Origin of the sequence: Streptococcus taonis (assembly GCF_029948085.1) — a bacterium.
Classification (GTDB): Bacteria; Bacillota; Bacilli; order Lactobacillales; family Streptococcaceae; genus Streptococcus; species Streptococcus taonis.
In genome coordinates, this window is sequence record NZ_JARZZP010000013.1 from 1 (window position 1) to 57,671 (window position 57,671).

General features: G+C 40.2%; 49 protein-coding genes and 3 pseudogenes (1 of these 52 running past the window's edge). 4 read left to right on the forward strand and 48 right to left on the reverse strand.

Annotated features, from left to right (window positions below; genetic code table 11):
* Nucleotides 1-132 precede the first annotated feature (132 nt).
* The 15 genes from QEZ38_RS07615 to QEZ38_RS07685 all read right to left on the reverse strand — a co-directional run bounded on the left by QEZ38_RS07615 (nt 133) and on the right by QEZ38_RS07685 (nt 11,930).
* Entirely contained in the window at nt 133-825 is a 693-nt protein-coding gene (locus QEZ38_RS07615) for a methionine ABC transporter permease (protein WP_075229667.1), read from the reverse strand.
* 1 nt (nt 826) lies between these two features.
* A complete protein-coding gene (locus QEZ38_RS07620) occupies nt 827-1,888 on the reverse strand; it encodes a methionine ABC transporter ATP-binding protein (RefSeq protein WP_281335523.1) in 1,062 nt (353 codons plus the stop codon).
* Complete coding sequence (locus QEZ38_RS07625; RefSeq protein ID WP_281335524.1) at nt 1,881-3,254, reverse strand: M20 family metallopeptidase; 1,374 nt, start codon at nt 3,252-3,254, stop codon at nt 1,881-1,883. The genes QEZ38_RS07620 and QEZ38_RS07625 overlap by 8 nt, the downstream gene beginning before the upstream one ends.
* Before the next feature lie 122 nt (nt 3,255-3,376).
* On the reverse strand, nt 3,377-4,231 hold the full coding sequence (locus QEZ38_RS07630) for a MetQ/NlpA family ABC transporter substrate-binding protein (RefSeq protein ID WP_281335525.1): 855 nt from the start codon (nt 4,229-4,231) through the stop codon (nt 3,377-3,379).
* A 154-nt stretch (nt 4,232-4,385) separates the two neighbouring features.
* On the reverse strand, nt 4,386-5,228 hold the full coding sequence (locus QEZ38_RS07635; protein WP_281335526.1) for an amino acid ABC transporter substrate-binding protein: 843 nt from the start codon (nt 5,226-5,228) through the stop codon (nt 4,386-4,388).
* Nucleotides 5,229-5,331: 103 nt separating this feature from the next.
* A complete protein-coding gene (locus QEZ38_RS07640) occupies nt 5,332-5,655 on the reverse strand; it encodes an AzlD domain-containing protein (RefSeq protein ID WP_281335527.1) in 324 nt (107 codons plus the stop codon).
* Nucleotides 5,645-6,340: an AzlC family ABC transporter permease gene (locus QEZ38_RS07645; protein ID WP_281335528.1), complete on the reverse strand. Its 696-nt coding sequence runs from the start codon at nt 6,338-6,340 to the stop codon at nt 5,645-5,647. The genes QEZ38_RS07640 and QEZ38_RS07645 overlap by 11 nt, the downstream gene beginning before the upstream one ends.
* 161 nt (nt 6,341-6,501) lie before the next feature.
* A complete protein-coding gene (locus tag QEZ38_RS07650) occupies nt 6,502-7,176 on the reverse strand; it encodes a CPBP family intramembrane glutamic endopeptidase (protein ID WP_281335529.1) in 675 nt (224 codons plus the stop codon).
* 120 nt (nt 7,177-7,296) lie between these two features.
* Nucleotides 7,297-7,965 (reverse strand): CPBP family intramembrane glutamic endopeptidase, encoded by a 669-nt coding sequence (locus QEZ38_RS07655; protein ID WP_281335530.1) that lies wholly within the window; start codon nt 7,963-7,965, stop codon nt 7,297-7,299.
* A gap of 67 nt (nt 7,966-8,032) precedes the next feature.
* Entirely contained in the window at nt 8,033-8,239 is a 207-nt protein-coding gene (locus QEZ38_RS07660) for a peptide pheromone VP1 (RefSeq protein ID WP_281335558.1), read from the reverse strand.
* A gap of 282 nt (nt 8,240-8,521) precedes the next feature.
* On the reverse strand, nt 8,522-9,385 hold the full coding sequence (locus tag QEZ38_RS07665; protein WP_281335531.1) for an XRE/MutR family transcriptional regulator: 864 nt from the start codon (nt 9,383-9,385) through the stop codon (nt 8,522-8,524).
* A 110-nt stretch (nt 9,386-9,495) separates the two neighbouring features.
* Nucleotides 9,496-10,506 (reverse strand): tRNA (adenosine(37)-N6)-threonylcarbamoyltransferase complex transferase subunit TsaD, encoded by a 1,011-nt coding sequence (tsaD, locus tag QEZ38_RS07670; RefSeq protein ID WP_281335532.1) that lies wholly within the window; start codon nt 10,504-10,506, stop codon nt 9,496-9,498.
* On the reverse strand, nt 10,496-10,933 hold the full coding sequence (gene rimI / locus QEZ38_RS07675) for a ribosomal protein S18-alanine N-acetyltransferase (protein ID WP_281335533.1): 438 nt from the start codon (nt 10,931-10,933) through the stop codon (nt 10,496-10,498). Before rimI ends, tsaD begins: the two co-directional genes overlap by 11 nt.
* Nucleotides 10,930-11,613 carry a tRNA (adenosine(37)-N6)-threonylcarbamoyltransferase complex dimerization subunit type 1 TsaB gene (gene tsaB, locus QEZ38_RS07680; RefSeq protein WP_281335534.1) on the reverse strand — a complete coding sequence of 228 codons (684 nt, stop codon included), beginning with the start codon at nt 11,611-11,613 and terminating at the stop codon, nt 10,930-10,932. The genes rimI and tsaB overlap by 4 nt, the downstream gene beginning before the upstream one ends.
* Before the next feature lie 110 nt (nt 11,614-11,723).
* Nucleotides 11,724-11,930: a hypothetical protein gene (locus QEZ38_RS07685; RefSeq protein WP_281335535.1), complete on the reverse strand. Its 207-nt coding sequence runs from the start codon at nt 11,928-11,930 to the stop codon at nt 11,724-11,726.
* Nucleotides 11,931-12,329: 399 nt separating this feature from the next.
* Between QEZ38_RS07685 and QEZ38_RS07690 the strand changes: the two genes are divergently transcribed.
* Together QEZ38_RS07690 and rnjA are read left to right on the forward strand one after the other, a co-directional pair.
* Nucleotides 12,330-12,563 carry a DNA-dependent RNA polymerase subunit epsilon gene (locus tag QEZ38_RS07690; protein WP_000639582.1) on the forward strand — a complete coding sequence of 78 codons (234 nt, stop codon included), beginning with the start codon at nt 12,330-12,332 and terminating at the stop codon, nt 12,561-12,563.
* A gap of 1 nt (nt 12,564) precedes the next feature.
* A complete protein-coding gene (gene rnjA / locus QEZ38_RS07695) occupies nt 12,565-14,244 on the forward strand; it encodes a ribonuclease J1 (RefSeq protein WP_281335536.1) in 1,680 nt (559 codons plus the stop codon).
* A 106-nt stretch (nt 14,245-14,350) separates the two neighbouring features.
* Here rnjA and QEZ38_RS07700 read toward each other — a convergent pair.
* The 13 genes and pseudogenes from QEZ38_RS07700 to QEZ38_RS07760 form a co-directional block, all read right to left on the reverse strand.
* Nucleotides 14,351-15,228 (reverse strand): annotated as a pseudogene (locus QEZ38_RS07700) (glycosyltransferase family 2 protein).
* A 215-nt stretch (nt 15,229-15,443) separates the two neighbouring features.
* On the reverse strand, nt 15,444-16,664 hold the full coding sequence (locus QEZ38_RS07705) for a glycosyltransferase family protein (RefSeq protein WP_281335537.1): 1,221 nt from the start codon (nt 16,662-16,664) through the stop codon (nt 15,444-15,446).
* A gap of 7 nt (nt 16,665-16,671) precedes the next feature.
* Complete coding sequence (locus tag QEZ38_RS07710) at nt 16,672-18,159, reverse strand: glycosyltransferase (protein ID WP_281335538.1); 1,488 nt, start codon at nt 18,157-18,159, stop codon at nt 16,672-16,674.
* Between the two features lie 98 nt (nt 18,160-18,257).
* Nucleotides 18,258-19,466, reverse strand: a complete 1,209-nt coding sequence (locus QEZ38_RS07715; protein ID WP_075232297.1) for a glycosyltransferase family 8 protein — start codon at nt 19,464-19,466, stop codon at nt 18,258-18,260.
* Nucleotides 19,467-19,571: 105 nt separating this feature from the next.
* A complete protein-coding gene (locus QEZ38_RS09825) occupies nt 19,572-19,751 on the reverse strand; it encodes a glycosyltransferase (RefSeq protein ID WP_371607937.1) in 180 nt (59 codons plus the stop codon).
* A 602-nt stretch (nt 19,752-20,353) separates the two neighbouring features.
* Nucleotides 20,354-21,391 carry an aldose epimerase family protein gene (locus tag QEZ38_RS07725; RefSeq protein WP_075232296.1) on the reverse strand — a complete coding sequence of 346 codons (1,038 nt, stop codon included), beginning with the start codon at nt 21,389-21,391 and terminating at the stop codon, nt 20,354-20,356.
* A 146-nt stretch (nt 21,392-21,537) separates the two neighbouring features.
* Entirely contained in the window at nt 21,538-22,533 is a 996-nt protein-coding gene (gene lacD, locus QEZ38_RS07730) for a tagatose-bisphosphate aldolase (protein WP_248034502.1), read from the reverse strand.
* 10 nt (nt 22,534-22,543) lie between these two features.
* The gene (locus QEZ38_RS07735; RefSeq protein WP_281335539.1) at nt 22,544-23,710 is read right to left on the reverse strand and encodes an SIS domain-containing protein; all 1,167 of its coding nucleotides are present in this window, start codon (nt 23,708-23,710) and stop codon (nt 22,544-22,546) included.
* 224 nt (nt 23,711-23,934) lie between these two features.
* Nucleotides 23,935-24,339, reverse strand: coding sequence for a PTS sugar transporter subunit IIA (locus tag QEZ38_RS07740; RefSeq protein WP_281335540.1), 405 nt, complete (start codon nt 24,337-24,339; stop codon nt 23,935-23,937).
* A gap of 3 nt (nt 24,340-24,342) precedes the next feature.
* The gene (locus tag QEZ38_RS07745; RefSeq protein ID WP_004250397.1) at nt 24,343-25,164 is read right to left on the reverse strand and encodes a PTS system mannose/fructose/sorbose family transporter subunit IID; all 822 of its coding nucleotides are present in this window, start codon (nt 25,162-25,164) and stop codon (nt 24,343-24,345) included.
* Nucleotides 25,151-26,056: a PTS mannose/fructose/sorbose/N-acetylgalactosamine transporter subunit IIC gene (locus tag QEZ38_RS07750; protein ID WP_075230736.1), complete on the reverse strand. Its 906-nt coding sequence runs from the start codon at nt 26,054-26,056 to the stop codon at nt 25,151-25,153. Before QEZ38_RS07750 ends, QEZ38_RS07745 begins: the two co-directional genes overlap by 14 nt.
* Before the next feature lie 26 nt (nt 26,057-26,082).
* Complete coding sequence (locus QEZ38_RS07755) at nt 26,083-26,559, reverse strand: PTS sugar transporter subunit IIB (RefSeq protein WP_075230737.1); 477 nt, start codon at nt 26,557-26,559, stop codon at nt 26,083-26,085.
* Nucleotides 26,556-28,343, reverse strand: coding sequence for a glycoside hydrolase family 35 protein (locus QEZ38_RS07760; protein ID WP_281335541.1), 1,788 nt, complete (start codon nt 28,341-28,343; stop codon nt 26,556-26,558). Before QEZ38_RS07760 ends, QEZ38_RS07755 begins: the two co-directional genes overlap by 4 nt.
* 326 nt (nt 28,344-28,669) lie before the next feature.
* Here QEZ38_RS07760 and QEZ38_RS07765 point away from each other — a divergent pair, with 326 nt between their 5' ends.
* Nucleotides 28,670-29,386, forward strand: a complete 717-nt coding sequence (locus tag QEZ38_RS07765; protein ID WP_045762517.1) for a GntR family transcriptional regulator — start codon at nt 28,670-28,672, stop codon at nt 29,384-29,386.
* Between the two features lie 271 nt (nt 29,387-29,657).
* Nucleotides 29,658-34,040: a G5 domain-containing protein gene (locus tag QEZ38_RS07770; RefSeq protein WP_281335542.1), complete on the forward strand. Its 4,383-nt coding sequence runs from the start codon at nt 29,658-29,660 to the stop codon at nt 34,038-34,040.
* Nucleotides 34,041-34,086: 46 nt separating this feature from the next.
* On the opposite strand, the gene purB is transcribed toward QEZ38_RS07770, so the two are convergent.
* From purB to QEZ38_RS07870, 20 genes and pseudogenes are all read right to left on the reverse strand, one after another.
* Nucleotides 34,087-35,385, reverse strand: coding sequence for an adenylosuccinate lyase (gene purB / locus QEZ38_RS07775; protein WP_281335543.1), 1,299 nt, complete (start codon nt 35,383-35,385; stop codon nt 34,087-34,089).
* 1 nt (nt 35,386) lies between these two features.
* The gene (locus QEZ38_RS07780; RefSeq protein ID WP_342760442.1) at nt 35,387-36,940 is read right to left on the reverse strand and encodes a nuclease-related domain-containing protein; all 1,554 of its coding nucleotides are present in this window, start codon (nt 36,938-36,940) and stop codon (nt 35,387-35,389) included.
* Nucleotides 36,941-37,250: 310 nt separating this feature from the next.
* The gene (locus QEZ38_RS07785) at nt 37,251-38,048 is read right to left on the reverse strand and encodes a DUF6710 family protein (protein WP_281335545.1); all 798 of its coding nucleotides are present in this window, start codon (nt 38,046-38,048) and stop codon (nt 37,251-37,253) included.
* Between the two features lie 40 nt (nt 38,049-38,088).
* Nucleotides 38,089-38,485 (reverse strand): annotated as a pseudogene (locus QEZ38_RS07790) (SRPBCC family protein).
* Between the two features lie 307 nt (nt 38,486-38,792).
* Nucleotides 38,793-39,884: a 5-(carboxyamino)imidazole ribonucleotide synthase gene (gene purK / locus QEZ38_RS07795; protein WP_281335546.1), complete on the reverse strand. Its 1,092-nt coding sequence runs from the start codon at nt 39,882-39,884 to the stop codon at nt 38,793-38,795.
* Nucleotides 39,871-40,359 carry a 5-(carboxyamino)imidazole ribonucleotide mutase gene (purE, locus tag QEZ38_RS07800; protein ID WP_281335547.1) on the reverse strand — a complete coding sequence of 163 codons (489 nt, stop codon included), beginning with the start codon at nt 40,357-40,359 and terminating at the stop codon, nt 39,871-39,873. Before purE ends, purK begins: the two co-directional genes overlap by 14 nt.
* Nucleotides 40,360-40,557: 198 nt before the next feature.
* On the reverse strand, nt 40,558-41,823 hold the full coding sequence (gene purD / locus QEZ38_RS07805; protein ID WP_281335548.1) for a phosphoribosylamine--glycine ligase: 1,266 nt from the start codon (nt 41,821-41,823) through the stop codon (nt 40,558-40,560).
* A 121-nt stretch (nt 41,824-41,944) separates the two neighbouring features.
* Nucleotides 41,945-43,492: a bifunctional phosphoribosylaminoimidazolecarboxamide formyltransferase/IMP cyclohydrolase gene (gene purH, locus QEZ38_RS07810; RefSeq protein WP_281335549.1), complete on the reverse strand. Its 1,548-nt coding sequence runs from the start codon at nt 43,490-43,492 to the stop codon at nt 41,945-41,947.
* Nucleotide 43,493: 1 nt separating this feature from the next.
* On the reverse strand, nt 43,494-43,958 hold the full coding sequence (locus QEZ38_RS07815) for a GNAT family N-acetyltransferase (RefSeq protein WP_281335550.1): 465 nt from the start codon (nt 43,956-43,958) through the stop codon (nt 43,494-43,496).
* Between the two features lie 44 nt (nt 43,959-44,002).
* Nucleotides 44,003-44,557, reverse strand: a complete 555-nt coding sequence (gene purN, locus QEZ38_RS07820; RefSeq protein ID WP_281335551.1) for a phosphoribosylglycinamide formyltransferase — start codon at nt 44,555-44,557, stop codon at nt 44,003-44,005.
* The gene (purM, locus tag QEZ38_RS07825) at nt 44,557-45,579 is read right to left on the reverse strand and encodes a phosphoribosylformylglycinamidine cyclo-ligase (RefSeq protein WP_281335559.1); all 1,023 of its coding nucleotides are present in this window, start codon (nt 45,577-45,579) and stop codon (nt 44,557-44,559) included. Before purM ends, purN begins: the two co-directional genes overlap by 1 nt.
* Nucleotides 45,569-46,780: a PDDEXK-like family protein gene (locus QEZ38_RS07830; protein WP_281335552.1), complete on the reverse strand. Its 1,212-nt coding sequence runs from the start codon at nt 46,778-46,780 to the stop codon at nt 45,569-45,571. Before QEZ38_RS07830 ends, purM begins: the two co-directional genes overlap by 11 nt.
* A 13-nt stretch (nt 46,781-46,793) precedes the next feature.
* Entirely contained in the window at nt 46,794-48,233 is a 1,440-nt protein-coding gene (gene purF, locus QEZ38_RS07835; RefSeq protein WP_281335553.1) for an amidophosphoribosyltransferase, read from the reverse strand.
* A 168-nt stretch (nt 48,234-48,401) separates the two neighbouring features.
* Nucleotides 48,402-52,127 (reverse strand): phosphoribosylformylglycinamidine synthase, encoded by a 3,726-nt coding sequence (locus QEZ38_RS07840; protein ID WP_281335554.1) that lies wholly within the window; start codon nt 52,125-52,127, stop codon nt 48,402-48,404.
* A 55-nt stretch (nt 52,128-52,182) separates the two neighbouring features.
* Nucleotides 52,183-52,890 (reverse strand): phosphoribosylaminoimidazolesuccinocarboxamide synthase, encoded by a 708-nt coding sequence (purC, locus tag QEZ38_RS07845; protein WP_281335555.1) that lies wholly within the window; start codon nt 52,888-52,890, stop codon nt 52,183-52,185.
* Nucleotides 52,891-53,059: 169 nt separating this feature from the next.
* Nucleotides 53,060-54,409 (reverse strand): bacteriocin secretion accessory protein, encoded by a 1,350-nt coding sequence (locus QEZ38_RS07850; RefSeq protein ID WP_281335556.1) that lies wholly within the window; start codon nt 54,407-54,409, stop codon nt 53,060-53,062.
* Between the two features lie 12 nt (nt 54,410-54,421).
* Nucleotides 54,422-56,575 (reverse strand): peptide cleavage/export ABC transporter ComA, encoded by a 2,154-nt coding sequence (gene comA / locus QEZ38_RS07855; protein WP_281335557.1) that lies wholly within the window; start codon nt 56,573-56,575, stop codon nt 54,422-54,424.
* A gap of 167 nt (nt 56,576-56,742) precedes the next feature.
* Nucleotides 56,743-56,937 carry a hypothetical protein gene (locus tag QEZ38_RS07860; protein ID WP_075232278.1) on the reverse strand — a complete coding sequence of 65 codons (195 nt, stop codon included), beginning with the start codon at nt 56,935-56,937 and terminating at the stop codon, nt 56,743-56,745.
* A gap of 273 nt (nt 56,938-57,210) precedes the next feature.
* Nucleotides 57,211-57,405, reverse strand: a pseudogene (locus QEZ38_RS07865) (class IIb bacteriocin, lactobin A/cerein 7B family).
* 172 nt (nt 57,406-57,577) lie between these two features.
* On the reverse strand, nt 57,578-57,671 hold the final stretch of the coding sequence (locus QEZ38_RS07870) for an acyl carrier protein (RefSeq protein ID WP_075232277.1). The gene runs 143 nt beyond the window's last position; the window shows 94 of its 237 coding nt (coding positions 144-237); its start codon lies beyond the right edge, outside the window — the gene reads right to left on this strand; its stop codon occupies nt 57,578-57,580.

Below are 57,671 nucleotides of genomic sequence, written 5' to 3' on the forward strand. Positions count from 1 at the left end.
ATATCAGATGATGAGACAAACCATTTTTGAAAAGAGAAAAAGACAAACGCCAAAAATAACGTTTGTCTTCGTTCTGAGAAAATTGTCCAAAATTGACTTTTTCTTCAATCTGAGAGCCACTTGGCTCTTTTTTTATTTATGACTTAATTTCTTGGTCAAGAAGTCTCCCAAGAACTGAATCGTAAAGATAATCAAGATAATGATGAGGGTTGCAAGGATAGTCACATCGTGATTGTAACGGTTAAAACCATAAGCGATCGCTACGTTACCGATACCTCCAGCCCCAACTGCTCCAGCCATAGCTGTTTCACCGACTAGTGAAATCAAGGTTACAGTCGTCACGCGGATCAAATCTGGAAGTCCTTCTGATAGGTAAACTCCTACGATATCCCAAAATGTAGCTCCGCTAGCTTGAGCCGCTTCAATGACACCGCCATCTAGCTCAGCCAATACCACCTGTACTTGACGGGCAAAGAAGGCAAAGACTGCAAAAGATAGGGGTACGATAGCCGCATTTGGACCAATGCTTGTTCCTACGATTAGATGAGAGAAGGGTGACAAGACTGCCAAGAGAATGATAAATGGCACTGCACGGAAGATTGACGTGATCTTGTCTAAAATCCAGAAAACAACTTTATTTTCCAAGACACCACCTGGAGCTGTCAAGACAAGAAAAAGCCCTGCAACCAGCCCTAGGAAACCTCCAATGATGAAGGAAAGAACCGTCATATAAAGGGTCAAGTAGATTGCTGTTCCCCAGCCAGCTTGACCAGACCAACCCATCTTGTAGACGTTTGGTAAGTATGCTTTAATCAATTCTGCCATCTTACTGTCCTCCCTTCAATACTTTTAGTTGCACACCAGCCTGACGGATAGCTTCTTGAGCTTTTGCCAGTGCTTCTTTTTCTCCAGACAAAACAACCACAAGCTCACCCACAGGAGTACCATCCAAAATTTCAATGTTCCCATAGAGAATATTGGCTGTTACTTGGTAGTGTTTGTATAATTCATTCAAAAGTGGCTCATCTGTAGAAGCACCTGCATACTTGAGTTGTACCAAAATGCTATTTTCAGATAAGTTCTCCACGATTTCTTGCTTTTCAATCTTGACCATAGCTTCATCGATACCAGTAGCCGTTGAGATAAAGTCCTGGGTCAATGGTTGCTTAGGATCTGAGAAGATTTCAAGAACGCTGCCCTCTTCAATCAAGCGACCATCCTGCATGACTGCCACACGGTTAGCAATGTCTTTGACAATCTGCATTTCATGCGTAATCAAGACAATAGTCAAGCCTAGTTTACGATTCAATTCTTGCAAGAGTGACAAGATTTGTTTTGTCGTCTTTGGATCAAGAGCTGAAGTTGACTCGTCCGAAATCAAGATTTTTGGATCATTAGCTAAGGCACGCGCAATGGCTACACGCTGTTTTTGACCTCCAGATAATTGTGAGGGATAGTTTTCGGCACGGTCTGCAAGACCAACCAAGTCCAACAACTTAGCCACTTTAGCCTTCTTATCTTTCTCACTGAGTCCAGAGTGTTTGAGGGCAAAGGCTACATTTTCCTCTGCTGTCTTCTGACTCATAAGGTTAAAGTGTTGGAAAATCATCCCAATATCCTGACGTTTGCGTCGTAATTGCCCGGCAGTTAAGGTTTCTTTACCATCGAAAATCACATCATCATCTACAGTAATTCGACCTGCAGATGGTTTTTGTAAAAGGTTAATAACACGAACCAGGGTTGATTTCCCTGCTCCAGAATATCCTACAATCCCGTAGATATCCCCTTCTTGAATGTGAATGGTCACATCCTTGACCGCTGTGATGGTTCTTTTCTTTTGGTGGAAAGTCACATCAATCTGGTCTAATTTGATAATGTCTCTACTCATAACTTCTAATCAGCTCCTCTACTAATTCAATATGGGTGTAATAATCGGCGATTCGCACATTTTCATCTCCACCATGGTCTCGGCTATTAGCATTTCCTAGGCCAAATGCAACCATAGGTACTTCTAAGGCATCAAATACCGTATGCATTGGACCTGTACCAGCTGTTGTTGGCAAGACAGATACACCCTGTGGATAAAATTTCTTGGCTAGCTCAATGACATTGAGAATGGCCGGCGCACTCATGTCACTTCGATAGCTCATCTCACCCAAAGTATAGTACAATTCTACCTTATCAAAGCCATTTTTGTCTAGTTGTTTTCGGATTTTCTCCAAAATATCATGGGGTTCAAGCCCCGGAACCAAACGGACTTCTAGCTTGGCACTAGCCTCTGCTGGCAAGATTGTTTTTACTCCTTGACCTTGATAACCAGACTGAATTCCTTCGATATTGAGCGCTGGCTCAAAAAAGAAACGTTTTAGAAAGGCTGTGCGTTCCTCTTGTAAAAGTGGCAATTCCAAGCCATAAATCTGGCTGATTTCCTCTGGATTGCGTTGGGCATAGGTTTCAACCAAGGCCAACTCTCGTTCGTTTGGTTCCTGCACATCATCGTACAAGCCTTCTACCAAGATACGGCCGTCGGCAGCGCGAAGACTAGTCAAAGCTTGAATCAGATACCATGGAGCTGATTCGATGACTCCACCATAGCTAGAATGGATATCGACGTCTGCACTCTTGACCTTGGCATCAAAGGTCACAATCCCCTTGTTTCCACCAGAGATTTCTAACTGTTCTAAAGCATTCTTTGTTCCTTGTTCCCAGACTAATAAATCTGCACCACGAAGCTTGTCCGCATGTTTTTCTAGATATTTGTCCAAGTCCATAGAGGCAGATTCCTCTGCGCCTTCCATGATGAAACTGATATTGACTGGTAGATCATCATGATGCTGCATGTATTTTCTAAGAGCACTCAAGCGGGCAGTGATATGTCCCTTATCATCATCAACCCCGCGTCCATACATGATGCCATCACGCACAGAAAGCATAAATGGATCCTCTGTCCAGACTTGGTCGCCATCCGCAGGTACGGTGTCATAGTGGTTGTAGAAAATGATAGTCTTGGCATTTGGGCGTGAACTTTTAAAATGCGCCATGACAAAGGGTGCCGTATAACTCTCATCAATCTCGACCTCTGCACCTACACGCTTGAAGATCTCGCCTAGATAACGAGCCACCTCTTTCAGGCCGACTTGTTGGGCAAAGACTGATTTTTTAGAAATCAAGGTCCGCAACACTTCAAAGTAATGTTGCGCTACATGATCCTTTTCAAACTTTTCAATTTGTTCTTCTTGGCTAGGGAAAACCATTTTCTCTCTACCTTTCTACTAGGACTTGTACCTTTGGAATCAATACAAGTGGATGTTCCTTTTCTTTAGTCTCTATATAAAAGCAAGAGGTGGAAAAAATCTCTCCCACCTCCCTGTGTTTATTACCAAACTGGTTGATCCAAGCCGTCTGAAGTTTCTTCGATGACTTTTTTCACTTCATCAGTATGGTAAGCTGCGATAATTTTCTTGATTGCATCAGCTTTAGGTGATGATTCCCAATCTTTTTTCGCAACGATGATGTTGTACCATTGTTTTGAGTTTTCGTCAGCTTGCTCTTTAAAGAGTGCTTTCTTGTAGTCCAATTTTGCTTCTGTAACAAAAGTGTTGTTGACAACTGCTGCATCAACTGAAGTCAATGAACGAGCTGTTTGGCTAGCGTCCAACTCAGTGATTTTCAAGTTCTTTGGATTTTCTTTGATGTTTGCGATTGTAGCAAGTTCAGTTCCTGAAACATCCAATTTAATCAAACCAGCTGATTGAAGAAGGTAAAGGGCACGGCTTTCGTTAGTAGCATCGTTTGGAATAGCAATTTCACCGTTGTTTGGGATTTCTTCCACTTTAGTGTACTTGTTTTCTTCCCCATTTTTACCTGAGTAAAGGCGGATTGGTGAGATATAAGTATCTGCAATCGCTACAAGGTCTTTACCGTTTTCTTTGTTCCAGTTGTTCAAGAAGTTGTAGTGTTGGAAAGCGTTCAAGTCTACTTCACCATCAGCAGTTGCTTTATTTGGTTGTGAGTAGTCTGTAAACTCTGTGAATTCCAATTTAATTCCGTCTTTTTCAACTAATTCTTGAACTTTGTCCCAGCGTGCTTCTTCCGAACCGCTACGGTTAACAGTCGCAATTTTAACTGTAGTTGTATTGTCTGCTTTCTTGTCTGAATTTCCGCAAGCTGCAAGTGTAAGGCCTGCTACTGTAGCAATCGCTGCTACACCTAACCATTTTTTGATTTTCATGATTCATTCTCCTTTAAAAATAATACCGTAATAGTATCTCATACTTTATTTGATTTCGCAAATTGTTATTAGATAGGCAGGCATATAGTTTGAAACTATAGGCCTAAAAATTGAGAAATCATCCGCCTTTCTCAGACTAGATGATTTCATACAACTATTTAATGTCAGCTTCTGCTGGCAGGTAAGAGCCACCAAAGAACTGTTGAGATAGTTTTTCAAGCGTTCCATCTTTATATAGTTCTTGGATGCGTTTGTCCACAAAAGCCTTCAACTCATCTTGACCTTTTGCAAGAAGTGGGTAAACATAAGGTTGTTGGTCACTTGGGAGTTCGATGACTTTCAAATTATCCAAACCTTGGTTTTTGATAACTGTTTCTACACCGATCTTGTCAAAAATCTTATAGTCAAATTGTCCATCGCTCAAACGAGACATGATTTGTTGGAAATCTGCCTTAGTATAATTAAGGATAGTTGGATTGTCTGCATGTTCTGTGTTGTATGCTTCCAATTGTTTAGCTGAGGTTGTTCCTTGAACGACTTCAGTAGATTTTCCACCGATATCATCAAGAGACTTGATGCTAGTGTCGTCCTTCTTCACAACAAGAACGTTAGGGTTTTTAGCAGTTGGCGCTGCGTAGAGGTATTTCTCTGCACGTTCTTTGGTATAACTGAGGTTGTTAACGGCCATTTGGTAACGATCGCTATCAAGTCCTGGGAAAATCCCTGACCACTCTGTCTTTTCAAACTTGACAGTATACTTGTCTGAGTCTTTAAAGATAGCACGAATAAGCTCAATCTCGTAACCTGTCAATTCACCATTTTCCTCATAGATAAATGGTTTTGGTGATCCATTAGTTGCTACAACGATTTCTTTCTTACCAGATGTTGCTTCACCAGATGCAGCATCTTTCTTCTCACCACCTGAGCAAGCTGCTAATACACCTGCAGCAACAAGCCCTAGGGCAGCAAGTGATGAATATTTAACGATTTTTTTCATGTCATTTCCTCCAAAATAGAATACTGTATTATCTTAACAGAAAAAAGGAATTTACGCCATTATATGATATCTATCTCTGTGATAAGTTTTCTTTATGACTGATTTAAAAGACCAAACGGAGGACTGCTATCAAGGCTACTCCAAAGATAACCGTCCCCACCAGATTGCGGTAACGAAAGGCTACAAAGGCTGTTGGAAAGACTGCTAAAAAGTCTAACCACTTTATCTGTGGGAAACTTCCAACTTTTCCTGTTACTACACTTGAAAGAATCAAGGCGAAGATAATAGATACAGGTAAAAATTTCAAAAAACGCTCTACGATTGCTGGCAATCCTTTGTACTTAGCAAGGATGAAAGGAATCATTCTCGGAATCCAAGTCACCAAGCCAGACAAGATAATTGCCATTAAAATATACTTACTGACCATCCAAAATCACCCCCATCGTACAACCTAGCAAGGTCGCAAACAGTACAGCTAGTGACTGGGACACCACTGTCAAAAGCATAAATAAGGAAAGGGCAACAACTCCTAAAATGATGAAGAGGTTGCGCAAGGGAATCCGTTTTTGCATAATCTGAAATTGGGAAGTAAAAATCCCAATAAACATCCCCACTAGAGCAAAATCTAAGCCAAAAATTTCTGGATTTGGTAGAAGTCCACCTAGAGCAGTTCCGACTACAGTTCCGACAAACCAAGCCACATAGCTGTTAAGGTTGTTCCCGTGCATCCACATAGGATTGACCTTATCCGTATGCACCAACTCACCCATCAAAACGCCATAGGTCTCATCGGTCAAGAGGCTGGACATGCCGATATTGTGCCAGAGACTTGTATGACGGAAATAAGTCGACGCATGCAAACTCAGCAAGAAGAGACGCAGATTAATCAAAAAGACCGTCATGGCAATGGCTGCCACAGGCGCTTGAACTGCTATCAAGGCTATCATGGCAAACTGAGCACTCCCAGCATAAACAAAGAGGCTCATCAAGCCCATCTCTACAGATGTCACATAGGGCGCACCGATAATCCCACAGGCAAGACCGATACTAACATAGCCCAGAGCTGTCGGCACCGCAGCCTGCACACCCTCCCAAAATCCTTTTTCTTTCATAGATTTCCTCACTAATCATTCCTTCAGCAACTGCTTTCCAAACAGTCACAGCAAACATTATTATAACATATTCGTAAAATAGAAAAAAGTCTGCTGATTGACAAGAACAGAAAAAGACTGGGAGGCCAGTCTTACGATGCAACTTATAAACTATTTTAGATTTAATACCCAAATACCAATAAACTGGCAATGATTAAAAATGTATTCCACAAGATATGAAGAGCCATTGGCCAATAAACTGAACGAGTATAACGAAATAGCATACAGAACAAGAGACCTGCTCCTGCATAAACGATGAAGTCTGTTAACACCCAGCCATACTGTAAAACATGGATAAGACTAAAGAGTGTGGAGGAAATGACGACATCTATATAGTGCTTTTTAAATTTGGACAATGCCGTCATCAGAAGCCCACGAAAAACTAACTCTTCAACGATAGGAGCAATGAGACTGCCATAGAGAATGCGCATTATAAAGTAACTAATTCCTGTCAAATTAGTAGCTTCTTTCATGATTTCGCTCCCATTTTGCGTGCTAGGAAAAATCAGAGTCGTTATATTTACCCACACAAACATCAGTATAAAGAAAAGAAAGAAGACACCCAGATAAGCCCAACGGAACTGGAAGCGACCGCATTCTTTCCAACCTTGACTCTTTACAAGAACCACTGTAGCAGCAATCCCCTCAAGGGCGATCAACAAAATTTGTAAGCCATAAAATCCAAAATCTGATAATTGGTTAACAAATTCTAACCTTGCTACAAAATTGAAAATTAAGTAATAGATGATTATTATCAAAACAGTTGACAAGTAGAATTTCGTTTCTTTCCTTTTCATCGTTGATCCTTTTAAGTTTTAGTTACACCATCTTCCAGCTAAACTTACCCAAATCCCTTTTATCCAATCAAAAGCACCGCAATTAGGACTTTTCCCTTGATTTAAGATTCTTAAAACCCACTAAAATAACAAGGGCAGAATTTGAGCAATGGCATTATCAACTATATGCAGTCCAATAGACCAATAAATAGACTTTGTCACTCTAAAAAAGACTGCCATTATTAGACCACCACCCATATATACGAAAAAGTCTGTCAATACCCAACCATGGTTACTGATATGCAAAATCCCAAATAAAGCAGCAGAAGCAAGGACATCCAGTCCCCACTTCTTCCCTTTTTCCAAAGCGGTCATCACCAATCCACGATAGATCATCTCTTCAAAAATGGGACCTGCAATCACTGGATAGAAAAAATACATCAAAAATGCAGTAAGACCTGTAAAAGTAGGAAGATCCAGTTGATAAGAAATTTCATTTTGGGTGGACGGGAAAATAAAAAATGTAACGAAATTCCAAACAAAAAAAGCTAGAAGAGCTAAAAAGAAATAGAAAAGATAGGACCATTTAAATTTTCTGCTATTGATTTGTTGCCATTTTCCTGACCAAATCATGGCAACAAGAGCAAGCAAAACTACAAGAAAATTTAATATCATATCCGAAAAGTAATAGCTAAAATCAGATAGACCAGCAGCCAAGTCGCTGTGTAAAACCAGACGGATGAAGAACTGGTCCGCAATGATAAGTAGAATGGCTACAAAAAAGTAGTAGCGTGAGATGATCTTTTTCATTCTTTTTTCTCCTATACTATGGAATGAAGAAAGCCCCTACCCAAGAAAAAGGCAAGGGCATTATATATTAATAATAACGACGGCGGTCAGGATCAGAATCAGGCTTAAAGTTAAAATTTTTCTTCCAGAAATTAGTGATTGACCAAGGTGTTCCTAGGCCTCCCCATCCTACTCCAATTCCACTGCCTGGGTTAACCACAGTGTTTCCTCCTCTAACATCTTGCAACTCAGCTTCTGTCAATTCCATTGTTTCTGCAAATTGTAAATTCAACATCATTTACACTCCCTTAATTATTTTATTTGTAAACCACTTCTGCGACCTAGGATTTGCTTCAGGTGCTTTACAAGAACAGTATAGCACGGAAAGTAGGCAATTTTATAAAATCGCATATTTGATATTTTTTCTGATGAAAATTTCACATTTGCGATTTTTATGGATTTGACTTTTTCACTGATATAATGTAGTTACCATTATGTAGGAGGACATGAAATGAAGAAACAAATCATAACATTATTGACAATCGTTGCTGAGATTATTATCTTTTTGCATCTTTAACTAATCAATAAGGTCTTTGTATTGCTGTAAGCGTAATTCAAAAAGGGCTGTTAATTGTGGATTTTCTAAGATTTGCAGAGATTGGATAAAGTATTCAATCTCTTTTTGATTGCTTCCCTTGGTCTGAAGGAAAACACTCATTTTCTTTAAAAACTGCCACAGTAATTTCTCAAAAACATCATACGGGCGAAGTATGCTCTCCAACGCGGACTCAAAGATTGGGATGTAGGAGAAAAGTTTACGCTCCATAAGCTCTGAGATGATATTTAGAAAGCTACTTTTCATATACAGTCTATTGTGTGCCAATTCTTTAAATTCCTTGGATTTTTCGAGTAAGGAGGTTGATAAAAATATCAAATCTTGGTTGCCCAAAAAAGGCATGGTATTGCAAAAGATATAGAGTTCAAACCAGGTCCAAGATTCGATAGCATAGAGATAGGTAGTTAAAAACTCGCTATCCTCCTCTGCTAGCGGATAGCTTTTATCTAGTGAATGGATAGCATCTTTAATCACAATAGAGTTCAAACGACGATAGGTCTGCGCCATCTGTTCTTGCTCAATTTCTTTCAACAATTGCTCTAAGCCAGCTATATCTTGATGGGCAAAGCGATCCACAATCCTTCTACCAAATCGCATATGTGGAGATTCTTGGTAGTTGTTGAGCTTATGCCCAAACTCATCAAAGGTCACATTGATCCCCTGGATAGCTAGGATCAGCTTATCTGCAGACAGCATGGACTGCCCTAGTTCGAACTTGGATAACTGAGAGGCTGTTAGTCCAGCACAAGCCACATCTGACTGCTTGAGCTTTCTGGCCAAGCGCAATTCCTTGTAAAATTCTCCTAATTCCTGTTTTTCAATCATTGCCAAACTCCCTTTTTAATATCCCCTTTACTATTCTATTCGTAAAAACTTTTACTTTTTTAACATATTATAAAATATTTTAGCAAAAAAGCCAGCTTCAAACTGACTTTCTATTCCATAGTTTCAAAAGCGAGACTTGGTTTGGCATTTAGCTCCAAGCCTGCGAAGTTTTCTTTGTTCCACTCGCTGACGCTAGCATAGGCAATCATGCCCGCATTGTCTCCGCAAAGGCGCAGAGGTGGAATGATAACCTTGACGTCAGTGATCTCAGCTGCCAAGCGTTCTCTTAATCCTTTGTTAGCTGCTACACCACCAGCCACGACAAGGGTTTTAACAGGGTATTTCTCCAGAGCTTTCTTGGTTTTTGCCATGAGAATATCCATGACTGCTGCTTGGAAGGAAGCCGACAGGTCTTCCTTGGATAAGCTTTCTCCCTTTTGCTCGGCATTGTGGTGAAGATTGATAAAGGCAGACTTCAAACCTGAGAATGAAAACTCCAGATTGTCTTCCTTGATCATGGCACGTGGGAAATCATAAACATCCTGACCTTGATGAGCCAATTCGTCAATCTCACGACCTGCTGGATAGGTCAAGCCCATGACACGACCGACCTTGTCATAGGCTTCACCAACCGCATCATCACGAGTTTCACCAACAATCTTATAATCACCAGCCTCAGAAACATAGACCAACTCTGTGTGTCCACCACTGACTAATAGAGCTAGTAAGGGGAATTCCAAAGGCTCCACACTTTGAGCTGCCATGAGATGACCAGCCATGTGGTTCACGGGGATAAGCGGAACGCCATGAGCCCAAGCAAAGGCCTTGGCAGCTGACAAACCAACTAGCAGTGCTCCAACCAATCCTGGCCCATAGGTAACCGCAACAGCTGTTACATCTTCTTCTGTAATCCCTGCTTCTGCCAGCGCCTCCTCAATACAGGCTGTAATGACCTCAACATGGTGACGACTAGCCACTTCAGGAACTACGCCCCCAAAACGTTTGTGACTTTCAATTTGACTAGCAATGACATTGGATAAGAGCTCGTCATCGTTTTTCAATACGGCGACACTAGTCTCATCACAGGATGTCTCAAATGCTAAAATATATCTATCCTTCATCTATTTCTCTCTTCATGATAATGGCATCCTCAACTGGATCATGGTAGTAGGACTTTCTCTCAGCGATGACTGCCATTCTTTCTTTCTTATAAAATGCCTGTGCTCGTTGATTTGACTTTCTGACTTCGAGGAAAATCTCCTTATCTGTCGGTAATTGAGCAAATAAGGTTGACGAAATTCCCTGACCTTGATAGGCTCCTTTAACAGCGATTTGCAGGACTTCTGCTTCAAAGTTATTTTCCTGAACGGCTAAAAAACCAATCACTTCAGAGCAATCGTAAGCTAAAGCATACCAGGTTTGGTCTTGAGACAGGTCTGCTTGGATTTGTTTCAAAGTCCAAGGACTGACTGGATAAACATCTGCCATAACAGCATAGATGGATTGAGCCAAGTCAGGTTGCTGTTGGATTCGTTTGATTTCTATCATAGGCGTTTAATGTAAGACTCGCCAGACTCAGTGTGATTCTTGAGCCAGTTTTCCTCAGCCTCGACACGCTTGAGGTAATTCGGCACAAAGTCGTGCAAGGAGTCTGCTTCCTTGTCCCAAGCCCATAGAGCCAGATTAGCTGCATTTGGCAAAGTTTCTTGGTAATTAGCCTGTGGTAATTGATCTCGAATTTGCTCCACAAAGGCTCCTACTTCACCGACAAAAGTGACTTGTTCAGCATCTTTGACTTGCCCCAAAACTTCTGCAAAGGACAGATGCGCCTCTGGAAAGACAGGCTGAGCATTTTCATAAAATCCTGCATAAACATTGTTGCGACGCGCATCCATCAAAGGTACTACAAGACCTACTTGCTGGCTTGGTACCAGAGCCAAAAGGCTAGACATCCCCACTAACTCAATGTTCAGGGTATGAGCCAAGGTCTTGGCAGTTGCTACCGCGATTCGCAAACCTGTGTAGCTACCTGGCCCCTCTGCTACAACGATTCGATCCAAATCTTTGGGCGTCAAATCTAGACTAGCTATCAAAAAATCGATGGCTGGCATAAGGGTAATACTGTGATTTTTTTTGATATTGATTGTCGTCTCGGCAAGAAGCTGCTTGTCCTCTAAAATAGCAAGAGAAAGAGCCTTGCTGGACGTATCAAAAGCTAATACTTTCATAACACATTCCTATCTTTTTGTCTGTTTACTATTATACTACAAAAGCCGACACATGGGAATTTTCTTTGTTTTGAAATAAAAATATCCTGCCAAACAGACAGGACAAGTACTTAAGTATTCAAACCAAAGTAAAATACAAGCCAAACCACATAGGTCACAAGAAGGAGGAAAATGGAATACAGTGTTACAAAGAGAATTTTCCAGTGTATAGCTGTTTTTCTATGTTCCAACCGAACAAATAGTAGATTGCCACCGTAAACACAGGCAACAAAAACAGCAAATACCAAGAGACGAATCGCGATAGCTAGTTGAAACATAGAGAGCCTCCTTTCTCCAATTCTAAAAGCAAATATTTCAAAATCATCATCTAACGAAAAGGATCCCAAGCAGTTGTAGCAGTATGTAGAATTTTCATACAAATAAGTGAAACACAAAATCAAACATAGCTAGTCCTCCTTCATCAAGAAAAGCCTCTTTTCTAACTTTATTATAGCACTTGCATCTGATGTCTTCAAATACTTATACAAGGTAAAATGAAACCCATTTCAAGCTCCTTACTTTCATGTTTCCTGCTTTTACTAATTCCCCTTTTTATGTTATAATTGAGATAATTGTAACGAATCAAGGTCAATAAAGACAAAAAATGAACTGGAATCAAACCAGCTTCAAACTGAGCATTTTTGAATATAGCTGACCTGAAAGCAGAAAGGAAACATATGATTTACAAAGTTTTTTATCAAGAAACAAAAGAACGCAGCCCACGTCGTGAAACAACACGCTCACTATACTTAGACATCGATGCTAATTCAGAACTTGAAGGACGTATCGCTGCTCGCCAGCTTGTCGAAGAAAATCGTCCAGAATATAATATCGAGTATATCGAACTCTTGTCTGACAAATTGCTAGACTACGAAAAAGAAACTGGCGCATTCGAAATTACGGAGTTCTAATATGGCCTACACTCTTAAACCAGAAGAAGTCGGCGTTTTTGCCATTGGTGGTCTAGGAGAAATCGGAAAAAACACATATGGTATCGAATATCAAGACGAAATCATCATCGTTGATGCAGGGATTAAATTCCCTGAGGATGACCTACTTGGTATCGACTACGTTATCCCTGATTACTCTTACATTGTAGAAAATATCGACCGCGTCAAGGCTCTCTTGATTACCCACGGACACGAGGATCATATCGGAGGGATTCCTTTCTTGCTCAAGCAAGCAAACATCCCTATCTATGCTGGTCCACTGGCCCTTGCCTTAATCCGTGGAAAACTCGAAGAGCATGGACTTTTGCGCAATGCTACACTTCACGAAATCAACCACAACACGGAGTTGACCTTTAAAAACCTTAAAGCAACTTTCTTTAGAACTACTCACTCTATCCCAGAACCATTGGGAATTGTCATCCATACCCCTCAAGGGAAAATCGTCTGTACAGGTGACTTCAAGTTCGACTTTACACCAGTTGGAGAACCTGCAGACTTGCACCGTATGGCAGCCTTAGGTGAAGATGGAGTACTTTGTTTGCTCTCTGACTCGACCAATGCTGAGGTTCCAACCTTTACAAACTCTGAAAAGGTTGTCGGCCAGTCGATCATGAAGATTATCCAAGGTATCGAGGGACGTATCATCTTTGCATCCTTTGCCTCAAATATCTTCCGTCTCCAGCAAGCAACGGAAGCTGCTGTTAAGACCGGGCGTAAGATCGCAGTCTTTGGGCGCTCTATGGAAAAGGCCATTGTCAACGGGATTGAACTTGGTTACATCAAGGCACCTAAGGGAACCTTCATCGAGCCAAATGAAATCAAAGACTATCCTGCGGGTGAGATTCTTATCCTCTGTACTGGTAGTCAGGGCGAGCCTATGGCAGCCCTCTCTCGTATCGCTAACGGAACTCACCGTCAAGTGCAACTCCAACCAGGTGATACGGTCATCTTCTCATCTAGCCCAATTCCAGGAAACACCACTAGCGTTAACAAGCTGATTAACATCATTTCTGAAGCTGGTGTCGAAGTTATCCACGGTAAAGTGAACAATATCCATACATCTGGACACGGTGGTCAGCAAGAGCAAAAACTTATGCTCCGCTTGATTAAGCCAAAATACTTCATGCCTGTCCACGGTGAATACCGCATGCAAAAAGTCCACGCTGGACTTGCCGTAGATACTGGTGTTGAGAAGGACAATATCTTTATCATGAGCAATGGTGATGTCCTTGCCCTCACTGCAAACTCTGCTCGTATCGCAGGCCATTTCAACGCCCAAGACATCTATGTCGATGGAAATCGTATCGGTGAAATCGGTGCAGCTGTGCTTAAAGATCGCCGCGATCTATCTGAAGACGGTGTCGTTCTAGCTGTCGCAACAGTTGACTTTAAATCTCAGATGATCCTATCTGGACCAGATATTCTCAGTCGTGGATTTGTCTACATGAGAGAGTCTGGCGATTTGATTCGCCAAAGCCAACGCATTCTTTTCAATGCAATTCGTATCGCTTTGAAAAACAAAGATGCCAGCGTCCAGTCTGTCAATGGCGCTATCGTAAACGCCATTCGACCATTCCTTTACGAAAATACTGAACGTGAACCAATCATCATTCCGATGATTCTCACACCAGATGAAGAATAAGAAAAAATTCTCTGAAGTCCTATGACTTCAGAGAATTTTTGTTATTTTATGATAAATTGTAGCAATTATTTTTCTTTAATCAACTATTCTATAAGACTTATAACTCTTACCGCTGCTTAGTCTCAATAGCTTTTTTCACCAAAATCTGTTGATAAGCTTCCATATCTCCGCGTTTCAATGATTCTTCTTCATGAATGGATAATCGCCATTTATAAGCCTGAATTTCCTTATCCAACAACTGCTGAGGTGCCCCAATCAGATTCAAAATAGTCAGACGCTCTTCAATACTCTTTAAAGGATAAACATCTGCAAGATTAACTGTTCTAGTTACACTTGCGGAGCGTTTTCTATGCATATAAATGGCTTTATTCATATAGGCAATCTTATCTGCTTGAAGGTAAACCTTATAGGTCGTATAATCGTCCTCTACCTTCTGATCCGTTGGATAGACAATATCTTTGAAAAGCTCTGCTTTATAGAGTTTTGCCCATGGAACTGTAAAACGTTGACTAAGATTATACTTTCCGTCATATTGATGATAGAACCAATCAAAAGGGCTGTACACTTGTTCAAAATAGTTGTCTGCACCTACATGGATTAAAAAACTTCCCTGATCTTCAATAAACTGAGTGAAATTAGCAATCGCAATATCTGCATCCGTTTTTTTCAATAAATCATAAAGGCTTTGAATATGGTCTAACTCTAGCCAATCATCATTATCCACAAAGACAATGTAAGCACCTGTTACAGCTTCCAAAGCACGATTGCGACTGGACGCAACTCCACCATTCGGCTTATGATATACTTTAACACGCGCATCTTGATTTTTATAGCGTTGACAAATAGCTGCTGAACCATCAGTTGAGCCATCATTGATTAAAATAACTTCAAGATTTTGATAAGTTTGTTGAAGAATGCTATCTAAACATTTTCAAGATAGGCCTCTGACATATAAACAGGAACGATAACACTTATTTTTTCAATTTTTAGTCTAAGTGCTTCAAATATCGCTGGATTGATACAATCATATTCTCTTAGCCACAAACTCTTGATTATATTTCTTCCATAGTAAGTTGATGATTGAAATACAAATTGTCAGCAAGTGAAATACTAAGATAAACGCTATATAGTTATTGATATCTTTATCTAGGAAGATCTACTCTAAAGCTTTCACGATACTTCCTTTATTTATCCATCATTTAAAAAAGTAACTTCAACTCTTCCCTGATCGCTAAGTACGGATTCATCTTTTGTTTATCATAAGCAGATTGATATTTTTCTGGATTTACAAGTTGAGATAGTTCGTCAATCATCTCTGTTACACCATCCTTTGGAAACAGATGGTCAGTGGCATAGAAATCTGGTTGATGACACGTTTCCTTAAAAGCATAAAGGATCATGCCGTTTTCAAGAGCTGCACGGCTACCATCCAGTATTTCCTGCGCATGAGAAATATCCAGATAAATGCTACACGTTTGTAAAAGTTTCTCATATATCTCTCTAGATAGTCCCGGATAGAGATGAACATTTGCAAGGCAATCCAAATCTAGCAGGCGCCCTCCCATTACTGTTAGTGCAGCAATATGAAATTCAAAATTCGGTAGGGCAGATACAAGGACTTCAATTTGCTCTAGTTCTTGCGTATCTGTCAAAATTAAAATATGCGGACGAAACTCCCTAAAGGCGCCAAGAAACGTTGGTAGATAAATCAGAGGAAGATTCATATTGTCTGTCTTTAATTTAAAATCTCGGGTCAGTAGTTTCCCACAACGCTCTTTTAGATATGAAATATCTTCTGCAGATAACTCCTCTCTTATATAAAATACTAGCTGATTAGATGAGAGATTAAGCATCTCCCTAAGCAAGTTTATATCTGATAATACTAAACAATCACATGTAGATAATTGTTTATCTAAAATCAGTTTTCTTGCTTCATCAATTGAAGAAAGCCCCTCTTCCCGACCATTTGCTTCTCGAAAAAGTGCACGATCATGAGATGAAAAAAGATAGAGTTGCTCTTGATTTTCCTGACCATAAATGTCTATCTCTTTTTTTCCACCACTCCAAATTTCTCTCTGAAAACAAGTTCCCGATAAATCATAATGATCTTTTGCACAACAAATACCTTTGTTATCATACCATTCGACCAACTCCACCATTTGTGGCCACTGAGGATAACAGAAAATCTTCCCTTTTTTATTTCCTTCCGCTACGATATCACCTGTAGAAAGAACCTCCCAAAATCGAGGTAAGGGAAGTTGAGTCATGTGTAAGGGACTTGAATTTTCATGATTAGAAAAAAAACTAGTAAAAATATTGTTAATCGTTAATGGTTTCAGATCCATCCCCATGAGTTCTAAATCTTTTTTTAGGCGATCGTCATCTGAAGACCATTCCCTCGTCAGATAATAATACATCATTGCTTTTTTATTCCCATTCTCTAGTCAAAAATTCATACCATTGTTTTGTTATGCAGTCTGATAAATATTCTTCAGCCAAGCGGTAAGAGCCTTCCCTCAGCTGTTTGATCTGTTTGAAGGCTTTCTCTAAAGCTTTTGTTAAATCAACCACAATTTCCTCATCCGAACGAGCATCAAAAGGAACTAAATAACCATTTTTACCCTCTTGAATAAAGGTCTGATTTCCATAAGGTACATCTAAACCAACAAGAGCTTGTCCAGAACCAATTGCTTCTAACAAAGTTATACCAAAAGTTTCCCATTCCGAGGTAGCCAAATAAAGTTCATACTCTTTGAAACGGTTTGAAATTGTCTGATGCCCCTTAAGATGGATATAATTTTGTGCTCCTAGATTGGCAATCTCTGCTTCAATATCCTGCCATAGCATCCCTTGCCCATAGATATCTAAGTTGACGTCTGGAAAAATTTCATGAAAAGCAACGATGGCTTTGATTGCTAAGTCTAACCGTTTTCGGCGTTCAAACCGCACGGCAATCATCACAGAATAAGGTTTTCGTTCATCAGCTAATTGCAACTGTTCTAGGGCAGCTACTGGAAGAACGCGAACTTGACCAGTTTTCCCTAGTAATGCTAAATGTTTTTCCAATTCATCCTTCTGTGATTGCGTTGATACTAAAATATCATCAAATTCCTCGGCATATTGAAAAAGGTGATAGTATTCAGAATTGATCTGATCTCCCCAATAATGAATAGAGTGCACAACACAGGATAATCTTGCTTCTCCTTTTAAACGTAAAAGAGGTGATGTGAAGGGAAGATTCTCTAGACGATCAATAAATACATGATCCTCTTTACTAAACTGCAACTCTGATAAGGCTCGCTCTAAAAATTCAGACTCACTATAGAACCACTCCGATCCACACCGATAAACTGCTTCAGTATCCTCACCTGGTTCTTTCTTAATCTCTTCAAAGGCTATGGAACCATCTCTATTATGAAACAGTCGGCGAACAACTCTAGCTACTATACCAAATCCAGCATCCACTGCTGTAAAAAATTCTGTGAACAGCTTTTTCTTACCATAATGTTCTCTACGAAGTAAACGACCAAATACATAATAATCTACATAATCCACATAATCCGGTTTTAGACTGTTTTTATGTAGAATGGTAGTCACACCATCTTGTTCTTGAAAAATCACTTCACAATTATTTTCCTTATATTCAGCAGTCAGGTGTAAGAGCTGCTTCATATCATCTATACGGATCCCCAAGCTCATATCACGCTGATCTGTCAACAACATATGTGCTAATAGGATTTCTTCCTCAAGATGACCCAAAGAAAGGTAATAGTCCCATTTAAATCGAGGAGGGACCTGTGTAAAAACAAAACTGGCAGGAAGGTCCAAGTCGCGAAAAACCTTCCCACGATATGCTTGAGCAACATCTACACCATTTGGTTCTAAACCCACCATAAGATTAAAAGTGTAAAGCATTCTTTAACTCCAAACTAAACTCTAATCACAAGCATCAAAGCATGGACTCCATAAAAGAAGTGAACTAGCGAATGATTAGATTATCTACTAAAACTTTCTCATTTATCTAACGAATTGAGGTAAGCTTTAATCGCCACTACCATCGCTTCAGGAGTTTGTGAAGAAAAAATCTGACTTCCTCCTGTTGGGTCCTTACTGGTATTATCAAAAGCAAAGATCGGTTTCCCTAATTTATGAATCTCCTGAGTGATATTCATAATTTCGTTAAAATGATTGATATCCAAATAAAAATCGATTTTGCTAAGAACATTTTCAAAATTATAAGGATTGAACTGTGGATAAATGGACACATTTAAATATCGTTGTAAATCGACCACTTGGGAGGCAAAAGTTGTATGAGCCAAAATATGAAAATGAACCTCAGGTAGTGCTTTTATCAAAAACTCCAAGTGCTCCATCTCGCAAGCATTTGTAAAGATTGCAGTATGATATTTTTCTTTTTCTGTAAGCTCATCTAAACCATGTTTGATAATCTCTTTCCGTAAGATAATATCTGACCAATCTAAAGCATAGAAGAACCACCACTTATCTCCCAAGCGATTATTATATACAGCTGACCATGGTTTTTCGTCTGTATAATGAATAACAGAAACCTCTGATTCATATTGATTCGCTTTTACATACCATTCATCTTTTTGAAAACGTGTCGCAATAGTATCCATTCCAACCATAAAATTGTAATTGACGTCTAGCTCTTTCCATTGCCCTACAAAAAATCGGTTTAAAATTCCTTGATCACCAAACTCAACTTCATGGTACTGATCTGCTAATTCAAACAATTTTGTTGAAATCGCATGCTCTCTCCAATGGGCATTATTTATCAATAAAACGCCTGAATTGAAATTTGTTTGCTGCAATTCATCTCTAACTGCTGCGACTGGGCCATCACCTAGATCTATTGCAAAAAGGGGTGTTAAATCTCCATTGACAATAATATCCGAATCAAGATATAAAACCTTATCTTCCTTCAGTATGTCTGGAATAAAAAAGCGAAAATAAGCTGCGTATGATAAATGCGCCGTTGGTAAACGATATTTTCGGAGATGATTATTAGAAATCTTTACATTTACAATTTCTGAATGAATAGCTTTCAATCGCTGATTCATAATACGAAACCATTCCGAAGGTAGATCGTCATTAAAAACATAAAATTTTATATTATCGTTATAAGCACAAACAGACTTGATAGTAGTTTCCACCTTATCCATATATCCATTATCTGCTCCAAGTACGATTGCTTTCTTCATTTTTCAATCCCTTTTATCTAACGTTTATTTTCTTTTTCTATTAACTAATAAAATCTGTCGAATTTCATCTACCATTTTTGAGGTTCTTCATGGGCGATTACTTTATCAAAGAGTTCTGCTTGATGGGCTACAATATCTAAGGGCAGCACAGTTTTTCCCTAGATCTTGATAGGTTTGATTGAGAATACTATCTAGACATTGTCGTAAGTAGTTTTCAACGTTGTAAACTGATACAATTATACTAATTTTTCTGTCATTTTTATATTTCTCTTTATACTTTTCCAAAGTTATGAAAAACGGTTCTTCAGTAGGATTCCCAATTCACTACTAGCTTTCTATAGTTTGCGGAAAAATTCTCTGATGAAAGCTGAGATATCTTTACTCATGATTTTATCCAGCCTCTCAGTAGTCAACTCCTCTGACCGGTTCCACCAATATCCTTGATTTGACCATCGGGTAAAAGTTGAAAAAAGCGCTGATGTTGCTTATTTTTATGTGAAAATATACAGAATTTTCCAGATACTGATACCATTGCTAATCTTCCCCTTATAACTTTGACCAAGAACACGAGTCTCTATAGAGAGTTTTCCCAAAAAAATCTTTATGAAAATCTAGTATTTTTTAGTCAAAAGTCTAGATTTATTCCATTTTAATTATACATTATTTTTAGCAAAAGAGCTATCATATAAATATATCTATTAGATATTATTGACACATTCAACTATCAATATAAGTCAATCATCTTTATTCAGTAAGAATATTTGATATATAGAATTATCTTCTAAACTTGAGATTATTTCCTTATTTTTCAAGAATCAAAAAACCTAGATTCTAACAGCTAGTAAATAACTAACGGTTAAAGTATAGGTTTACTCAGAAAACAATCATTATTTCACAACAAGCTCATAACGAGTTTTGCTGGTGAATGTTTCACCTGCTTTGAGGATGACTTGGTCTTTAAGGTCGCTATGAATAGCATCTGGTAAAGCTTGCGCTTCAAGAGCAATCCCATTGTGCTGAATCATTGACTGACCAGCGATGATGACACTCTCATCCACAAAGTTTGCTGTGTAGACCACAAAGCAAGGAGCCTCTGTCTTGAAGAGCAGGAAGCGACCTGAACCTTGGTCATAGAGGAAACCAGCATTGTCATGTCCTGCAGGAAGAGCAAATGGATGGTCCAAACCAGATACGAGTTTGATTTGTTCATCTTCGTCTGCAAAAATATCCTTAAGCAAAGCTCCATTGTAGATATGCTTGACCACATCACGATTAGCATCCGGTGTTTTAGCTGGCACGCCGTCTGGAGCGATTGGATAGATGCCTTCAGTGTTCAATTGGAAGACATGGCGGTCAACAGTCTGAGTGAAATCGCCTGACAGGTTAAAATAGCTATGGTTGGTTGGATTGACCAAGGTATCCTGGTCTGTCGTCACCTTGTAGCTAACTTCGTAGGCACCACTTTCTTCCAAGTTGTAGCTAATCCAGATCTTAAGATTTCCAGGGAAACCTCCAGTCCCATCTGTTCTTTCTGTGTAAAGAGTCAAACCATGGTCACTCACTTCGACTAGCTCAAACAAGTTAGAATCCCAACCAGTTGAGCCACTGTGGTTACAGTTGCTAGCATTGTTGACTTCAAGATCATAGGTCTTACCATTGAGTTCAAATGTTGCTCCTGCAATACGACCTGCCACTGGACCTACACTTGCTCCATGTTTAGGGCTATTTCCCACATAGCTTTCGAAATCGTCAAAACCTAGGATAACATTGGCAAAATTGCCAGTCTTATCTGGAGTTACATAGCGTAAAATTGTTGCTCCATAAGTCATGATTTCCAGTTGGTATCCTGCCTCCGTTTCAAAACGGTAAGCGAGGACATCCTTGCCATCAACTTTCCCAAATACACGTTCTGTGTATGCTTTCATCCTTCTCTCCTTTTTCTAATTCAATTAAGTAAACAAACCATAGAAAGCGCATTCACTTTCTATGGTTTCATTTTATGATTTACAGACACCTTTGTCAAGAAACCATAGATATTTTATTAACAAAAGTCGTTTCTTCTATTTCTGATCTATGCTTCTACACGTTCAGTCCATGAAGTAGCTGTTGTTTGAAGTACTTTATTGAGTTCATCAATGTTTTCAAATCCAGTTGTACAAAGCCATTCGCGAGCTGCTGCTTCTCCATCTTTGATGTAAGCTTCAACAGATCCAGCCCATGTTGCACGTCCACAAAGAACACCATTGAAGTTTGCGCCTGATTCGTGAGCAAAGACAAGAGTTTCTTGGAAAAGTTTAGCTGATACACCTGCACTCAAGTAGATGTAAGGAAGGTTAGTAGCTTCGTCTTGGGCTTTAAAGAAGGTAGCAGCTTCTTCACGTGTATGAACGATTTCTCCATCACCAAAGCCTTCAACGTATTTCACGTTAACTGGAACTTCTACTTTCAAGACATCGATGTTGAAACGTGGATCTGAGAAGACTTTCATAGCGCCGATAACCTTGTGTGGTTTTACTTTAGCGTATTCTGCAGAACCAGCGTCAGCAATCTTTTCATCGTAAGCAAGAATTTCAAGGAAGAATGGAATATCTTCAGCCACACACTCAGAACCAATGCGTTCGATGTAGGCTTGTTTTTGTTGATTAAGTTCGTCAGAGCTATCTACGTCATAGTAAAGCAAGAACTTAACAGCATCTGCCCCTTGTTCTTTGATACGTTTTGCAGACCAAACATCCAAGCAGTCTGGCAAGCGTTTTGTACTTGTTGTGTCGTATCCAGTTTTCTCATAAGCAAGGAGAAGACCAGCTTTTGGATCAAGAGCTTTTGTAGCTGGAAGTCCATACTCAGGGTCAAGAAGCATAGATGAAGCGTATTTAGTCAATTCATCCGCTACCAATACTTTGAGTTCTTCCATTTGAGTTACTGTTGGCTCTTCTGTTTGGTATTGAGCCATGAGGCGTTTCAAAGCACCACGTTGGTCAAAAGCAAGAGCTGAGATGATCCCATTTTCGTCTGAGAGTTTTTGCAAGCAAGCAAGTTTATTTGGGCTTAATGTTAATTTACTCATAGATTCTTCCTTATTTTTCAAATTCGTGAATAATGACACCTTGAACAACACGGTTCACTGTACCTGTAGGTGATGGTGTATCTGGTCTGTTACCAACTTTAAGTGAAGTCAAGAGAGCAAATAACTGACCATAAACGATGTAAGGGAAGACACGGTAAACATCATTCAGAACCCCACCGCACCCAAGCGCGACTTCCTTAACATTTTCAAGTCCGAAGGCTTGGTCGCTCAAGAGAACAACACATCGAGCAATTTGGTCGCCTGCAACTTCACGAACCAAGTCTAAGTCATATTTACGAGTGTAATCTGTTGTAGTACCAAATACCAAAACGACTGTATCTTCGTTGATAAGAGATTTTGGACCGTGACGGAAGCCAACTGGACTTTCATACATAGTCGCGACTTGACCAGCAGTCAATTCCAAAATTTTAAGCTGGGCTTCGTGAGCAAGTCCGAAGAATGGGCCCGCACCTAGATAAATCACTCGGTTAAAGTCTAGGTCAACCAACTCTTTGACATCTGCCACATTGTCAAGAATTTTGCGAGCTAAACTAGATAGCACGTCGAAACGTTCAGCTTTAACAGCAAAGTCTGTTGGATCAAATACCAAGAGCGCTGTCAACATCATTGAAGTGAAGCTTGAAGTCATAGCAAAGCCAGCATCGTTAGAAGCAGCTGGTTGCAAGAGCAAAAGGTTGCGGTCATCACCATGAGCTTGAAGAGCCAATTTCCCTTCAGCTGCACATGTGATGGTAACTTGATAAAGCTCATCAACCAAAGCCTTGGCCAAGTCAACTGTTGCCACACTTTCAGGTGAGTTCCCGCTACGCGCGAATGATACTAAAACAGTTGCCACATCTTTTTTCAAATAAGTTTGTGGATTTGCTACGATATCAGTTGTCGCGATAGCATTGAAATTCCATTTACGTTCATCATAAACTTCCTTGAAGTAAGGAACTAGAGTATCACCTACATAAGCAGAAGTTCCAGCACCAGTTAGGATTACTTTGATATAGTCATGCTTATCTGCAATTCCTTGCAAGAAAGCTGCAATTTCATCACGTCGTGCTTGATAAGTTTCAAAAGCTTCTTTCCAAACATCTGGTTGTTGGTAGATTTCGCGTGTTGTGATTTCTGCCCCCAACTCAAGCAATTCTTCTTTTGTATAATCTAGCATTGAGTTCCTCTAATCTATTATTATATTGTTTTTTATCTAAAATATGGGAATGGGAGTAAGCCCCATTCCCATGTATATTCTATATAAAATGCTCTAACGGTTTTCACGTTGTCACATCGTATACTCAATGAAAATCAAAGAGCAAACTAGGAAGCTAGCCGAAGGCTGTACTCAAGTACGGCAAGGCGAAGCTGACGTGGTTTGAATTTGATTTTTGAAGAGTATTATTCATCTTCATCGTCATCGAAGCTTGCCAATAAATCATTAACTTTGACAATGCTCTCTGAAGCACGATTTTTATAATCTGCATCAGCGCCAGTTAGGCTTGCATTGATAAATTCAATAACCATTGGAAGATTCATTCCTGCATAAAGTTCGATGTCACGACCTTCCATAATAAGACGGCTCACAACGTTACATGGTGTTCCACCAAGGAGGTCAGCAAAGACTAGGAAATCATCCAAACCTTCGACAGCAGCTTCAAATTTCGCAGTAAAATCTTCTGGCCCATCTTCTGGAAGAAGAGCTACTGCATGAATGTTGTCTTGTGGACCCATAATCATCTCTGTGCTACCTTTAAGTTCTTCACAGAAACGACCGTGACTCACTAAAATCAATGATTTAGTCATAAATTATGCGCCCATTCCAAGTGCAAATTTACCAAAGGCAGAAAGTGCCAAGGCAAGCACGATAATGATACCGATAGCTTTTGTAGAGTTCATACCTTTCTTACCAAGCAACCAGAAGATAAAGGCTGTGAAGATTGCTGGAAGCAAGCGTGGGAAGATTGAGTTCAAGATGTCTTGGAAGTCAATCATCTTTTCACCGATTGGCAATTTGTATGAAATTTCAAAGTTGATCATTGTTGCTACAAGAGCACCCATCATGAAGACACCAAGTACAGATGCAGCTTCAATCAAAGCTGTCAAAGTGCTTTGCATGTTGTTGATAAGGTTAACCCCTTCTTTGTAGGCAAATTCCAACTGTTTCCAACGGAAGATGTCATACGCTACTGCAACTGCAATCCAAAGGAAGATACCCCAAGGTTGACCAGCGATAGCCATTGTTGCAGCGATAGATCCCATGATAGCAGGTACAAGTGAACCAAAGATAGTATCTCCAAGAGGAGCGAATGGTCCCATCAAACCTGTCTTGATACCATTAACCGCATCTTTTGAGACAACGCCATCTTTTTCTTCCATGGCAAGGTCAAAACCAGCGATGATTGTGTGGAAGAATGGTGAAGTGTTGAAGAATTGAGTATGAACTTTCATCATTTCTTTCAACTCAGGAGTTCCATCTCCATACATTTTACGCAATTGTGGCAAGATCATGTAAAGGTAACCTGATGCTTGCATACGTTCGTAGTTCCATCCCAATTGGAAAGTGAACAAGCTACGTTTGTTAATTTGATTAAAATCTTCTTTTGTTAATTTGTAATTAGAATTCGTCATCTTCAATTTCCCCACTTTCTGATGGTGTAGAAGGTGCTGCTACAGCAACTTTTTGGCTGTTTTTGAAGTGAACAACTGCAAGGAAGATACCTACGATAGAGATACCGATCATAGACAATCCTTTGAAGTTGTTAGCAAAACCGATAGTTTCTGCAACTTCAGCAGGAAGAGTGCCAATGAGACCAGCAACTGCTCCACCAAGACCTGTTACGTATGAGTAAAGAACAGTCAACATAGCTGTCAAACCGAATCCCATAGCAAGGTAGTGAAGGTTACGTTTAACTGGAAGGTAACGAAGCAAGATAGCGAATCCAAGACCTGGAAGCATACGACCTGCAAGAGTCAAACCGTCTGCAACCCATTGGAATTCTTTAACAAAGTTTACAACTGCTTGTACGAATTCTCCACCGAAAGCTAGGGCGAAGAATACTGGAAGGGCACGAGAAGCAGCCCATGGAAGCGCACCAAGAAGGTAGTTACGTTCGATTCCTTTGTAGTCAAAGCGTTCGATCGCAGCATCAATACGGTGTGCGAAGAATGTAGTAGTCATACGACCAAGTACGTCGAAGTAAGTTAAAAGTGCCGCTACAGGAACCGCAATTGTTGTAATTGCAAGAGGTGCGTCAATCCCTTGTGAAACTGAGAATGCTGTTGCAAGAACCGCACCAGAAGTTGCGTCGATACGAGAAGCACCACCGAAGGTACCAACCCCAAGGACAAACAACTGCAAGTTACCACCGATAAGCAAACCAGTTGTCAAATCTCCCATGATCAAACCAGTAATGAAACCAGCGAATACAGGGGAACCTGCAGAAGAAACGATCGTCAACTCATCACAGATTTGATAAGCTGAGTACAAAGTGAGAAGTAAAATTTGCCACCATTGTATCATAACAATGACCTCCTAAAAATTTTTTCCTATTTTAATAAGCTCAAAAAGTCTGAAACTGGATCATTTGGAACCATTTGAGCAGTAAGTTTTACACCTTTTTCCGCCAATTTGTGGAAATCTTCTACGTCTTTATCTACAACGTTGATTGAACGTGTGATAGAACGAGTTTCTGGTGTTTGAGACATGTTGCCGACATTGACTGTTTCAAGCGGTACGCCTGCTTCAACCAAACCAAGGAAACGGTCAGGTTTGCGTGCTACAATCAAGAGACGTTGGCTGTCATATTTGCCAGCAAGGATATTGGCTGCAGCTTTATCAACCGGCAAGATACTAAGTTTTACACCTGGTGGTGTTGCAAGTTTCAATCCGCTCTTCTCAACGTCATTGTTCACAACCTCATTGTCAACGACCATGATGCGTGAAACATTGAGTTTAGCAGACCAAAGATTGGCCACTTGTCCGTGGATCAAACGTCCATCGATACGGCATCCTACAATTGTCATAAATTTTCCCCCTTTATATGTTTTAGTGTAGGTTTACGAGTTAAATGTATTTGTTCTTTATAATCCCCTTCAGTTTCAAAGATAATGATGCGGTTAGCACCTTCCTTGAGATAGCTGTGCGGAATATAAAGCGATAAGGTTGGACCAACATTCCAGAAACGTCCTAGATTACGGCCATTGACATAGGCAATCCCTTTACCAAACTCAGATAAGTCTAAGTAGGTATCCTTTGGCACCTCAACTTCAAAATCATAGGCGTAAAAGGCAGGTTGCCCTTCTGTCCATCCTTTTGAAAAATCAATTTTCTCAGGATTGTCTAGTGGGAGTGGATAGTGTTTCCAGTTTAGTAAGAAGTGCAAATCCTTACAAACCCCTGTCCGAATTCCCTTACGTTGCGTATCCGCTAAGAACTTATGCCCATAGTTGACACGTCCCATATTTTCTACCAGGACATCAAAACGAGAGAGCGCTTTCTTTTCTCCTTGATAGAAGATGTCCTCACCAATTTCTGTCTGGTACTGAGTTGTAACCCATTTACCATCTACAAATAGCTGAGCTCTGTCTCGACCGTCAATGATACGGATACGTTCTTCTTCTGCATCCCAACTAGCTTCTGTACGATAGAGTAGATAACCGTAGCTTTGTCCCAACTCTTCCATTTTCTTAGGATAGAGACTCTCGATAGGACTTGTTAAGCTATCCAAGGTTTCGAACAGAGAAACTTTCTCAACCAGTGGAATGTTTTCAACTTCCATGCTCTCTTTGTAAAGCGGTTCTAATTGTGGATACTCAGGATAGTAAGTCGCCATCATTTCTTTAACTGCCATGTATTTAGCAGTTGGATTGCCAGCTTCATTAAGGAGAGCGTCATAATCATAAGATGTTACTTGTGGTAAATCAATAGTTCCTCGAGCTGAACAACCATTCATAAAACCAAAGTTGGTTCCACCGTGGAACATGTAAAGGTTGATAGAGCCTTGCTCTAGTACCTCATGTACGGCTTCTGCTAACTCCTCTGGCTCACGCGTGATGACTGGTTCTTTCCATCGGTTAAACCATCCATCCCAGAATTCCATACACATGAGTGGCCATTTCTTGTCATACTCATCAAAGAACTCTTGCATTTGCGAGAAGTTGAAGTTAGCTTTCGAGCCAAAGTTCCCTGTTACAAAGAGATCATCTTCAATCAAGGTACCAGCTTTCAGAGTTGCTCGCCATGGACCATCAGATGTAAAGAGCGGACAAGTCACTGAACGTTCTTCCATCAATCGGCGAATCTCACGCAAGTAGGTTTTGTCCTCACCGTATGAACCGTACTCATTTTCAACCTGCATCATGAGGATGTTACCACCATTATCCAACAATCTTGAAACAAGACGTGGAAGTAAATGATCATAGTAACGTCCTACCATTTCAACAAAGGCTGGATCAGAGGAACGGATTCGCATGTCTTTATTTAAAAGCCATGCTGGTAAACCACCGAATTCCCACTCTGCACAGATAAAGGGAGATGGTCGAACAATAGCATACAAGCCTAAGTCCTGAGCTGTCTGAAGAAATTTTTCAATATCAAGATTGCCTTCAAAATTGAAGTTTCCCTCAATTGGTTCATGTAAATTCCAAGCGACATAGGTTTCAACAGTGTTAAAACCTAAAGCCTTGAGATTGTACAATGAATGATACCAGTCTTCTTCAGGAATTCTAAAATAATGAATGGCACCCGATAAAATTTTGAATGATTTCCCATCTAGGTAAAAATCATCCTCAATTTTAAATCTTGTCATTTTACCACCTCATACTTTTCGTTTGCGCTTTCATTTGTTGTTATATTAAATGATAAACTAATGAATCCATCTTGTCAATAGATTTTTCGAAAATTATTTAAAATTTTTCTTTTTTTTACTGAATTATTTTCTAAAATTCTTTTAAAAAAATTTTTTTCTTAAATATTTTCGATCCAGATAGCATAAATATATAAGTTTATAACCTCAAATAATATGTAAGTCAATCACTTAGCCTATTATTTTATTTTTTTTTACATTATTTACTATCATTTCCAAACCATTTATGATAAAATCGAAGATGGAGAAGGAAAAAATGAGGTAAAAATATGGCAATTCCAAAGTATCAATATATCAAAGATGAATTAAAAAACAAAATCATTTCAGGTCAATTTGCAAGTGGCGACAAGTTCTACACTGAAGCAGAATTGATTGCAATGTATGACGTAAGTTCGATCACTGTTGTTCGCGCCTTAAACGACCTTGCTAAGGACGGTTATATTGTCCGCCAACAAGGAAAGGGAACCTTTGTGGCTCGCGCTCGCAAGCACAAACTCGTAGAATTTTCTGATGTAGAAATTTTTGAAACCAAGGACGATAAAGTCACTGTTCTTTCCATTGAACGCGGTAACGATCTTAACTACTTAGAAAAATTAGGATTGCGTGGCGATCAATTTTATTACAAAATCGAACGTATCCGTGAATCTAACGGTGTTACTTATATCTACCACACATCTTATATCCCTGAACAATACATCAATGCAAACTATCCAAATCTTGAATACTATAGTTCTATCTATAATCGTTTCAAATTGGACTACCACATTCACATGAATGACGAGCATTTTGAAGAAATCAATGAAATTGTATTTCCAACTCCAGAACATGCTGCTTCTATCCTAGGAATCGACTCTCAATTCCCAACTGTTCTCCAAACCAAGACAACGAAACTTGAGTCAACTGGCCAAGTGTTGGAATACATTGAAACTTACAAACGTTCTGATTTCTATAAGATTAAATTTATCTCATGTGATCGCGATCACTAAACATTAAAAAGTCTGAGACAATTGTTTCAGGCTTTTCTGTTTTTCATTATAGCACGCCAGCTTTTAGTAGGAAATATCAAATGACTTTAAACTATAATTTGGAGAAATTTTACTAAAAACAGAGCAAAAATTGAAAAGCAGTTCAAATTAAATAACTTCTTATATTTTTTATAGGTATTTTATTAAAATACTTGACTTTACTAGATTCAGATAATACAATGGAATCAGTTTGTGAAAACGCTACCAAAACAATAAATTAGGAGGTTATTTAATGAAACCAGAAAATAAACAGCGTTTCTCTATTCGTAAATACGCAATCGGAGCCGCTTCTGTCTTGATCGGCCTTGCCTTTCATGCGCAAGCTGTTGCCGCTGATGGAGTCGTACCTACTACAACAGAGAATCAACCTACTATCCAAGCTACAGGTGAATCGTCTCCACAGGCCAGCGAAAAAAAACTTGAAACTAGTCCTACACCAGAAGCCGTAGCTCCTGCAGCTCCAGCGACACCTGTAACAAACACTGAAGCACCAAAAGTTGAAGCTACTCCTGCACCTGTCGTAGAAAAAACTGTTGCAACCGAAGAAACTCCAGCAAAACCAGAAATAACTGAAGAAGCTAAGCAGCCAGAACCAGAAAAGGCAGAAAACAAAGAAGTTGCTAAAGTTGAAGCTCCTGTAGTCGCTACAGATAAAGCAGCTCAAGTCAATGAAAAACTAGCTAAAAAGAAAATCGTTTCAATCGATGCAGGGCGTAAATACTTCTCTCCTGAACAATTGAAAGAAATCATCGACAAAGCTAAACACTATGGTTACACTGATCTTCATCTCCTAGTCGGCAATGATGGCTTGCGCTTTATGCTTGATGATATGTCTCTAACTGTAGGGGACAAGACTTATGCCAGCGACGATGTCAAACGCGCTGTTGAAAACGGAACAAACGCCTACTACAACGATCCAAACGGCAATCATCTAACTGAAAGCCAAATGACCGACTTGATTAACTATGCCAAGGATAAAGGAATTGGACTTATCCCAACAGTCAATAGCCCAGGTCATATGGATGCTATCCTCAATGCCATGAAAGAACTGGGTATTGAAAAGCCTAACTTTAACTATTTTGGTAAAGAATCAGCACGTACTGTCGACCTTGACAATGAAAAAGCAGTTGCCTTCACAAAAGCTTTGATTGACAAGTATGCAGGCTACTTTGCTGGTAAATCTGAAATCTTCAACATCGGTTTGGATGAGTACGCTAACGATGCTACGGATGCTAAAGGATGGAGCGTACTTCAAGCCTATAAATGGTATCCAGAAGATGGATTCCCAGACAAGGGCTATGATAAATTCATCGCCTATGCTAATGACCTAGCTCGTATCGTCAAATCTCACGGTCTAAAACCTATGGCCTTCAACGACGGTATCTACTATAATAGCGATACAAGTTTTGGTACCTTTGACAAGGACATCATCGTCTCTATGTGGACTGGTGGCTGGGGCGGTTACGATGTCGCTTCTTCTAAATTACTAGCTGAAAAAGGACACGAAATCCTTAACACTAATGATGCATGGTACTACGTTCTCGGCCGTAATGCTGACGGACAAGGGTGGTATAACCTAGATCAAGGATTGAACGGTATTAAGAGTACACCGATTACTTCTGTACCAAAAACTGAAGGAGCTGACGTTCCTATTATCGGTGGTATGGTAGCTGCTTGGGCTGATACTCCATCTGCTCGCTACTCTCCATCTCGTCTCTTCAAACTCATGCGTCAATTCGCAAACTCAAATGCTGAATACTTCGCTGCTGATTACGAGTCTGCTGAACAAGCTTTGAAAGAAGTGCCAACAGACCTTACTCGCTACACAGAAGAAAGTATTGCAGCCGTTAAAGAAGCTGAAAAAGACATCCGTTCTCTCGATAGCAACCTCAGCCGTGCTCAACAAGATACTATTGATCAAGCGATCGCAAAACTCCAAGAAGCTGTTAGCAACTTGACCTTCACTCCAGAAGCTCAAAAAGAAGAAGATGCTAAACGCGAAGTTGAAAAACTAGCTAAGAACAAGGTCATCTCTATCGATGCTGGTCGTAAATACTTCACGCTAGACCAACTCAAACGTATCGTAGATAAAGCCAGCGAACTTGGTTACTCTGACCTTCATCTCCTCCTTGGAAATGATGGACTTCGCTTCCTCTTGGATGACATGACGATCACTGCAAACGGCAAGACTTATGCAAGCGACGATGTGAAAAAGGCCATCATCGAAGGAACAAAATCTTACTACGACGATCCTAATGGAACTACTTTGAACCAAGCTGAAATCACTGAGCTTATCCAGTATGCTAAGGACAAAGGTATTGGACTAATCCCAGCTATCAATAGCCCAGGTCACATGGATGCTATGCTTGTCGCTATGGAAAAATTAGGCATCGCAAACCCTCAAGCCAACTTTGACAAGGTTTCAAAAACAACTATGGACCTTGAAAACGAAGAAGCGATGAACTTTACAAAAGCCCTTATCGGCAAGTACATGGACTTCTTTGCTGGTAAGACTAAAATCTTTAACTATGGTACAGATGAGTATGCTAATGACGCTACCAATGCTCAAGGTTGGTACTACCTCAAGTGGTATGGCCTCTACGGTAAATTTGCTGAGTACGCTAATAGCCTAGCTGCCATGGCTAAAGAAAAAGGTCTTCAACCAATGGCCTTTAACGATGGCTTCTACTACGAAGACAAGGACGATGTCGAGTTTGATAAAGACGTTATCATCTCTTACTGGTCTAAAGGCTGGTGGGGTTACAACCTTGCGTCTCCTCAATATCTAGCAAGCAAAGGCTATAAATTCCTTAACACGAATGGAGATTGGTACTACATTCTCGGTCAAAAACCAGAAGATGGTGGTGGCTTCCTCAAGAAAGCTATTGAAAATACTGAAAAAACTCCATTTAACCAACTAGCATCAACTAAATATCCTGAAGTTGATCTACCTACTGTTGGTAGTATGTTAGCTATCTGGGCTGATAGACCAAGCGCAGAATACAAGGAAGAAGAAATCTTTGAACTCATGACTGCTTTTGCAGATCACAACAAAGACTACTTCCGTGCTGACTACAAAGCGCTACGCGAAGAACTTGCTCAAATCCCTGAAAACTTAGAAGGATATAGCACAGAAAGCCTCGACGCTCTCAAGGCTGCTAAAGACGCTCTTAACTACAACCTCAATCGTAACAAACAAGCTGAATTGGACACACTTGTAGCTAATCTCAAAGCTGCTAGACTAGGGCTTAAGCCAGCCGCAACTCACTCAGGAAGTCTTGATGAAAACGAAACTGCTGCTGCAGTTGAAAACCGACCAGAGCTTCTTGTTAAGACAGAAGAAATTCCGTTTGAGATTGTTAAGAAAGAAAATCCTAACCTTCCAGCAGGACAAGAGAAAGTCATCACTGTCGGTGTCAAAGGAGAACGTACAAATTACCTTTCTGTCGTAACTGAAAATGGTGAAGCACATGAAACTCTCCTTGATTCTAAGGTAACAGTAGAACCTGTCGCTCAAGTGGTAGAGGTAGGAAACCCTGTCACTCAGGTCGGCGACGAAGAAGGAGTTGCTCCTGTGGCAGATGCAAAACCACGTGTTGTGATTGAAGACGAAGAAATTCCATTTACAACTATTACTCGTGAAACCGATCAGTTACCTAAGGGACAAGCTCGTATCGTGACTGAAGGAGTGAACGGTCGTCGCAGCTACTTCTATTCTGTAACTACGGCTGCTGATGGAACTGAAGTTAAAACTCTAGTAAGCAGTGAAGTAAGCCTAGAACCGATTACTCAAGTGGTTGAAGTAGGAAATCCTGTCACTCACCTTGGGGATGAAAAGGGACAAGCTACTATTGCTGAAAACAAACCGAGAGTTGACATCCAAGATGAAGAAATTCCATTCACAACCATCACTCGCAAAACTAATCAATTACCTAAAGGACAATCTCGTATCGTGACCGAAGGTGTAAATGGTCGTCTAAGTCATTTCTATTCTGTAACTACGGCTTCTGATGGAACTGAAGTTAAAACTCTAGTAAGCAGTGAAGTAAGCCTAGAACCTGTCACTCAAGTGGTAGAAGTGGGGAACCCTGTTATTCACCTTGGGGATGAAAAGGGACAAGCTACTATTGCTGAAAACAAACCGAGAGTTGACATCCAAAATGAAGAAATTCCATTTACAACCATCACTCGTGAAAGTAATCAATTACCTAAAGGACAATCTCGTATCGTGACTGAAGGTGTAAACGGTCGTCGTAGCCATTTCTACTCTGTGACTACTGCTGCTGACGGAACTGAAGTTAAAACATTGGTTACAAGTGTCGTGGCGCAAGAACCTGTCGCTCAAGTGATTGAAGTGGGCAACCCTATCACTCACGTCGGCGATGAACATGGTCAAGCTGCTATCGCTGAAGAAAAACCAACACTAGAAATCCCAAGCGAGCCAGCTCCAGCAACTGTTCCTGCTAAGGAAAATAAAGCTCTTCCTCAAGGTCCAGCTCCTGTAGCAAAAGAGAAAAAACTACCTGAAACAGGAACTCAAGGCTCAGAATGGTTAATTGCTACTGGTCTTATGTCAGCTCTCACAGCTTACGGACTTAGCAAGAAAAAAGATTAAGCACAAATAAAAAGCGGGACAAAAGTCTCGCTTTTTATTGTGATTATTAGTCACCCAAACCGATGCGTTCGAAGATCTCATCCACACGTTTGGTATAGTAAGTTGGGTTAAAGATTTCGTCGATTTCTTCTTGAGTGAGGCGTGAAGTCACTTCTGGATCTGCTTCAAGAAGTGGTTTGAAGTCTACTTGGTTATCCCATGATTGAGCTGTCTTTGGTTGAACAAGGTCGTAAGCTTGTTCACGCGTCATGCCTTTTTCAATCAAGGTAAGCATAGCACGTTGGCTGAAAATCAAACCAAATGTAGAGTTCATGTTGCGGATCATGTTTTCTGGGAAGATCGTCAAGTTCTTGACGATATTTCCAAAACGATTGAGCATGTAGTCAATCAAGATGGTTGTATCTGGTGCAATGATGCGCTCAGCTGATGAGTGAGAGATATCACGCTCATGCCAAAGGGACACATTTTCGTAAGCTGTGACCATGTGACCACGGATAACACGCGCAAGACCAGTCATGTTTTCAGAACCGATAGGGTTGCGTTTGTGAGGCATTGCAGATGAACCTTTTTGCCCTTTGGCAAAGAATTCTTCTACTTCGCGTTGTTCAGATTTTTGCAAGCCACGAATCTCAGTCGCCATACGTTCGATTGAAGTCGCGATACTAGCAAGAACCGCAAAGTACTCAGCGTGAAGGTCACGAGGAAGGACCTGTGTAGAGATTTCTTGAGCACGGATACCAAGTTTATCGCAGACGTATTTTTCAACGAATGTTGGGATGTTAGCAAAGTTACCAACCGCACCAGAAATCTTACCAGCTTCCACACCAGCAGCCGCATGCTCGAAACGCTCGATATTGCGCTTCATTTCGCTGTACCAAGTTGCTAATTTAAGACCAAAAGTTGTCGGCTCAGCGTGCACACCGTGGGTACGACCCATCATAATGGTGAACTTGTGCTCCTTAGCCTTGTCAGCGATGATGTTGGTGAAGTTTTCAAGGTCACGACGGATGATGTCGTTGGCCTGCTTGTAGAGGTAACCGTAGGCCGTATCCACCACGTCAGTAGAAGTCAAGCCATAGTGAACCCACTTACGCTCTTCACCAAGCGTCTCAGAAACCGCACGCGTGAAAGCCACCACATCGTGACGCGTCTCCTGCTCAATTTCCAAAATACGGTCGATGTCAAAGTCCGCCTTTTCGCGAATCAAAGCCACATCTTCCTTAGGGATTTCCCCCAACTCAGCCCATGCCTCGTCAGCCAAGATTTCCACCTCAAGCCAAGCACGGTATTTATTTTCTTCACTCCAAATGTTCGCCATCTCAGGGCGAGAGTAACGGTTGATCATGTTATTTCTCCTTTTGATATTTAAATATAATGTCGTTTAAAACAAGTTCATTTTTACTTTCTTCGAAAGGTAGTGACCAATTTTCAAATCGTCCCATTATGTTAACTTCAATATTGTAACCATTAGGTGGGATAAAATTATAGTTAGGACTGATATAATATCCATACTGTGCTATCTCACTAGCTTGAATAGAACGTATAGTTTCAATTCCAGATGTCCTATAAGATATATAATCAAATATCTTCTCTATTCCACTATGCCAGATTATCTTTTGGAAATCAAAATAATTTACAATCCATGTGTCAATCAAATCATTTCTATTCCTACCTTTAAAATAATCTATTGCCATTTCAGATAATTTATAGTAATCATCTAATGTTACGACTACCTTATATATTTTTTTAGATTTTATATTTTCAATTCTAAGTCGCTCAGTACTCCCCTTTTTATCAGTGAATATTGCAATTTCATTATTAAGGATATATTGCTTAGCTCTATCAGCTTGTTCAGAAGCTGCCAATACCACTTTTTTAAACAGCTGCTGGCGACGCTCCTCTGACATTTTTTGATTAAACGGAATCTCTTTAAAATCCCTAGCCTTGCATTCTATTAATAGGATATTGTTACCTGAAATAACAATGAAATCTTGTTCTTCTTTTTTACTAGTTTTTAAATATAAAGATTGATAAACATTATCAACATCAAAATAATTTTCCAAAATAGTTTTTAATTCCTTCTCTAATATGTCTCCTTTATTATTTGAAGAAGAAATTAGTTTTTGTTCAATACTAGATAGAATATGTTCTGATGCAGGTAAAAAATATGTCAAATTCCTTTTAATCCCAATAGAACCCCCTAATATTTGTATAGAAGAGGTCAAATATCTTACTTCCATATTTTTTGAAGCAGTCATAAATAATTTACTATAATCAATATCCCCAAAGATTTCATCCAACTCTCTATCTAAAAATTGGCTACAACTACACACTAATCCATCTAGGCGAGATTTAACATTACAGATTATATATAATAACTTGTCAAAATTTTCGTAAATTGAAAATCCATATTGTTTTCTTGCTTCATTATCAAACATCCTACATATTTCATAATACTCCCAAAGTTCTTTTCGAAAATCAAAATGGTAGCTTAGATAACTTTGTAAACTATCGCTCCTTCTATCTTGTATTGACTGTTCCACTTGGTTATTAGATATATTATTTTGAAGGACATTTATGAATAAAAAGAAAATTTCAATTTCATCTGAAGTAACTACATCCTTCTTTGACTCTCCGTTATACTTCAATAATATGTATACATATAACTGAACCATAAGTTTCAGTGAAAATTGTGAATTTGATTCTCGCTTTCTTTGAATAATAGCTAAATTCATCACAGTATTTAATTTATTTATTGAATAATAAATATTATAGTACTTTAAAATATAATTCAGAATATCATCAATATTACTAAGTTGGTATATCTCTTTCTCTATGTCCTCTAGACTTTTAGGATACCTTTCTTGACTCCTAATCCTTCTTTTAAAGTTTTCAAATATCTTTACAATGCTTCTATAAAAAATTTTCACTAACTCATAACACTTACTGTATTTCACTTAAACCATCCACTTCTATAGCTAATAATAAATAATACAATATACTTTTGAAAACGATACTCAATAACAAGTGCAGATTCTCCTATAACAATACAAATACTGATCAATGAGCCTCTTATACTTAACTATAAAATTCTATTTCTCCAGTACTTACAACTCTCTTTTTGTGCAAGTTTATTGATATTTATTTGAATTGCAACCATACACTATTAATAAATACTTACTTCATTGTAGTAAGTTTGTTATTAAAAAGCTAAAGGCCTAAAGCAGTCTTCCTCGTCTCTTCAAATCTATGATAATCAGCGTCAAGCAAAAACCGCCCCAACTCAAAAATAACCCCTGAATAGAAAATTACTTTTTTATTATAATCTAAGCTAATAATTAAATGACCTTCTTTATTTCTATAATCTTTTCCATCAAAGTAAACATGATCATATAGAACAGAATAATCCCTCACTTCTTTAATAACAGTATTTCCTTTATTAATCATTCTTGCCGCAAACTGCGAATGATTAGCTCCATTACAAATCGCAATATCCATTGGATATACATAGTGATTCTCTATATTGTAACTGTAGCGATCCCCATAAAAAGGATTTTGATTATTTATTGTATCGAGATTACTTATTATTCTGTTTGAATTCCATGGATTTAACAAAATAGGCAACTCCTTCACCATTATTTCAATCGGCCCTTGCTCTCGAATTGTTTTGTTTTTATAATATTTCGCATCATCCGGATGTATGCTTCGGCAGATAATCTCATTAATAGTTAAATCTATTTCGTATACAATTTCGTTATAAATGTCTTCAATCAAAGAATTATCTTGTGCTTCATGATTAGTTTCAACTGCTTGAATAGCCTCATCAAAATTTAGATACTCAACCACAACCATCAACAGATTTTGAGCTGTTCTCACTCTGTCTTCATTTTTACTACAGCCTTCAACCATATTCATATAGTTTGTAAATTTATTTTTATAACCTTTATAATCAATCACACTTTTTGATCCTTGTATACTGCTAAATAATTTTCTTAAGAAATTTAACACTATTTCCTCCTAGATACTATAAATCTCCGTTTACTTCTCATTATCTAGTTTGTAGTGCTTTTCCCAAATCAAGGAAATACTGTTTTTTTGTTTTTTAAATAGAACCAAGCAAATGATGTCAGTAGGATATTTTTAACAGTAATATCTTCTGTAAAATACAGAACCGTTTGTCCATCCTTATAATCAAATCGTCCTAGCCAAGTTCCTTGGAGATTTTTATTTTCAAACTCAAGTTCCCAACGCTTATGTAAGTCAACCTTTTTTACCTTAAAATTTGTCTGGATACCATTTTCAGTGTATTCAATAAAGTGACTGTCATCTATTTTTTCAAACCGACCAAGATCACTTCTCCAAGTTTGATTTGATAAATCAGTCACACATTCCCAAACTTTATCAATAGACCAGGAAAAACTCGCTTTCCTATTAGATTTTACCACTATTTCTACTCTTAATTATCAACACTATTTTTACGAATAGTTTGATACTAAATCAACATAGATTGGTACATACGCCAGTTGCTACATGAATGGAATTCTGAGCTCTTTTTTCATTGATATATCCCACATTCCATAAGCAATTGCAAATATAAACACTATAACCATCATTGTGGAAGCAATATCTAGCACTTTAATAAATATGAGATCATCTACTAAAGCAAAGCACAGTGACTGGATGAGGTTAACCAAAGAAATTACCAGCTTTGTATGGAATCAGTACCTCAAGCCCTAAAATTGCTATTTTCACCTAAAAATCAATCCCTTTCCCAAACTCATCCACACTATCTGGCACATCACTAAACAAAGTCACATGTCCCATCTTGCGGTTGTGTTTCGCTTCTATTTTACCATACATGTGGAGGTGGGCGCTTGGATTTTCTGTGACATATTTTTCAGCGGCCTCGACGTGCTGGCCGAGGACATTGAACATGACAGCTGGTCCATGAAAGTGAATTGCTGGCAATGGTGCTCCGAGAACGCCTAAAACATGGGTGTCAAACTGCGAGAAGTCGCAAGCTTCGATAGAGTAATGCCCAGAGTTGTGTGGACGTGGTGCAATTTCATTGACAATGATGTCGTCAGCAGTCGCAAACATTTCCACGCAAAGAGTTCCAGAAAGGTTCAGTTGTTCAGCAATTCGCACTGCCATAGCTCTGGCTTTGTTTGCTAGACTTTCAGAAATGCGAGCAGGTACAATAGTTTTTGAAAGAATGTTGTTGCGATGGATATTCTCCTGAATAGGGAAGACTGTCACATCCTTGCCATTTCCTGACACGATGACAGAAATCTCAAGGTCAAAGTTGACAAATTCTTCCAAGACACAGTCTGCTGAATCAGCTAGTGCATAGGCTTCTTCCAAGTCTGCTTCCGAACGAATGACCTTCTGACCATGGCCATCGTAACCACCGGTCGCCGTCTTGAGGACATAGTTTTTCGATAGGTCGATATCTACCAAGTCTTGACTTGAGGTCACAACCTTGTAAGGTGCAACGGTTACTTTGGCCTTGTTTGAGAGAAAGTCCTTTTCAAAAATGCGATTTTGAGAAATGCGGAGCAAGTCCGTTCCTTGAGGGAGTTGCCCATCCTTGATAACAGCATCCAAACCGTCGGCATCCACATTTTCAAACTCATAAGTGAGGACATCGCAACGCTCCGCCAACTGGCGAAGAGCGTCCACATCATTATAAGGAGCCACGATAATCTCCGCCACGCGAGAGGCTGGGCAATCCGCCACAGGATCCAGCGCGATAACCTTGTGACCCATGTAGATAGCAGAAATGGCCATCATCTGACCAAGCTGACCGCCTCCAATAATTCCGATTGTTTTAGATGAGCTCATTTGTAGACTCCTCTGCGATTTTTCCTTGTTCTTCAGCAAAATCTGCCAAAGCTATCGCGATAGCCTGATCCTCTACTGATAGGAGACGAAGGGCAAAGAGGGCCGCATTGGTCGCACCTGCTTCACCGATAGCCATTGTCGCAACAGGCACACCACCTGGCATCTGTACGATAGAATAGAGCGAGTCCACGCCACTAAGCGCACGTGATTTGACGGGCACACCAATGACTGGAAGTGTAGTCTTAGCAGCGACCATCCCTGGCAAGTGAGCTGCACCACCCGCACCTGCGATGATGACCTTGATGCCACGGCTACGTGCTTCTTCCGCATGTTTGAACATGATGTCTGGTGTACGGTGTGCGGAAACAACTTTCTTTTCGTAGGCTACACCGAAGCGGTCTAGAACTGCTGCTGTTTTTTGCATGGTTGCCCAGTCAGATTTTGAGCCCATGATGATGGAAATTACTGGTTTCATAGTTAATATCCTTTTCTTTTTTGATAATGGTCTTAGGTGGTGGGGACGGAAGCAAACCTTCGATTTCATTCCTAAAATTTGAGCCCAAGTCTCAAATTTTCCCTAGACCAGAACATTCACTGTTCTGGTCTTTTCACCACGGCGACCATTATCTTACTTTGGCTCGCTTTCGCTCGCCATTGTCAAATATAGTATCTGTTAATCTTTTAACGCTTTGCTTCCAATGTCATTTCGATAGAAGAGGCCTTCTGTGTTTTGTTTGTTGAGTTGGCTGTAGATGATGTTTTGGCCGTCTTTGACGGTGTCTGCTGTGGCGACCAGCATGTAGACGCGTCCGCCGTTTGAGAGAAGGTCTTGGCCATTTTCAGCGAATTTGGCACCAGCATAGTAAGTGATGATGTCACCTTCTGTCTTAGCTGGAAGCTTGACACCCTTCTCATAAGCGAGTGGATAGCCATTTGAGGCTACAACCACACCTAGTGTCACACCCTTGTCCGTCCAAGTGATGGCTGGCTTTTTGCCATCCAAAATGTCAGTGATGTTTTGTGCAAAGTCAGATGTCAAACGAGGTAAGATGATTTGCGTTTCAGGATCTCCAAAACGAGAGTTGAACTCGATGACTTTCGGTCCATCAGCTGTCAAGATTAGCCCCGCGTAAAGGACACCAAGATACGGACGACCTTCTTTGATCATGCCTTCAAGAACTGGCTTGACAATGGTGTCAACCGCTGTGTCAACCACGCTCTGTGGTAAGTGAGGAACTGGTGCATAGGCACCCATCCCACCAGTGTTAGGACCCTTGTCGCCATCATAAGCACGTTTGTGGTCCTGAGCCGTTGGCATGATATAGAACTTGTCTCCATTGACAAAGGCAAAGAGAGAAAACTCTTCCCCGTCAAGGAATTCTTCGATAACCACACGCGCACCTGAATCACCGAATTTATTGTCCAAAAGCATCTCGTGAGCAGCTTCGACTGCTTGCTCCACTGTCTCCGCAACGACGACACCTTTCCCAAGGGCCAAACCGTCTGCCTTGACGACGATTGGAGCGCCTTTTTCCTCGATGTAGGCCTTGGCTTCCTCGAAATCTGAGAATGTGCCATAGGCTGCTGTCGGAACGTCGTATTTGACCATGATTTCCTTAGCAAAATCCTTGGACCACTCAAGCTCAGCAGCAGCCTTTGTCGGACCAAAAGCTTTGAGTCCAGCCGCATTGAAATCATCCACGATACCAGCCGCAAGGGCATCATCTGGACCGATAAAGGTCCAAGCAATATCGTTCGCTTTTACGAAGTCAATCAGCTTAGAATGTTCGGAAATTCCGATGTTGATCAAATCAAGACCGTCCAATGTCATCCCGTCATTCCCAGGAGCCACGAAAACTTTCTCAACGTCTTTAGACTCTAATAACTTCTTAGCAATCGCATGCTCACGACCACCTGAGCCAACAACTAACAGTTTCATCTCTCAACCTCTTTTGCGAATTATTTAATAACATTATACCACAAACGTTCGCTTTAATCTTGTTTCGTTCAGCTTTTTAATCAAAAAAAGGAAAGAAACTGTTTTCTTCCCTTTCATTTTCTTAATGTCTAAAATGTCTTACTCCTGTGAAGACCATAGTCAAGCCGTATTTATCAGCAGCTTCGATGGATTCTTGGTCACGGACAGAGCCTCCAGGCTGGATGATAGCTTTGATACCTGCTTTGGCGATTTCTTCCACGTTATCCGCAAATGGGAAGAAGGCATCTGAAGCAAGAACAGCGCCGTCAAGACGGTCTTTAGCTTGGTCAATAGCAATACGAACTGAAGCCACGCGATTGGTTTGCCCAGGGCCAACACCAAGTGTCATGTGATCATTGGTCACGATGATACCATTTGATTTGACATACTTGATAGCCTTCCAAGCAAACTCAAGAGCTGTCGCTTCTGTCTCAGTTGGTTGGCGTTTAGTCACCACTTGCCAGTCAGCTGGGCTTTCTTTGACCACGTCTTGGTTTTGAACGAGGAGACCACCAACAACACCAGTGTATTCTGCTTCTACTTCGCTAGCGTCTTGAGCATCAAATGGCAAGGCAAGGATCCGCAAGTTTTTCTTTTTGTTGGTCAAAATAGCTAGCGCTTCATCCGTATAGCTTGGTGCGATGATGATTTCAAGGAAAACGCCGTGCATCTTCTCAGCTGTCGCAGCATCTACTTCACGGTTGAGAACGACAATACCACCAAAGATAGACACTGGATCAGACTCATAAGCGTAATCCCAAGCAGTTTCGATATCGTCAGCTTGACCAATCCCACATGGGTTCATATGTTTGAGAGCCACAACGGTTGGACGTTCTTTGAAATCGCGAATAATACGGATAGCAGCGTCTGCATCGCGAATATTGTTGAAGGACAATTCCTTACCGTTGAGCTGTTTCGCTGATGCAATCGAATAATCCGTTGGCAAAGCTTTTTGGTAGAAGTCAGCGTCTTGTTGAGGGTTTTCACCGTAACGCATTGGTTGCTTAAGGTCATAGGTCAAAGTGAGTTTTTCTGGTTTTGCTTCACCCACTTGAGCTGTGAAGTATTCTGCAATCAAGGCATCATAAGCTGCTGTGTGACGGAAAACCTTGGCTGCTAAACGTTGGCGAGTTTCATAAGTAGTTTCACCATTTGTTGCCAATTCGTCAAGGACCACTGCATAGTCCGCAGGATCTACCACAACCGTCACGCTGGCATGGTTTTTAGCTGCTGAACGAAGCATAGATGGCCCACCGATATCGATGTTTTCAACCGCATCAGCGTAAGTCACATCTGGTTTAAGAATCGTTTCCTTGAATGGGTAAAGGTTGACCACAACAAGGTCGATCAATTCAATCTTGTTGTCCTTAGCCGCTTCCAAGTGGCTATCCAAGTCACGACGAGCAAGAAGCCCTCCGTGGATATTTGGGTGGAGAGTCTTGACACGACCGTCCATCATTTCTGGGAAACCAGTCACATCGTCGATGGCAATGGTGTCCACCCCAGCATTGTCAAGGGCAATCTTGGTCCCACCTGTAGAGATGATATCCCAACCAAGTTTTTTAAGTTCTTGGGCAAATTCTACAATGCCCGCTTTGTCTGAGACGCTGATTAAGGCCTTTTTCGTCATTCTATTCCTCTTTCTTTAGATCCAAGCGCATAGCGACTTCGTTATTTTCTTCTATAAATCCTGTTTCCTGAAAACCCAAACTAGTCAGTAGGTGCTTCATTTTTTCATTTCCAACCACATAATCTGCGATAATATGATTGCAAGTGCTATCCATCTGAGCCTTTTTGATCAAAACTTCCAAGGCTTTTCGTCCATAACCTATTCCTTGGTACTGCTGGCCAATCATTATCCTCCAGATAAAGTATTCCGCTTCATCCTTATCTATTTCCAACAGGAGAAAACCAACTACAAGCTTATTCCAATAGATTGCCATTGGAAACACATCCCCATTCTCTCGGTAGAGCCATGCGTCAGCTAAAGAGCGTACATTTGGAGCCACGAAACGTGCTCGTTCATCAGCGTCAGATATTTTCAAATCCAGCACTGCCTGAAAACTGCTCTCATCTACTAATTTCATCTCAATCATTTTTTCTCCTAGCAATATTGCATAATCAAAACTTGATTTACTTTTTATCTACTCTCCACTCCCAAATGTTCCAATACTTCTGGATAAAGTTTGTACTCTGTTTCGTGGATGCGAGTCTCGAAAGTATCAAGGGTATCCCCTTCAAGGCGTGGCACACGGACTTGTTTGATAACCTTACCGGTATCAACACCAGAGTCCACCCAGTGAATAGTCACGCCAGACTGGTCAACGCCTGCATTCCAAGCATCCTCAATACCATGAGCACCTGGAAATTCGGGGAGATAAGCTGGGTGAATATTGATGATACGGCCTTCATAAGCTGCTAGCAAGGTTGGACCGACGATTTTCATGTAGCCTGCAAGACAAACCAAGTCAATCTGGCGTTCATCCAAGAGATCGACGATGGCTCCTTCATAGTCTGCCTTGTTTTCAAACTCCTTGAGTTCAAAAGCGTAGGATAATACCCCAAGATTCTCTGCACGCTCAAGTACATAGGCATCCCGATGATCTGAAAAGACAAATTCTACTGGAAATTGTTCTGCAATCACCTGAAAGTTTGAGCCGTTGCCAGAGGCAAAAACAGCAATCTTTTTAGCCATTATTTAATCACCACACTTGCATCTGTCTTCTTGACAATCCGACCGATTTCATAGACAGGTTCGTCGAGAAGTTCTTTGACACGTTCCACATTTTCTGGTTTTACTGCAAGCATGAGACCAATCCCCATGTTGAAGATTTCAAACATTTCTTCGTGTTTGATTTGGCCATATTTTTCAAGAGCTTTGAAAATTGGAAGAACTGGGACTTTGCTTTCATCAATTTCAGCAGCCAAGTCATCAGCGAACATACGTGGTACATTTTCGATGAAACCACCACCTGTGATATGGGCAATCCCGTTGACCAACTCTTCCTTAATGAGTGGCAAGACAGCCTTAACGTAGATACGAGTTGGTTCCAAAAGAACGTCCTTGAGTTTCTTGCCTTCCAATTCTGGGAGGACTTCTTCACCTGTATAATCCGCAAAGACACGACGGACGAGCGAGTAACCATTTGAGTGGATTCCGCTTGAAGCAAGTCCAAGAAGCACATCACCTTCAGCCACTTTTGAACCGTCGATGATTTGAGATTTTTCTGCAACACCAACAGCAAATCCAGCCAAGTCATAGTCGTCTTCACCATACATACCAGGCATTTCAGCAGTTTCCCCACCGATGAGGGCCGCACCTGCTTGTACACACCCTTCGGCTACACCAGCAACGACTTGTTCCAATTTAGCTGGTTCATTTTTACCAGTTGCTACGTAGTCAAGGAAGTAAAGGGGCTCAGCACCTGCAGCGATGATGTCATTGACGCACATGGCTACACAGTCTTGACCTATGGTATCGTGCTTGTCATACTTGATGGCTAACATAAGCTTGGTTCCAACACCGTCCGTCCCTGAGATCAAAACAGGCTCTTTGACACCTGTCTTTGAAAGGTCAAACATGCCACCAAAACCACCTAGAGCGCCCATCACACCTGCACGCTCTGTACGTCCCACGTGTTTTTTGATGCGTTCAACAACTTCATAACCCGCTTCAACATCCACACCAGATTGAGCGTATGCATTTTTAGACATAATCTTTCTCCTTTTCCTTTTCATTCCAAGTTTCAATAAATACCTTTTCAAATTCATCTATTTGTTGAAGATTTTCTAATAGAAAGTCAATGAGTGTTTGAGTTGCTTCAGATAACAACAAGTTTTCATCTGAAGCATCAAAATTTAGAAATTTATTAGAAGTATTAAAACCATATTTACTATATTTGTCAAATGTCAAAAGTTTAAATTTCCGAGACTGTATGTCTGTTAAATTTTTTTTAGATATTGATAAATAAACATCTGTCTGAAAATTACTATATGTTATCTCATAAAAATAGGCTGAACCAGTAGACCATTCTGTATTTTCCTCTTTAACAACATTGTCAATAAAATTATCTAACCGTCTTGTTCTAAAACGTAAAAAAGTTTTTGAACAATATTTTTCATCGAAAATTAAATTTCCCTGTTCATTTAGATAATTTAAAATACCGACTAATTTTTCACGAAGCATCTGCGTATCAGGTCTGTTTTCAAAAATAAGATCTAAAACTTCTTTATATTTAAAATAAATTTCAGCACTTAACTCTTTCAACTCTATATCATTCAAAATATTTCTCCTAATATTATCATTGTACTCTTTAAGAATGTAAGAAACTTTCTCATTATCAACCTCATCCACATACAATTCTTCTAGTATATCTGAAATATCTTGATATGAAAGTAAACTCCAAAATTGCCTTTCCTCAACATCAGCATCTATCGGTGCATCTCCATTTGGTGTCAGATAAATATATATATTACGATAACCAACATAAGAATTTTCAATAAATTTTCTATATTTTCTCAACTGATTGTCATGGTCGGAAGTGAAAGTTTTATTTTCAATAACTAAATTTATTCGATGTTCTTTATTTGTATACAGAACATCAATATTATTTTTACTTTCTCTATATACTTCTGCTTTTGAGAAATCTTTCAATATTATTTCAGTTGGTTTAATTGTTGCAAAAGATAGATTATTATCAAACACTTTCATCAATATTTTTTTGAAAAACTTATCTTCCAATTTATGACTTTCTCTGGGATCAAGCAACCAAGCTAATACCCGACTATGACGAATTTCAGCACTAGTTATCCCTAAAATTTCAAAAATATTAACTCCCGTTAACCATCTTGAAAAATCTTTTTCCGAATTTTTTTCAAGGTACAGCAGAAACTCAGTAATTTTATTTTCTATTTTCACCACTAACCCTTTTCTAATAGAATGAAGTTTTTTCTTCTAAACTTCTACGATATTCTTCTTCATAGTCATAGAGAGGAGTTGGATAGTTCCCATCAAAGTAAGCCACACAGAGACCGCCATTTGGCGCATCTGTCTCAATACCAATAGAGTCAATCAAGCCCTCAATAGAAAGATAAGTCAGGCTATCTGCACCAATAATTTGACAGGTTTCTTCAACCGTATGATTGGCCGCAATTAATTCCTCACGACTCTGAATATCAATTCCATAGAAACATGGATAAGCCAGAGCTGGGCTAGCAATCGCCACATGAACTTCTGTAGCACCTGCTTCTTTCAGCAATTTTACGATACGACGAGATGTTGTGCCTCGTACAATCGAGTCATCGATCATGACCACGCGCTTGCCTTTAACGACACCAGAGACGGCAGACAATTTCATCCGAACCCCTTGCTCGCGCAATTCTTGGGTCGGCTGGATGAAGGTTCGTTGGGTATATTGGTTCTTGATAAGCCCCATTTCATTTGGCAGACCTGATTCTTCGGCAAAGCCCATGGCTGCGCTGAGTGAGGAGTTTGGTACCCCAACCACAATATCTGCTTCATGCTTTAACTCACGTGCCAGTTGAGCTCCCATTCTCTTACGAGCCGTATGGACGTTGACTCCGTGGATATTAGAGTCAGGACGTGCGAAGTAGATATACTCCATGGAACAGATAGCCAACTGAGTATCGTTTGTATAGCTGTCATACTGGATGCCATTGTCATCAATAATGACAATCTCGCCTGGCTTCACATCACGAATCCACTCAGCACCGATTACTTCAAAAGCACAGGTTTCAGATGAAACCACTACTGCTCCATTAGCCATTTTCCCGATTGACAGAGGTCGGAAGCCATTTGGATCAAGCGCTGCAATTAACTTATCTTCAAACATCAAGAGATAAGCAAAACCACCTTTGACAAGACTGAGGGCTTCCTTAATTTTACCCATCAGGTTTGGATTGTGGCTACGGCGAATCAAGTGAGCTAAGATTTCTGAATCAGAAGTCGAGCTAAAGATTGCTCCTCTTTGTTCCAATTCTTTCTTGAGAGATTCTGCATTGGTCAGATTCCCATTATGAGCCAAACCAAACTGCATATCATGAAAGCGGAAAAGGAAAGGTTGGATATTATCTACAGAAGCTTCTCCCGCAGTCGCATAACGCACGTGCCCAATCGCTCCAGTTCCTGTCAATTTATCCAAATTCGCAGGATTTTTGAAGACTTCTGATAAAAGCCCCATATCTCGATGACGCTTCAATTTCCCTTGGTCATTGGAGAGGATTCCTGCCCCCTCCTGACCACGGTGCTGAAGACTATGGAGTCCAAAATAGGTCAATTTGGCAGCGTCTGGGTGACCCCAGATACCAAAAACACCACATTCTTCATTAAGAGATTTTACTTCGTATGTCATTTTATATACCTAATTTTCATTTCTGCATCATTCCTTAGCGATACTAGAGCGGAATGATACGGTAGAAGCTCGTTTCACTCGCAACAATAAATCATTTGCAATTGTCGTAAGTTAGATTTACTTGATTTTACAATTACTGATGGTTATCTATCAGAAAATCTGCAAAGCCTATTTTCCAGTAAAGTATTTAACCGCTGATGCAAAGAGATATTGGTCTTTATTTCCTGGAATATTTTGGAAAAGACCGTCTTCGAAACGTTCTGAGTGTCCCATCTTACCGATAATTTGACCGTTCTTGCTTGTGATACCTTCGATCGCATTGACAGATCCGTTAGGATTATATTTAGAATCCATGCTTGGTTTACCTTCGAAGTCAACGTATTGGCTAAAGATTTGACCATTGTCACGGAGCTCTGCAAATTCTTCAGCTGTCACGACAAACTTACCTTCACCGTGTGATACTGGGATGGCATGGATGTCACCAACTTCCACTCCAGCAAGCCATGGTGAGTTCGTGTTAGCAATACGTGTTTCAACCATCTTAGCTACGTGTTGGTTGGCATCATTGTAGAAGAGGGTTGGACTAGTGTTGCTTGCATCTTCAAAGTTACCGTATGGAAGAAGACCTGATTTGACAAGAGCTTGGAATCCGTTACAGATACCGATAATCAAACCACCACCTTCGATGAAGCTATCAATGGCTGCACGCACTTTTTCGTTAAGCAAGATATTAACGATAAATTTAGCAGATCCATCTGGTTCATCTGCTGCTGAGAAGCCTCCTGCAAAGAAGATAATGTTAGCTTTTTCGATATTGTCAACCATGGTGTCAACAGACTTGACAATAGCTTCTTCATTAAGTGTTACAAATGGTACCAAGTTGACTTTTGCACCTTCTTTTTCAAAGGCCTTAGCGGAGTCATACTCAGAGTTAGTACCTGGGAACACTGGGATGTAAACCACTGGTGTCTCAACTGTTTCTTTGGCTTTGATAACAGCATCTGATGCCACCGCAGGTACTTCTTCCAACTCAGTTGCTTGTGCAAATTCCGTTGGATAAACCTCTTCCAATTTACCTTGGAAGGCACTGTCAAGCTTGTTTCCATCAAGCGTTACATCGTTGACAGCAAGTGTAAAGTCAGCTGTTGTTTGTCCAATCTTGGCAACACCTGAAATCTCTTCAGGAGATGTGAAGACGAATCCACCCAATTGAGCTGTCAAAGCAGTCTCAATATTTTCAAGGCTTACAGTAGCACCAATATGGTTACCAAATGTTGCAAGGGCAAGAGCTTCAAGGACACCACCATATTTGATAGCTGATGCTGCTGTCACTTTGTGATCAGCTTGGATGGCTTCAAACTTAGCAAAGTTAGACTTGATCAGATCAAAGTCAATTTCTTGTGCCAAAGCTTGACCTGGGATGTAATAGATATTTTCATCAGCAGACTTAAATTCTGGAGAAAGGACCTTACGGCTATCTGCAGTTGTGACACCAAAAGCAACCAAGGTTGGTGGTACTGTCAATTCTTCAAAGGTACCAGACATAGAGTCCTTCCCACCGATAGATGGCAACCCAAGTTGAATCTGAGCTTCAATGGACCCAAGAAGAGCAGCTACTGGTTGACCAAAACGCTCTGCTTGTTTATCCATCCGCTCGAAGTATTCTTGATAAGAGAAGCGAGCCTTAGACCAGTTTGCACCAGCAGCAACCAAACGAGCAGTTGCTTCGATGACTGCATAAGCCGCACCATGATATGGAGACCATTCGGCTACATAAGGGTTGAAGCCTTGCGCCATGGCTGATGCCGTATGAGTCACGCCATGTTGAACTGGCAATTTCTGTACAGAAGCTTCCGTTGGTGTAATTTGGTAGCGACCACCAAGTGGGTGATTAACTGTTGAACGACCAACTGAGCTATCAAAGATGGTTTGCAAGCCTTTTTGACTTGCATGGTTAAGGTCAGCCAAAACTGCAAGAGTATCTTCTTCAAGGGTTTCAGCAGATGTTTGACGTTCGTCTGGAAGCTTGACATCCTTGTCAACGACTTTAGCATCCACAACTACACGTACACCGTTTGTATCAAGGAAACGACGTTCCAAATCAACGATGGTTTCGCCATTCCAGTACATAACAAGATTTGGTTTTTCAGTCACTGTCGCAACGACAACAGCGTCAATATTTTCTTTGTTACATGCTGCAATGAAGGCGTCTACATCATCTGGACGAACCACTACAGCCATACGTTCCTGAGATTCAGAGATGGCAATTTCGGTACCGTTCAAACCTTGATATTTCAATGGCACTTTGTCTAGATCAATTTCAAGACCATCTGCCAATTCACCGATAGCCACACAGACACCACCAGCACCAAAGTCATTTGATTTCTTGATCAGACGGGTCACTTCCCCATTACGGAAAAGACGTTGAATCTTCCGTTCTTCGATGGCATTCCCTTTTTGAACCTCAGCACCAGCTGTTTCAACAGATTCAACTGTTTGAACTTTAGATGAACCTGTCGCACCACCGACACCATCACGTCCAGTCTTACCTCCGAGCAAGATAATCACATCACCTGCTTCAGGTTTTTCACGGACAACATTTTCCTTAGGAGCCGCACCGACCACGGCACCTAGCTCCATACGTTTAGCAACGAAACCTGGGTGGAAGTATTCATGAACATAGGTTGTTGCAAGACCAATTTGGTTACCGTATGAAGAATAACCGTGAGCCGCTGTTTTAGAAATCACTTGTTGTGGCAATTTCCCAGCGCGAGTCGCTGAAATTGGAGCTGTAATATCACCAGCACCTGAGATACGCATGGCTTGGTAAACGTATGAACGACCTGACAATGGGTCACGAATAGCCCCACCGATACAAGTTGCCGCTCCACCAAATGGTTCAATTTCCGTTGGGTGGTTGTGAGTTTCGTTCTTAAACATGAGAAGCCATGGCTCTTTCACACCATTGACATCCACTTCAATTTCAACCGAGCAAGCATTGATTTCATCTGACACTTCCATGTCGTCCAAACGACCATTGGCACGCTCATAACGACCAAAAATAGTCGCCATATCCATCAAGGTTTGAGGTTTTTCTGTACGTCCCAACTCATCACGCATGGCGATATATTTGTCATAAGTCGCTTGCAATTGTTTTTGGAATTTAGAAGCTGAGAAGTCGATATTCTTCAACTCCGTCTCGAAAGTTGTGTGACGACAGTGGTCAGACCAGTAAGTATCCAAGACCTTAAGCTCAGTCTCAGTTGGTACACGTCCAATGGATTTGAAGTAATCTTGAATGAAGAGAAGGTCATCCACTTCCATGGCTAATCCTTGCTCGGCCTTATACTGTGCAAAATCTTCTGCTGTATAAGTTTCAAAGAAATCCAAACTTGGAATGGTCTTGTCAGACTCAGAGAAATCCTGTTTCGCAATGCCAACAGTGATATCTTTGAAACGAGAATCCACTGGGTTCAAGAGGTAGTTTTTAACAGCTTCCAATTCATTCGCATCAATATCCTTGTTCACCAAGTATAATTGAGCAGTATTGACTGTCACTTCACTAGAACTTCCTAGCAAAAGCAAGGCTTCTTGTGAAGATGCTGCACGTTGGTCAAATTGACCAGGCAAGCTTTCGATAGCAAAGAAAGCATAGTTAGCAAGGTCTGCTTGCACAGACGCTTCATCCAAAACAGTATCGGTCACTTGTTCAGAGAAGATATGTTTTTCCGCACGCGCAAACAAGTCCTCTGCCAAATTAAAGACATCATAAACCTGAACGATACGAAAATCATTCAAAGTTTTCAACTGAAGATTATGCTTTAATTCTTTTACTAAAGAGTGAGATTTCACACGAAAATCAGCTTTTTTCTCAACGAAAATACGTTTATCCATTTTATTTCCTTTATCTATTTCTACTTAAAGATTGTAGTGAGGACCAAGTAAAACTTTACTTCAAGCCCTGCAATTTCTCCACCACAACCTTGTACACATCTGTCAAACTTCCCAAGTCCCTACGGAAAACATCCTTGTCCATGTGGTGCCCTTCAGCATCCCAAAGGCGGCAGTTATCTGGTGAAAATTCATCTGCCAAGATAATTTTGCCATCCTTATCAAAACCGAATTCCAATTTAAAGTCAATCAAACGAAGACCAATTTGTGCAAACCAATCTTTCAGCAATCCATTGATGCGACGTGTTTCTTCCTTGATATAAGCAATTTGTTCATCATTGGCAATATCCAAGAACTTGACATGCTCATCATTGATGAATGGATCATCCAAATCATCGTTCTTATAGTAAAATTCAACGATAGGAGTTTTCAAGTCCAAACCTTCTTCCACGCCAAAACGTTTAGAAAAAGAACCTGCAGTCACGTTACGAAGAACAACCTCCAAAGGAATGATGGTCACCTTCTTATTGAGTTGTGCAGTGTCAGAAATACGTTCGATAAAGTGTGTCGCCACACCAGCCGCATTCAATTTTTCGAAAATAAGAGACGAAATCTGATTATTGAGCACACCTTTCCCCTCTATGGTCTCTTTGCGAGCTCCATTCAGCATGGTTGCCTGGTCCTTGTAGACCGACTTAATCACATTTTCGTCTTCAGTAGTATAGATATCTTTAGCTTTTCCCGTATAAATAAGTTTACTGGACATTTTATTGTTCGCCTTTCGTATTACTTTACATCATTCTAACACAGTTTTTACTAAATATCAAATATTTCACGAACTATATTTAATGTCATATCTGAAAAGGTACAGAAAAATCGCAAACGAACTTTCATTTGCGATTTTCTAAGATCGATTTGAGTTAAAAATAGAAACTTTATTCTTGTTTCAAAAAGCGGTCAAGATAGTAGCGTAAGAAACTCTTCCTACCTCTAATCATAGTCAAACGACCTTCAAGTCCATAACGAACCTTTTCTGCCTGTTCAGCACTCAAGTCCGTCTCTGCCTCTAATTTAAAGAAATTGCCCTTTTCTGTCTGAGTCGCACTGGTATCGATATTAGTAATCTTGGATGTCAACACTAGCTGCTTATTGGCATCCGTTACCGTTGTAAATCGTACCTCATTTCCATGCTTGAGACCAGCCACTTCCTTAGAACTGATATAAGCTGTCAGTTTTGCCTTCCTCTCCCTAGCCAACTGCGGAAATAGGTGAGCAAGGATCGTTCCTTCCGGAATGATGGTAGATCGACTATGCTCAGGATTCAGATGTAAAACACCATCTTCTGTTGCTGTAATTTTCCCCTTCTCTAAAAGATTTCCTTGAATCTTTTTACCTGACTCCACTTCAAGAATTTTCTGATCCAAGAGCGTTAATTCCTGGCCTACCTTGGCTAGTTGCTGGGATTTTAATGACTCCAACTGACTTCCTAATCCAGATGCATAAGCTTGCTGGGCTCCTGAACCTGCATACTGTACTCGATAACTTGCAAGAGTTGACTCCAACTGAGTGATGTGAGCATCTAGCTGAGATAAGGCCTGCTGTTTGGCTTCCGATCCCTGCTCTTTTGTTGACTGATAAGATTGATAAATGGCATAAGCTGAATGATCACTCTCTAAGACTCCATCAGCTTGAATAGCAGACTTGGCTTGCTGATATTCTTTAATTTTGGACTGGGTTTCACCGATGAGATTGCCTAACTCTGCCTGACTACCACTGGCTGCTGCATTTTGAGATGATATACTAGCATTTTGTTGCTCAACCTGACTTCGCAGACTAGCAGCTTGATTTAGATAATCTAAAAAACTATGCTGATAGCCAAATTTATCTGCTTCAGGAAATTGATCACTTCCTGCTTGAAGGCTTGCTTTTAAATACTCCAGTTGAACCTTCTGATCCTTGAGCATTTCCAACTGACTAGCATAATTCTCAGCCTGAACCCCTTCTGCCCCTTCTTGGTATTGAACCAGAAGCTCCCCCTTCTTAACCAGCTTATTTTCTTCCAAATGATTGGCAATAATGCGATTGTTGCTAGTTGACTGGATATTGGCAAGGATACGACTAGGTTCGACAGTAGCTCCAGCTGTCAAGCTTATCTCCTTTTGTGCAAAGATTGAAAAAACGATTAGGAACAAAAACAAGATAAAACTTGGAAAAATCACATAACTAGAAAAATTATGGTAACGACGATTATAAAACTCCGCACTTTCTAAAAATTCTGATTGCATCTTTTCTCCTCTCTAACTATTCACTAGATGGGCGTAAAATCCACCCTGAGCCAGTAAATCCATATGTGTACCCTCTTCGACAATCTTGCCCTGATCCAAAACAACCACCTTCTCTGTCCGCTCAGCAATGGTTAAACGGTGAGCGATGAAAATCAAGGTCTTATCCAAAGCCATGAGATTATCGACAATTCGCTTCTCGGTCAAAATATCTAGACTGCTGGTCGCCTCATCCAAGATCAAGACAGGCGCATCGGTCAAGAGAGCACGCGCCAAAGCGATCCTCTGACGTTGCCCACCTGAAATGCCCGCTCCATCCGAAGTCAATTCTGTCTGGTAATTCAGTGGCATGCGCTCGATATCCTCCCGAATCTCTGCCAACTCGACCGCCCGCAAGATATCCTCCTGAGTCGTCCCATCCTTGGCTCCAAGGAGAAGATTCTCCAAAATCGTTCCATTAAAGACATAGGGTTGTTGAGGCAGATAGTTGATATACTGACGCAGAGCCTTTTTATCAATCTGATTGAGATTGACACCACCCAGACTAATCTCTCCTTGACTTGGGTCGTAAAAATTAACCATCATCTTGGCCAATGTCGTCTTACCTGACCCTGAAATCCCCACAAAAGCCACCTTAGAGCCTTGAGGAATAGTCAAATTGATATCCGACAAGACGTCTCGACCATAGCCATACTTGTAGGAAACCTGCTTGAAGTCCATATCTCCCTTCATCAAGCTCAAATCCTCAACCGTTTTCTTCTCCTCAAACTCAGAAGCTACCAGGTAAACCTCATTTAGACGGTTATTGGCAACCTGCGCTGTCTGAAGTTTGGTTTGCAGATTGATGATATTTTCCAATGGATTTGTAAAGTAAATAAGCAAGGTATTATAGGTAATCAACTGGCCCAAACTCATCTTCTTGTCCATGACTAGGAGAGCCCCCATCCAGAGAATGGCAACATTGAGCAAGAGTTGGGCAAGCTTTTTCAGAGCCTTTTGCTGACTTTCTGCCCGACTGTAAGTAAAAGATTTTTTCAGATAATCTACAAATTCCTTGTCAATCTTTTGGTAGCGTGAACTTTCACTAGTTAAGGACTTGATGGTCTCAATGCCATTGATGTCCTCAATGATAGAAGAAGACAGAACCGCATTGGCTTCCATGGTATCCCGATTCATCTTTTCAAAGGGCTTCATAAAAGCAAAGATAATCACTGTATAGATAGGAAGGGCTAGCAAACTCATGAAAAAGAGATTGCTATTCTGTGAAAATAGAACTACTGAAATAATCAAGACAGTAGATACATCCAAAAAGATTGACAGAATAGTCGAAGCCAGTGCATCAATGATACTATTTGCATCCGTGAAACGAGATACGATTTCCCCTGTACGACGTGTCGCAAAGAAGGACATAGGCAGGTGAAAAACATGCTTGATATAGGACAAAATCACATCAATGGACAAGCGTTGCCCCAAAATAAGCAAGAGATACTCCTGAGCGTAGGACAAGATTTGCTGGAGAATATAAACAATAACCAGCCCAATAGAAATAATCCCAAGCGTCGAACGCATCTGATCTGGCACATAGGTATCAATGATAGACTGCAGATAATAAGAACCCACAATGTTAATCAAGGTTACCAAGAGTGTTGCCAAAACGATATTAGCAATCAAGCCACGCTGCTTCACTAATATAGGGATAAAAGAGAGCAGACCATTCTTTTGATCCTTATGAGGCTTATAGTCTGGACTCGGTGCCATAAAAAGAGTCATTCCTGTCCATTCTTCCGCAAAACGCTCACGTGGCAGTTTAGTCAACTTCACCCCGGGATCTGGATCGGCAATATGAATGCTATCCTTATCCTGCCCAGTCACCACATAGTAGTGGAGCAATTTCCCTTCCTTAAGCACATGAGCCACAAAAGGAAAGGTTACATCTGGCAAATCAAACAAAGTCATGTCGGCCTTAATGGCTCGCGTCTCAAAACCAATCTCCTCAGCAACCTTGACCAGTCCCAAAGCCGTGGTCCCATCCATGGTCGTCTTAGCCAACTCTCGCAAGTGAGCCAGAGAATAATAACTACCATAATAACCAAAGACCATGGCCAATGAAGCTACACCGCAGTCCATCTGATCCACCTGCGGACGATAATGACGTTTCCCAAATTTCATATCCTACTCCTTTTCCTAACAATCTCCAAAGAAAACTTTGTAAGATTATTTTATCCAAACAAAGAAGCAAAAAGAGAATTATTTCTAAAAAAACAATAACTGCACCTGAACAGCACTTTTTCCTACATAAAAATAGGTAGAACAAAGGTCCTACCTAAAATATATATTTATAAAGATTTCTTTTTCTTCCTAATTCTTTTATCAATCATGTACAAGACTATAAACGAAAATAGAGGTGGTACAAGATAACTCTTTTCACTCATTGTCAGCTGAAATCCCAGAGTTGTTAGTATCTTAAAAATGAAAATATTCATCAAAAATAGAAAAACAAATACTAAAAAATATCCTAAAATCTTCTTCATTTCTTTTCTTCAACTTTCCTAATTTCTACACCTATTTTATCACATTTTATCAAAAAATACATGTAAAACTCCAAATAAACTATAAACGATACAAATAGACACATCAAATGTACCTTTTGGACAAAGAAAATAGGTAGAACAAACGTCCTACCTGCTAAAAATATGATTTCAAAAGGAATATAGCATGAAAATTATATTTTTGTTTCTGAACCAAATTTGTAACCTACATTAAAAATTTTTACGCCAGCGTTTAATAATCCAGCAACAACCAGATTATAGTCGATTTGCATAATATCCTAATGCTGTTCCACCAGCAAAAAGAACTGTTGCTCCACCTGCTACCGCTGCACCTACTTTCCAAACAGATATTCCAACGATTACTAGAAGGATAACTCCCCCATCCACTTCCATCAACTCTTCTTACGTAAGAGCTACAAAATTCTGTTCCATTTTGTCAAAGTTTGTCATTCGTTTCCTCCTTCATTTTTATTTTTTTTGTTTGCGATTTTTAACCTTTAAACCATTTTAAAAGCCAAGTTGGATAAATAACTAAAATAATCATTCTTTTCTCTCCTTCCCAGCCTTCTCTCTTATCTATTCAAGAAATAAAAAAACAACATGACTTGCATGTTGCTATATGTTAGATTTTATCTTTAATGGCTTGTAACACATCTGCCACACTTTGGAGGTGATCGATTTCTTCATCACTAATTTCGATTCCAAATTCATCCTCA

Excerpts from the sequence above, each read along its gene's own strand:
- QEZ38_RS07615 (WP_075229667.1), bottom strand. The coding sequence starts at position 825 with ATGGCAGAATTGATTAAAGCATACTTACCAAACGTCTACAAGATGGGT.
- QEZ38_RS07620 (WP_281335523.1), bottom strand. The coding sequence starts at position 1,888 with ATGAGTAGAGACATTATCAAATTAGACCAGATTGATGTGACTTTCCAC.
- QEZ38_RS07625 (WP_281335524.1), bottom strand. The coding sequence starts at position 3,254 with ATGGTTTTCCCTAGCCAAGAAGAACAAATTGAAAAGTTTGAAAAGGAT.
- QEZ38_RS07630 (WP_281335525.1), bottom strand. The coding sequence starts at position 4,231 with ATGAAAATCAAAAAATGGTTAGGTGTAGCAGCGATTGCTACAGTAGCA.
- QEZ38_RS07635 (WP_281335526.1), bottom strand. The coding sequence starts at position 5,228 with ATGAAAAAAATCGTTAAATATTCATCACTTGCTGCCCTAGGGCTTGTT.
- QEZ38_RS07640 (WP_281335527.1), bottom strand. The coding sequence starts at position 5,655 with ATGGTCAGTAAGTATATTTTAATGGCAATTATCTTGTCTGGCTTGGTG.
- QEZ38_RS07645 (WP_281335528.1), bottom strand. The coding sequence starts at position 6,340 with ATGAAAGAAAAAGGATTTTGGGAGGGTGTGCAGGCTGCGGTGCCGACA.
- QEZ38_RS07650 (WP_281335529.1), bottom strand. The coding sequence starts at position 7,176 with ATGAAAAGGAAAGAAACGAAATTCTACTTGTCAACTGTTTTGATAATA.
- QEZ38_RS07655 (WP_281335530.1), bottom strand. The coding sequence starts at position 7,965 with ATGAAAAAGATCATCTCACGCTACTACTTTTTTGTAGCCATTCTACTT.
- QEZ38_RS07660 (WP_281335558.1), bottom strand. The coding sequence starts at position 8,239 with ATGTTGAATTTACAATTTGCAGAAACAATGGAATTGACAGAAGCTGAG.
- QEZ38_RS07665 (WP_281335531.1), bottom strand. The coding sequence starts at position 9,385 with ATGATTGAAAAACAGGAATTAGGAGAATTTTACAAGGAATTGCGCTTG.
- tsaD (WP_281335532.1), bottom strand. The coding sequence starts at position 10,506 with ATGAAGGATAGATATATTTTAGCATTTGAGACATCCTGTGATGAGACT.
- rimI (WP_281335533.1), bottom strand. The coding sequence starts at position 10,933 with ATGATAGAAATCAAACGAATCCAACAGCAACCTGACTTGGCTCAATCC.
- tsaB (WP_281335534.1), bottom strand. The coding sequence starts at position 11,613 with ATGAAAGTATTAGCTTTTGATACGTCCAGCAAGGCTCTTTCTCTTGCT.
- QEZ38_RS07685 (WP_281335535.1), bottom strand. The coding sequence starts at position 11,930 with ATGTTTCAACTAGCTATCGCGATTCGTCTCTTGGTATTTGCTGTTTTT.
- QEZ38_RS07690 (WP_000639582.1), top strand. The coding sequence starts at position 12,330 with ATGATTTACAAAGTTTTTTATCAAGAAACAAAAGAACGCAGCCCACGT.
- rnjA (WP_281335536.1), top strand. The coding sequence starts at position 12,565 with ATGGCCTACACTCTTAAACCAGAAGAAGTCGGCGTTTTTGCCATTGGT.
- QEZ38_RS07705 (WP_281335537.1), bottom strand. The coding sequence starts at position 16,664 with ATGATGTATTATTATCTGACGAGGGAATGGTCTTCAGATGACGATCGC.
- QEZ38_RS07710 (WP_281335538.1), bottom strand. The coding sequence starts at position 18,159 with ATGCTTTACACTTTTAATCTTATGGTGGGTTTAGAACCAAATGGTGTA.
- QEZ38_RS07715 (WP_075232297.1), bottom strand. The coding sequence starts at position 19,466 with ATGAAGAAAGCAATCGTACTTGGAGCAGATAATGGATATATGGATAAG.
- QEZ38_RS07725 (WP_075232296.1), bottom strand. The coding sequence starts at position 21,391 with ATGAAAGCATACACAGAACGTGTATTTGGGAAAGTTGATGGCAAGGAT.
- lacD (WP_248034502.1), bottom strand. The coding sequence starts at position 22,533 with ATGAGTAAATTAACATTAAGCCCAAATAAACTTGCTTGCTTGCAAAAA.
- QEZ38_RS07735 (WP_281335539.1), bottom strand. The coding sequence starts at position 23,710 with ATGCTAGATTATACAAAAGAAGAATTGCTTGAGTTGGGGGCAGAAATC.
- QEZ38_RS07740 (WP_281335540.1), bottom strand. The coding sequence starts at position 24,339 with ATGACTAAATCATTGATTTTAGTGAGTCACGGTCGTTTCTGTGAAGAA.
- QEZ38_RS07745 (WP_004250397.1), bottom strand. The coding sequence starts at position 25,164 with ATGACGAATTCTAATTACAAATTAACAAAAGAAGATTTTAATCAAATT.
- QEZ38_RS07750 (WP_075230736.1), bottom strand. The coding sequence starts at position 26,056 with ATGATACAATGGTGGCAAATTTTACTTCTCACTTTGTACTCAGCTTAT.
- QEZ38_RS07755 (WP_075230737.1), bottom strand. The coding sequence starts at position 26,559 with ATGACAATTGTAGGATGCCGTATCGATGGACGTTTGATCCACGGACAA.
- QEZ38_RS07760 (WP_281335541.1), bottom strand. The coding sequence starts at position 28,343 with ATGACAAGATTTAAAATTGAGGATGATTTTTACCTAGATGGGAAATCA.
- QEZ38_RS07765 (WP_045762517.1), top strand. The coding sequence starts at position 28,670 with ATGGCAATTCCAAAGTATCAATATATCAAAGATGAATTAAAAAACAAA.
- QEZ38_RS07770 (WP_281335542.1), top strand. The coding sequence starts at position 29,658 with ATGAAACCAGAAAATAAACAGCGTTTCTCTATTCGTAAATACGCAATC.
- purB (WP_281335543.1), bottom strand. The coding sequence starts at position 35,385 with ATGATCAACCGTTACTCTCGCCCTGAGATGGCGAACATTTGGAGTGAA.
- purK (WP_281335546.1), bottom strand. The coding sequence starts at position 39,884 with ATGAGCTCATCTAAAACAATCGGAATTATTGGAGGCGGTCAGCTTGGT.
- purE (WP_281335547.1), bottom strand. The coding sequence starts at position 40,359 with ATGAAACCAGTAATTTCCATCATCATGGGCTCAAAATCTGACTGGGCA.
- purD (WP_281335548.1), bottom strand. The coding sequence starts at position 41,823 with ATGAAACTGTTAGTTGTTGGCTCAGGTGGTCGTGAGCATGCGATTGCT.
- purH (WP_281335549.1), bottom strand. The coding sequence starts at position 43,492 with ATGACGAAAAAGGCCTTAATCAGCGTCTCAGACAAAGCGGGCATTGTA.
- QEZ38_RS07815 (WP_281335550.1), bottom strand. The coding sequence starts at position 43,958 with ATGATTGAGATGAAATTAGTAGATGAGAGCAGTTTTCAGGCAGTGCTG.
- purN (WP_281335551.1), bottom strand. The coding sequence starts at position 44,557 with ATGGCTAAAAAGATTGCTGTTTTTGCCTCTGGCAACGGCTCAAACTTT.
- purF (WP_281335553.1), bottom strand. The coding sequence starts at position 48,233 with ATGACATACGAAGTAAAATCTCTTAATGAAGAATGTGGTGTTTTTGGT.
- QEZ38_RS07840 (WP_281335554.1), bottom strand. The coding sequence starts at position 52,127 with ATGGATAAACGTATTTTCGTTGAGAAAAAAGCTGATTTTCGTGTGAAA.
- purC (WP_281335555.1), bottom strand. The coding sequence starts at position 52,890 with ATGTCCAGTAAACTTATTTATACGGGAAAAGCTAAAGATATCTATACT.
- QEZ38_RS07850 (WP_281335556.1), bottom strand. The coding sequence starts at position 54,409 with ATGCAATCAGAATTTTTAGAAAGTGCGGAGTTTTATAATCGTCGTTAC.
- comA (WP_281335557.1), bottom strand. The coding sequence starts at position 56,575 with ATGAAATTTGGGAAACGTCATTATCGTCCGCAGGTGGATCAGATGGAC.
- QEZ38_RS07860 (WP_075232278.1), bottom strand. The coding sequence starts at position 56,937 with ATGAAGAAGATTTTAGGATATTTTTTAGTATTTGTTTTTCTATTTTTG.